The 52,152-nt window shown below is 66.2% G+C and carries 51 protein-coding genes and 1 pseudogene; 39 read left to right on the forward strand and 13 right to left on the reverse strand.

Annotated features, from left to right (window positions below):
- Positions 1-161 precede the first annotated feature (161 nt).
- Entirely contained in the window at positions 162-1,769 is a 1,608-nt protein-coding gene (locus QM806_RS37780; RefSeq protein ID WP_065492411.1) for an SLC13 family permease, read from the forward strand.
- Here QM806_RS37780 and QM806_RS37785 read toward each other — a convergent pair whose 3' ends face one another.
- The 6 genes from QM806_RS37785 to QM806_RS37810 are packed head-to-tail and all read right to left on the reverse strand — an operon-like array spanning position 1,770 to position 7,412.
- Positions 1,770-2,966 (reverse strand): TetR/AcrR family transcriptional regulator, encoded by a 1,197-nt coding sequence (locus QM806_RS37785; RefSeq protein WP_005568453.1) that lies wholly within the window; start codon positions 2,964-2,966, stop codon positions 1,770-1,772.
- A gap of 15 nt (positions 2,967-2,981) precedes the next feature.
- Entirely contained in the window at positions 2,982-4,529 is a 1,548-nt protein-coding gene (locus tag QM806_RS37790) for an acyl-CoA synthetase (RefSeq protein WP_182624316.1), read from the reverse strand.
- 24 nt (positions 4,530-4,553) lie between these two features.
- The gene (locus QM806_RS37795) at positions 4,554-5,357 is read right to left on the reverse strand and encodes an SDR family NAD(P)-dependent oxidoreductase (RefSeq protein ID WP_005568451.1); all 804 of its coding nucleotides are present in this window, start codon (positions 5,355-5,357) and stop codon (positions 4,554-4,556) included.
- Positions 5,358-5,390: 33 nt separating this feature from the next.
- The gene (locus QM806_RS37800; RefSeq protein ID WP_005254397.1) at positions 5,391-5,771 is read right to left on the reverse strand and encodes a MaoC/PaaZ C-terminal domain-containing protein; all 381 of its coding nucleotides are present in this window, start codon (positions 5,769-5,771) and stop codon (positions 5,391-5,393) included.
- Positions 5,768-6,223 carry a MaoC family dehydratase N-terminal domain-containing protein gene (locus QM806_RS37805; RefSeq protein WP_005568450.1) on the reverse strand — a complete coding sequence of 152 codons (456 nt, stop codon included), beginning with the start codon at positions 6,221-6,223 and terminating at the stop codon, positions 5,768-5,770. Before QM806_RS37805 ends, QM806_RS37800 begins: the two co-directional genes overlap by 4 nt.
- Before the next feature lies 1 nt (position 6,224).
- Positions 6,225-7,412, reverse strand: coding sequence for a lipid-transfer protein (locus QM806_RS37810; RefSeq protein ID WP_283294817.1), 1,188 nt, complete (start codon positions 7,410-7,412; stop codon positions 6,225-6,227).
- 269 nt (positions 7,413-7,681) lie between these two features.
- Here QM806_RS37810 and QM806_RS37815 point away from each other — a divergent pair, with 269 nt between their 5' ends.
- The 11 genes from QM806_RS37815 to QM806_RS37865 all read left to right on the forward strand — a co-directional run bounded on the left by QM806_RS37815 (position 7,682) and on the right by QM806_RS37865 (position 18,748).
- Positions 7,682-9,001: an MFS transporter gene (locus QM806_RS37815; protein WP_206032565.1), complete on the forward strand. Its 1,320-nt coding sequence runs from the start codon at positions 7,682-7,684 to the stop codon at positions 8,999-9,001.
- 57 nt (positions 9,002-9,058) lie between these two features.
- Positions 9,059-10,216, forward strand: coding sequence for an acyl-CoA dehydrogenase family protein (locus QM806_RS37820; RefSeq protein ID WP_167117170.1), 1,158 nt, complete (start codon positions 9,059-9,061; stop codon positions 10,214-10,216).
- 45 nt (positions 10,217-10,261) lie between these two features.
- On the forward strand, positions 10,262-11,431 hold the full coding sequence (locus QM806_RS37825) for an acyl-CoA dehydrogenase family protein (RefSeq protein WP_005568442.1): 1,170 nt from the start codon (positions 10,262-10,264) through the stop codon (positions 11,429-11,431).
- A gap of 50 nt (positions 11,432-11,481) precedes the next feature.
- Positions 11,482-12,576: a CaiB/BaiF CoA transferase family protein gene (locus QM806_RS37830; RefSeq protein ID WP_005568440.1), complete on the forward strand. Its 1,095-nt coding sequence runs from the start codon at positions 11,482-11,484 to the stop codon at positions 12,574-12,576.
- A gap of 2 nt (positions 12,577-12,578) precedes the next feature.
- Positions 12,579-13,538: an acyl-CoA thioesterase domain-containing protein gene (locus tag QM806_RS37835; protein WP_282958585.1), complete on the forward strand. Its 960-nt coding sequence runs from the start codon at positions 12,579-12,581 to the stop codon at positions 13,536-13,538.
- Between the two features lie 9 nt (positions 13,539-13,547).
- Positions 13,548-14,567, forward strand: coding sequence for a LysR family transcriptional regulator (locus tag QM806_RS37840; RefSeq protein ID WP_240960709.1), 1,020 nt, complete (start codon positions 13,548-13,550; stop codon positions 14,565-14,567).
- 109 nt (positions 14,568-14,676) lie between these two features.
- On the forward strand, positions 14,677-15,471 hold the full coding sequence (locus QM806_RS37845; RefSeq protein WP_283294821.1) for an enoyl-CoA hydratase/isomerase family protein: 795 nt from the start codon (positions 14,677-14,679) through the stop codon (positions 15,469-15,471).
- A 43-nt stretch (positions 15,472-15,514) separates the two neighbouring features.
- Complete coding sequence (locus QM806_RS37850) at positions 15,515-16,822, forward strand: MFS transporter (protein WP_283294823.1); 1,308 nt, start codon at positions 15,515-15,517, stop codon at positions 16,820-16,822.
- Entirely contained in the window at positions 16,819-18,009 is a 1,191-nt protein-coding gene (locus QM806_RS37855; protein ID WP_054245929.1) for a CaiB/BaiF CoA transferase family protein, read from the forward strand. The genes QM806_RS37850 and QM806_RS37855 overlap by 4 nt, the downstream gene beginning before the upstream one ends.
- Positions 18,006-18,425, forward strand: a complete 420-nt coding sequence (locus QM806_RS37860) for a YidH family protein (RefSeq protein ID WP_005254409.1) — start codon at positions 18,006-18,008, stop codon at positions 18,423-18,425. Before QM806_RS37855 ends, QM806_RS37860 begins: the two co-directional genes overlap by 4 nt.
- Positions 18,422-18,748 (forward strand): DUF202 domain-containing protein, encoded by a 327-nt coding sequence (locus QM806_RS37865; RefSeq protein ID WP_100229379.1) that lies wholly within the window; start codon positions 18,422-18,424, stop codon positions 18,746-18,748. Before QM806_RS37860 ends, QM806_RS37865 begins: the two co-directional genes overlap by 4 nt.
- Before the next feature lie 127 nt (positions 18,749-18,875).
- Here the strand turns inward: QM806_RS37865 and QM806_RS37870 are convergent, their stop codons facing one another.
- Positions 18,876-20,006: an acyl-CoA dehydrogenase family protein gene (locus tag QM806_RS37870; RefSeq protein WP_283294826.1), complete on the reverse strand. Its 1,131-nt coding sequence runs from the start codon at positions 20,004-20,006 to the stop codon at positions 18,876-18,878.
- The gene (locus QM806_RS37875; protein ID WP_248949570.1) at positions 20,003-21,259 is read right to left on the reverse strand and encodes an acyl-CoA dehydrogenase family protein; all 1,257 of its coding nucleotides are present in this window, start codon (positions 21,257-21,259) and stop codon (positions 20,003-20,005) included. The genes QM806_RS37870 and QM806_RS37875 overlap by 4 nt, the downstream gene beginning before the upstream one ends.
- A gap of 419 nt (positions 21,260-21,678) precedes the next feature.
- Between QM806_RS37875 and QM806_RS37880 the strand changes: the two genes are divergently transcribed.
- Genes QM806_RS37880 through QM806_RS37930 form a run of 11 tightly spaced genes read left to right on the forward strand, consistent with a single transcriptional unit; the run spans position 21,679 to position 34,031 of the window.
- Positions 21,679-22,437, forward strand: coding sequence for a TauD/TfdA family dioxygenase (locus QM806_RS37880; RefSeq protein WP_349307621.1), 759 nt, complete (start codon positions 21,679-21,681; stop codon positions 22,435-22,437).
- The gene (locus tag QM806_RS37885; protein ID WP_054245924.1) at positions 22,434-23,444 is read left to right on the forward strand and encodes an AurF N-oxygenase family protein; all 1,011 of its coding nucleotides are present in this window, start codon (positions 22,434-22,436) and stop codon (positions 23,442-23,444) included. The genes QM806_RS37880 and QM806_RS37885 overlap by 4 nt, the downstream gene beginning before the upstream one ends.
- A complete protein-coding gene (locus QM806_RS37890) occupies positions 23,441-24,763 on the forward strand; it encodes a KamA family radical SAM protein (RefSeq protein ID WP_283294832.1) in 1,323 nt (440 codons plus the stop codon). Before QM806_RS37885 ends, QM806_RS37890 begins: the two co-directional genes overlap by 4 nt.
- Positions 24,760-26,250: a GNAT family N-acetyltransferase gene (locus tag QM806_RS37895; RefSeq protein WP_283294833.1), complete on the forward strand. Its 1,491-nt coding sequence runs from the start codon at positions 24,760-24,762 to the stop codon at positions 26,248-26,250. Before QM806_RS37890 ends, QM806_RS37895 begins: the two co-directional genes overlap by 4 nt.
- Entirely contained in the window at positions 26,247-27,323 is a 1,077-nt protein-coding gene (locus QM806_RS37900) for an Ldh family oxidoreductase (protein ID WP_283294835.1), read from the forward strand. Before QM806_RS37895 ends, QM806_RS37900 begins: the two co-directional genes overlap by 4 nt.
- Complete coding sequence (locus QM806_RS37905) at positions 27,320-28,546, forward strand: ATP-grasp domain-containing protein (protein ID WP_283294836.1); 1,227 nt, start codon at positions 27,320-27,322, stop codon at positions 28,544-28,546. The genes QM806_RS37900 and QM806_RS37905 overlap by 4 nt, the downstream gene beginning before the upstream one ends.
- Positions 28,543-29,808, forward strand: coding sequence for a GNAT family N-acetyltransferase (locus QM806_RS37910; protein WP_167117198.1), 1,266 nt, complete (start codon positions 28,543-28,545; stop codon positions 29,806-29,808). Before QM806_RS37905 ends, QM806_RS37910 begins: the two co-directional genes overlap by 4 nt.
- Positions 29,799-30,719, forward strand: coding sequence for a branched-chain amino acid transaminase (locus QM806_RS37915; protein ID WP_005565932.1), 921 nt, complete (start codon positions 29,799-29,801; stop codon positions 30,717-30,719). The genes QM806_RS37910 and QM806_RS37915 overlap by 10 nt, the downstream gene beginning before the upstream one ends.
- Positions 30,716-31,462, forward strand: a complete 747-nt coding sequence (locus QM806_RS37920) for a hypothetical protein (protein WP_283294838.1) — start codon at positions 30,716-30,718, stop codon at positions 31,460-31,462. The genes QM806_RS37915 and QM806_RS37920 overlap by 4 nt, the downstream gene beginning before the upstream one ends.
- A complete protein-coding gene (locus QM806_RS37925; RefSeq protein WP_167117204.1) occupies positions 31,459-32,778 on the forward strand; it encodes an MFS transporter in 1,320 nt (439 codons plus the stop codon). The genes QM806_RS37920 and QM806_RS37925 overlap by 4 nt, the downstream gene beginning before the upstream one ends.
- Positions 32,775-34,031: an ATP-grasp domain-containing protein gene (locus tag QM806_RS37930; protein WP_283294841.1), complete on the forward strand. Its 1,257-nt coding sequence runs from the start codon at positions 32,775-32,777 to the stop codon at positions 34,029-34,031. The genes QM806_RS37925 and QM806_RS37930 overlap by 4 nt, the downstream gene beginning before the upstream one ends.
- A 22-nt stretch (positions 34,032-34,053) precedes the next feature.
- On the opposite strand, the gene QM806_RS37935 is transcribed toward QM806_RS37930, so the two are convergent.
- From QM806_RS37935 to QM806_RS37955, 5 genes and pseudogenes are all read right to left on the reverse strand, one after another.
- Positions 34,054-35,457 (reverse strand): WS/DGAT/MGAT family O-acyltransferase, encoded by a 1,404-nt coding sequence (locus QM806_RS37935; protein WP_065492394.1) that lies wholly within the window; start codon positions 35,455-35,457, stop codon positions 34,054-34,056.
- A gap of 232 nt (positions 35,458-35,689) precedes the next feature.
- Entirely contained in the window at positions 35,690-36,055 is a 366-nt protein-coding gene (locus tag QM806_RS37940) for an aldehyde dehydrogenase family protein (protein WP_283294844.1), read from the reverse strand.
- A pseudogene (locus tag QM806_RS37945) lies at positions 36,049-36,192 on the reverse strand (hypothetical protein); the annotation flags it as partial. The gene QM806_RS37940 and the pseudogene QM806_RS37945, both read right to left, overlap by 7 nt.
- A gap of 653 nt (positions 36,193-36,845) precedes the next feature.
- Complete coding sequence (locus QM806_RS37950) at positions 36,846-37,871, reverse strand: acyl-CoA dehydrogenase family protein (protein ID WP_005572568.1); 1,026 nt, start codon at positions 37,869-37,871, stop codon at positions 36,846-36,848.
- A complete protein-coding gene (locus tag QM806_RS37955) occupies positions 37,871-39,022 on the reverse strand; it encodes an acyl-CoA dehydrogenase family protein (RefSeq protein WP_043793296.1) in 1,152 nt (383 codons plus the stop codon). Before QM806_RS37955 ends, QM806_RS37950 begins: the two co-directional genes overlap by 1 nt.
- Before the next feature lie 319 nt (positions 39,023-39,341).
- Here QM806_RS37955 and QM806_RS37960 point away from each other — a divergent pair, with 319 nt between their 5' ends.
- From QM806_RS37960 to QM806_RS38035, 16 genes are all read left to right on the forward strand, one after another.
- Positions 39,342-39,794 (forward strand): MaoC/PaaZ C-terminal domain-containing protein, encoded by a 453-nt coding sequence (locus tag QM806_RS37960; protein ID WP_005256873.1) that lies wholly within the window; start codon positions 39,342-39,344, stop codon positions 39,792-39,794.
- Positions 39,791-40,240 carry a hypothetical protein gene (locus QM806_RS37965; protein ID WP_005256874.1) on the forward strand — a complete coding sequence of 150 codons (450 nt, stop codon included), beginning with the start codon at positions 39,791-39,793 and terminating at the stop codon, positions 40,238-40,240. The genes QM806_RS37960 and QM806_RS37965 overlap by 4 nt, the downstream gene beginning before the upstream one ends.
- A complete protein-coding gene (locus tag QM806_RS37970) occupies positions 40,237-40,938 on the forward strand; it encodes an SDR family oxidoreductase (protein WP_005256876.1) in 702 nt (233 codons plus the stop codon). Before QM806_RS37965 ends, QM806_RS37970 begins: the two co-directional genes overlap by 4 nt.
- 201 nt (positions 40,939-41,139) lie before the next feature.
- Positions 41,140-42,312 carry an LLM class flavin-dependent oxidoreductase gene (locus QM806_RS37975; protein ID WP_005256877.1) on the forward strand — a complete coding sequence of 391 codons (1,173 nt, stop codon included), beginning with the start codon at positions 41,140-41,142 and terminating at the stop codon, positions 42,310-42,312.
- 28 nt (positions 42,313-42,340) lie between these two features.
- On the forward strand, positions 42,341-42,736 hold the full coding sequence (locus tag QM806_RS37980) for a RidA family protein (protein ID WP_005256878.1): 396 nt from the start codon (positions 42,341-42,343) through the stop codon (positions 42,734-42,736).
- A 5-nt stretch (positions 42,737-42,741) separates the two neighbouring features.
- Positions 42,742-43,590: an amidohydrolase family protein gene (locus tag QM806_RS37985; RefSeq protein WP_005256879.1), complete on the forward strand. Its 849-nt coding sequence runs from the start codon at positions 42,742-42,744 to the stop codon at positions 43,588-43,590.
- Positions 43,591-43,654: 64 nt separating this feature from the next.
- On the forward strand, positions 43,655-45,001 hold the full coding sequence (locus tag QM806_RS37990; RefSeq protein ID WP_037203664.1) for an MFS transporter: 1,347 nt from the start codon (positions 43,655-43,657) through the stop codon (positions 44,999-45,001).
- 39 nt (positions 45,002-45,040) lie between these two features.
- Positions 45,041-45,436 carry a RidA family protein gene (locus QM806_RS37995; RefSeq protein WP_231137710.1) on the forward strand — a complete coding sequence of 132 codons (396 nt, stop codon included), beginning with the start codon at positions 45,041-45,043 and terminating at the stop codon, positions 45,434-45,436.
- Positions 45,426-46,250, forward strand: a complete 825-nt coding sequence (locus QM806_RS38000; RefSeq protein ID WP_005256891.1) for an enoyl-CoA hydratase-related protein — start codon at positions 45,426-45,428, stop codon at positions 46,248-46,250. Before QM806_RS37995 ends, QM806_RS38000 begins: the two co-directional genes overlap by 11 nt.
- A gap of 12 nt (positions 46,251-46,262) precedes the next feature.
- Positions 46,263-46,757 (forward strand): flavin reductase family protein, encoded by a 495-nt coding sequence (locus QM806_RS38005; protein ID WP_005256892.1) that lies wholly within the window; start codon positions 46,263-46,265, stop codon positions 46,755-46,757.
- A gap of 35 nt (positions 46,758-46,792) precedes the next feature.
- Entirely contained in the window at positions 46,793-47,323 is a 531-nt protein-coding gene (locus QM806_RS38010; protein WP_005256893.1) for an NADPH-dependent FMN reductase, read from the forward strand.
- On the forward strand, positions 47,320-47,652 hold the full coding sequence (locus QM806_RS38015) for a carboxymuconolactone decarboxylase family protein (RefSeq protein ID WP_005256894.1): 333 nt from the start codon (positions 47,320-47,322) through the stop codon (positions 47,650-47,652). The genes QM806_RS38010 and QM806_RS38015 overlap by 4 nt, the downstream gene beginning before the upstream one ends.
- A 180-nt stretch (positions 47,653-47,832) precedes the next feature.
- A complete protein-coding gene (locus tag QM806_RS38020; protein WP_231137709.1) occupies positions 47,833-48,477 on the forward strand; it encodes a TetR/AcrR family transcriptional regulator in 645 nt (214 codons plus the stop codon).
- 498 nt (positions 48,478-48,975) lie between these two features.
- A complete protein-coding gene (locus tag QM806_RS38025; RefSeq protein ID WP_005567538.1) occupies positions 48,976-50,496 on the forward strand; it encodes a GMC family oxidoreductase in 1,521 nt (506 codons plus the stop codon).
- 129 nt (positions 50,497-50,625) lie between these two features.
- Positions 50,626-51,747, forward strand: a complete 1,122-nt coding sequence (locus QM806_RS38030) for an LLM class flavin-dependent oxidoreductase (RefSeq protein WP_005567537.1) — start codon at positions 50,626-50,628, stop codon at positions 51,745-51,747.
- Between the two features lie 99 nt (positions 51,748-51,846).
- The coding region (locus tag QM806_RS38035; RefSeq protein WP_283294850.1) for an aldehyde dehydrogenase family protein at positions 51,847-52,152 on the forward strand (306 nt) is incomplete at its 3' end.

A 52,152-nucleotide genomic window follows, 5' to 3' on the forward strand; every position in this document is an offset into this window, starting at 1 on the left:
CGGTACCTGCCCACTGTGCCACCACACCTTCCCTACCTAACAAAGTACTACTAGGCGTCGGTCGTGCTGCCCCGTCCGGGAGAAAACATGCTGCTTCAACGACTAGGACGTTCGTTGTTGGGTACTACTTCCGTACCAATCCGTGTCGCAGGGGAGGGACCATGACAGCCGAGAACCAGGGCGACCGCACCGACGTCGACAAGGCGTTGCTCGGGCACACCACCTATCGCAGCCTCGGCGAACAGCAGCTGTCACCCGCCGAGGAGCGATTCGAGAAGGGCCGCCGCACGATCGGGCTCTTTCTGGCGCCGCTGATCACGATCGCGTTCCTCGCCCTGCCGATCGACATACCGCCCAACCAGCAGACGTTGGCCGGCGTGCTGCTCGGCGTCATCGTGCTGTGGGTGACCGAGGCGGTGCCGATCCCGATCGGCGGGCTGCTCGGGGTGGCGATCGTGGTGTTTCTGGGCGTGGCGCCGGCCGACGAAGTTCTCGCCGCGTTCGGATCGTCGACGATCTTCACGTTCATCGGAGCGTTCATCCTCGCTCAGGCGATGCTCAAGCATGGCGTCGCACGGCGCTTCGCGTTTCGGATACTGACCCTGCCGCGTGTCGGCCAGTCCACCACCGGTGTGATCGTCGCGTTCGGCGCGATCACGTGCGGACTCTCGGCGTTCGTATCCAACACCGCGACCGTGGCCATGCTGCTGCCCACCGCCCTGGGCATCCTCGGCGTCATCGCGAAGCTCATGCAGCGCCGCGGCGTCGTCGCCGAGGACTTCGACCCGTTGCGCGTCAGGGTGGGCGCCGCGATCATGCTGATGCTCGCATACAGCGCAAGCGTGGGCGGCCTGCTGACGCCGGTCGGGAGCCCACCCAATCTCATCGGACGCGGGCTCATCGAGGAGGCCACGGGGGAGCGGATCAGCTTCGGGCAATGGATGGTGATGGCCATCCCGATCTGCCTGCTGATGTTCATCGCGCTCGCCATCATCCTGCTGCGCATCAACAAACCGGAGATCCGTCGCATCGAAGGCGTCGCCGACTACCTGGCGGAGCAGCGCGCGGAAATGGGTCCGCTGTCGCGTGCGGAGAAGAACACGCTCATCGCGTTCGGAGTCACGGTGACGCTGTGGATCCTGCCCGGTGTCGTCGCGGTGATCGCCGGCAACGACTCGGATCTCTACAGCACGATCAGTGACCGACTCGACGAGGGCATGGTCGCAGTCTTCGGGGCGGCGTTGCTCTACCTTCTGCCGACCGATTGGGAGAATCGCGAGTTCACGCTGACCTGGCGGGACGCCGCAGAGATCGACTGGGGCACGATCGTGCTGTTCGGCAGCGGCATCATCTTCGGCGCACTGCTCGCCGACACCGGACTCGCCGAGACGATCGGCACCTCCGTCGCCGACTCGCTGGGCCTGACGAGCGTCGTCGCCATCACCGTGTTCGCCGTGCTGCTGGCCATCGCCGTATCGGAGACGACGAGCAACACGGCGTCGGCGGCGGTCGTGGTGCCGATCGTGATCCCGGTGGCGTTGGCGGCCGGGGTCAACCCCTTCGTGCCTGCGCTCGCGGCCACGTTCGCCGCGTCGTTCGGCTTCATGCTGCCGGTCTCGACGCCGCAGAACGCCGTGGTCTACGGCTCCGGAGCCGTCCGGATCACCACGATGATCCGAAGCGGAATATCCTTCGACATCGTCGGCGCGATCCTGATCATCGTCTTCCTGCCCTTGATGATCGCCGTGGTCGGCCTCGGCGGTGGGTGATCAGGCGGTACGGACTCCCAGTACCCGAAGGGCCAGTTCCTCGATTTCGTCTCGGTAGCGCGGTCGGGTGTGCAGGTGCCGCAACCGGGAAAGGTCGTTGACCAACCCGATTGCGGCGAGCACGGTAGTCCGGGTCTCGTGGGTGTCGGTGCCGAGGAGATGTACCCACTCGTCGATGTACTCGCGTTGAGCCGTGCGGGACTGCGACTGTGCCTCTTCGGGTAAATTCGTCGACTCCTCGATGAGGATGCCGATGGCACTGTCGGGTGCCGACACGGCCGAGGCGTACGAGTGCACCACCAGAGCGAGCGCGTCCTCGCGGGAGCGCGCACCGGCAAGCGCCTGGACCAACCCCATCCGCAGGGACTCGGTGCCTCGGACGAGGATCGCCTGGAGCACCTCGGCCTTGCCGGCGAAGTAGGTGTAGATGCTCGAACTCGCCATCCCCGCGGCGGCGCCGATGTCGTCCATCGTCACCGACTGGTAGCCGCGCCGCCGGAACAGGGAGATGGCGGCGGTCAACAGGGTTTCACGACGGGAAGCGTGAGCGAAGCCGGAGACGTATGCCTCCTCGGCAGGTATCTCCTCGTCGTGCCGGATCGGAGCGCTCCGCAGCCGTTCGCACAGCTCCAGCAGCAGGCTCTCCAAGCGTTTGCGCGGCAAGGTCGTTCGGTGCCGGGCTGGACTGAGGGCGACGCTCGACATGGCCCAGGCCAGCAAGTCGGCGTCCGCAGTGGTGAGGTCGGGGCGTTCGGAGCGGAGGGCGTCGGCGATGCGTGCCGGGACCGACTGAACGGCCGTCCGCACCTCGGCCCGGCGTTCGGGAGCGAGGTGGCGGGCTTCCTGGTCGAACAGGACCGCGCGGAAATCGTTGTCGAGGCAGTAGCGGAACAGGGCCAGACAGTTCGAGGCCGAGTCCTCGGGGTCGACGTCGTCGAGGGTGGCCGTGATCGACGAGGCGGCATTGAGTATCGCCTGTGCCAGAAGGTCCTGCTTGTTCGGGAAATGGCGGTACAGCGCCCCCGCGGTGATTCCCACCGCGGAGGCGATGTCCTCCATGTTCACCCCGTGGTAGCCGCGTCTCCCGAATTGCTCTCGGGCCACCGTGATGATCTGCGCTTTACGGTTGCGCGGCCGCGGCGTCTTCTTGGCGGACGGCTCGACAGCAGGTGTGTCGTCCGATGTGTCGATCGTCATTGCAGCCTCGGGGTGTCAGTGCGCGGTGCGGTCGGCCAGGTCGGAGAACTGCCGGCGGAGTTCTCTCTTGAGTATCTTGCCAGCCGGCGAGACCGGCATCTGCTCCACGATCGTGATGCTCCGTGGCGACTTGTACCCGGCGATCAGTTTCTTGGCGTGGGCTCGCACGTCGTGGCAGGTCAGTGACGTGCCCGGTTTCATCACCAGAAACGCGTGCACCCGCTCGCCGAACCGATCGTCGGGAACACCGATCACCGCACACTGCACCACATCGGGATGAGAGGCGAGAGCATTCTCGACTTCGGTCGAGTACACGTTCTCTCCCCCGGAAATGATCATGTCCTTCAGTCGGTCCACCACGAACAGGTAGCCGTCCTCGTCCATGTAGCCGCCGTCGCCGGTGTACAGCCAGCCGTCGCGCAGCGCCGCCGCGGTCTCTTCCGGTCGATTCCAGTAACCGGTCATGATGTTGCCGCCACGGGCAATGATCTCGCCGACCTCGCCGCGGGGGAGTTCGTTGCCTCGGTCGTCGACAACCCGCACCTCGACGTGACCCATCGGCCGACCGGCCGAATTGAGCCGGGTGGCCGCGTGGTGGTCGTCGGCGCTGAGCGAGGTGAGTCCGGGGCCGGCCTCGGTCATCCCGTAACCCTGCACGAAATCAGCTTTCGGGAAGGCGCGCTGGGCCTGGCGTAGCAGGGTCTCGGAGATCGGGGACGCGCCGTACTGAATTGCGGTGATGCTGGACAGGTCGCGGATCTCGCGCTCCGGGTGGCGCAGCAGCATCTGGATCATGGTCGGTACCAACAGCATCGAGTTGATCCGCCGCTCTTCGATCAGTCGCAGCGCCGCGGCCGGTTCGAACGACGGCAACATCACCAGGATGCCACCGGCAATGTTCTGGCCGTTCCAGCTGGCCAGTGCAGCGAGGTGGAACATGGGTGCGGACAGCAGGGCGCGGCCGCCTGCGACGGCGGTGTGATTGGCGGCCAGCGACCCGAGGCTCGCGGTCATCAGGTTGAGGTGGGTGAGCATGACGCCCTTGGGGCGGCCGCTGGTACCACCGGTATAGAAGATCCCTGCCAGGGTGTCTCCGCCCACGCGCAGGTCTTCGACGGGTTCCGCGGTGGCGACCAGGTCTTCGTAACGGAGAAGCCCGTCCGGTGTCGGTTGGTCGCCGCAGTGCACCACTGCTCGCAGCGACGGGAAGAGTGTGCGCATCTCGTCCAGCAGCGGTACGAAGGTGTCGTCGACCAGCAGTACCGTCGTCTGCGAGTCTTCGAGGGCGAACGCGATCTCGGCGGCGCTCCAGCGGGTGTTGAGCGGGTTGACCACGCCGCCTATCCACCAGGTAGCGAAGAAGTACTCGTGGTACCGGTCGGAATTGAGCGACAGCATGCCGACGCGGTCGCCGACCCCCAGACCGAGACCGAGCAGAGCGCCCGCGAGGCGGGCGACCCTGTCTCCGGTCTCGCTGCTGGTGTGGATGCGGTCCCCGCACACGGTCATGGGCTGGTTCGGGCGTTGCTGCACCGCGCGATGCAGTGACTGAGTCAAGTACATGGGGACCCCTCCTGTCGGGGATAGTTAGCGGCTGCCGCCGTCGCAAACCAGGCACTGGCCGCTGACGTAGTCGGTCTCGGGCAGGCACAGGGCGAACACTGCGCCCGCTGCCTCGTCGGGACGGCCGGCCCGGCCCAGCGGGATGGACCGCTCAGCTGCGGCGAGCAGCTGGGGGTTGACGCCGACCTTGATCTCCCGGCCTTCGACGTCGATGGTGGCGTTGCCGTCCGCCGACGCCTCCGTCAGGCGGGTGTTGATCAGGCCGTAGGCGACCGCGTTGACATTCACCCGGTAGCGGCCCCACTCGCGGGCGAGGGTCTTGGTCAGTCCGATGATGCCGGCCTTGGCGGCGGCGTAGTTGGACTGGCCGGCGTTGCCGACGACACCGGCGTTGGAGGAGATGTTGACGACCTTGCGGTGGTAGTCGGTCGGGTTCGCCTTGATGTACGGCTGCGCGGCACGCAGGATCTGGAACGGTGCCTTCAGGTGCAGATCCAGGATGGTGTCCCACTGCTCGTCGGTCATCTTCTGGATGACGTTGTCCCAGGTGAAGCCGGCATTGTTGACGATGATGTCGAGGCCGCCGAAGGTGTCGACGGCGGTGGCGACGAAGCGGTCCGCGAAGCCTTCCTCGGTGACCGAACCGATACTGGCGACGGCCTTACCGCCGGCTGCGACGATCTCCTCGACCGTCTCCTTGGCCGGGCCCGGGTCGAGGTCGTTGACGACGACGCTGGCGCCCTCGGCCGCGAACTTCATGGCGATGGCACGGCCGATGCCGCGGCCGGATCCGGTGACGATGGCTGTCCTGGTGTCGAGCTTGCCCATGAGCGGGACTTCCTTTCGGTGGTGTGGCGAAGGTCAGGCGGCGACGACGGCGTCGCCGCGGAGGGTGACCGTTCCGTCGGCGAGGGTGACGGTGAGGTCCAGATGGGCCAGGCCGTCCTCGACCTTGGTCACGGTTCCGGTGCACGTCGGCTTCGCGTGCAGCGGGGTGATGGCGGCGAATCGTACGCCGTAGGAGCAGAGTCGTTCCTGAGGAACGTAATTGGTCAGCAGTCGGCCGAGGTAGGCCATCGACAGCATGCCGTGGGCGAACACGTCGTCCATGCCACCGGAGCGCGCGACGTCGAGATCGATGTGCATCGGATTGTGGTCACCGGACGCGCCGGCGTAGAGCGCGAGCGTGGTGCGGCTGATGCCGGCGAGCTGCAATTCCGGGAGGGAGTCGCCTGTTTTCATTTTTCCGCCTTCGGGTTTCGGACGACGAGGGTGTTGGTGAGGCGGGCGATCGGCTCACCGTCGCGGGTGACGTCGACCGTTCGGACGAGGAAGTCCAACGCTCCGTTCTTCTTCGAGTACACGTCGGTGACTGTGCCGTTGTAGGCCAGCGTGTCGCCGGCATAGGCCGGCGAGTGGTACTTGAACGCCTGCTCGCCGTGCAGCACGTACCGCATGTCGATCCCGAGTTCGCGGATGAGGGCGAACGGGTCCGGCTTCTCCATGTCCAGGCAGAACAGGAAGGTCGGCGGCACGAGTACATCGCGGTGCCCGGCCGCCTTGGCGGCCTCGGTGTCGAAGTAGATCGGGTTGGTCTCGCCGATGGCCTGCGCGAAGAAGCGCAGACGTCCGCGCTCGACGACCACTTCGTGACCGGGGATCACCTTGCCGACGACGGCGGAGTCGAGAGCCATGTCAATCCACCTTCTTGAAGACGCTCACGACGCACGCGCCGCCGAGACCGAGGTTGTGCTGCAGGCCGATCCGCGCACCCTCCACCTGACGCGCCCCCGCCTGACCGCGGAGTTGCCACACGAGTTCGGCGCACTGGGCCAGTCCGGTGGCGCCGAGCGGGTGGCCCTTGGAGAGCAGACCACCCGAGGGGTTGGTGACCACGCGGCCGCCGTAGGTGTTGTCGCCGTCGAGGATGAACTTCTCGGCGGTGCCCTCGGGGGTCAGACCCAGTCCCTCGTAGGTGATGAGCTCGTTGGCGGAGAAGCAGTCGTGCAGTTCGACGACCTGTACGTCCTCGGGGCCGATGCCCGCGGCCTCGTACACCTGGGCGGCGGCCGCTGCCGTCATGTCGTAGCCGACCACCTTCATCATGTCCCGGTCCTCGAACGTGCTGGCGGTGTCGGTCGTGAGGGCCTGCGCCTCGATCACCACGTCCGCCGCAAGCCCGTGCTTGCGGGCGAACTCTTCGCTGCACACCACCGCCGCTGCGGCGCCGCAGGTCGGTGGGCAGCACTGGTATCTGGTCAAGGGGCCGAAGATGTGGGGCGACTCGAGCACCTGCTCCTCCGTGAGCAAGTCACGGAAGACGGCATTGGGGTTGTGGGCAGCGTGCTTGCGGGCCTTGACCGAGATCTTCGCGAACGTCTCCGGCTTCGTGCCGTACTTCTGCATGTGGGAAACGCCCGCGCCGCCGAACAGCTGGGCCGCGCGCGGGGACGTCTCGTCGACGCCCTGAATCTCCGTCATCAGGTTGTCGAATCGGAACATCGGCGCCGGGCGGTCGTCCCAGACCCGCTTGAGCGCACCGGGTTTCATCTGTTCGAACCCGACCGCCAGAGCGCACTCGACGGCACCACTGGCGACGGCCTGGCGGGCCAGGTACAGCGCCGACGAACCGGTGGCGCAGTTATTGTTGACATTGAAAACCGGGATTCCGGTCAGGCCGACTCCGTACAGCGCGGCCTGGCCGGCCGTGGAGTCGCCGTACACGTACCCCACGTAGGCCTGCTGAACGAGGGAGTACTCGATGCCGGCATCACGCAATGCTGCGCGGGCAGCGGTCTCACCCATGACGTTGTAGTTCTCGCTCTTGCCGGGCTTGGTGAACGGGATCATCCCGACTCCGGCGACGTGGACCTTGCGAGTCACATCTGACTCCTCTCTGATCGAATCGATATTTACTTAACACGACCCGACAGATTCTGTCCACCACGCTCGGCCTGCCGTCTTGCAGCAGCTTTTCCAATTCACAGGCGTGACCGCCAGAAGTGGTCGACGTCTTTCAGTGAACTATTGCCCTTTGATGCCGGATGATGATTTACTTTTTCGAATCGGGGTGGTTCGCGTCACAGTTCGCTCCGAGCCCCCGAGTCTCCGCGCCGCGCAGCCGTCGCCATTGCCCGAGAGGATCGATGAGAATGACATCGAGCAAGCAGGACGTTTCCCCCGTTGTGTCACCCGAAGTAGGAGGGGAGTCCCGCGTGCGGGCCTGGGGCCTCACCGGAATTCTGGTGCTGTTGGTCGTCGTCAACTGGGCCGACAAGGCCGTCTTCGGGCTGGTTGCCCAGCCGCTGGCCACAGAGTTCGGTCTGACCTCCGCCCAGATCGGGCTCGTAGGCAGTGCATTTTTCCTGGCATTCACCGTTGGCGGCTTCTTTGCCGGGGTGTTGCACAAGTGGATGTCGTTGCGCTGGCTGCTACTGCTGTTGTGCCTGGCCTGGGCAGCGTCGATGGTGCCGCTGGTGGTCGTTGCTGGCTTCACGATGCTGTTGATCAGCCGGATGGCGCTGGGATTCTTCGAGGGGCCGTCGGGGGCGCTGATCCATACCGGCGCCTACTCCTGGCATCCCGTAGAGAAGCGTGGGCTGCCCGGCGCTTTCCTGGCTTCCGGTGCGTCGATCGCCAAAATTCTGATCGCCCCTCTGATGGCCCTGGCCGTCGCGAACTGGGGGTGGCGATCCACGTTCCTCATCCTCGCCATGGTCAGCGTGGTCTGGTCCGTCGTGTGGCTCGTGACCTGGCAAGGAGGGCCCTACGGCAAGCGCCCCGTCAAGAAGGCCGCCGCGAACGTCGACACCGCTGCGCCGACCGCCGACCCCAAGGTGCCATGGTCCCGGATCCTCCGGACACCGACATTTCTCGGCGCGCTCGCCGCAGTCTTCACCATGTACGCTCTCGTCACCGTCGTGCTGACGTGGTTGCCGTCCTACTTCGAGGTCGGCCTGGGCTATTCGCGGGTGCAGGCCGGCACCATGTTCGGGATCCCCAGCATCGCTGGACTGTTCTTCATGTTCCTGTGCACCTCGGTCAGCGACCGGCTGTTGGTGCGCGGCGCCAGTTCCCGGGTGCTGCGCGGCATCGTGCCGGGAATCGCACTGCTGCTGTGCGGCGTCGCACTGATCACCATGCCGTACATCCAGACGCCCATCGTCGCGGTGATGGTCGTCTCGATCGGCTACGGTGTCGGCACCGTCATCATCCCGCTGTTCAATGCCGCGATCTCGGAGATCTGCCCACCGCAGCAGATGGCAGGCGTGCTGGGCGTGTTCATGGCGATGATGGCCACCGGCGGCCTGATCGCCCCGTACCTCACCGGCGTCATCGTCGACAATGCAGCCACCCCCGCCGGCGGCTACGCCTCGGCCTTCCAGATTTTCGGCATCGCCGCCGTCATCGGCGCGGTGATCGCCCTCCTCACCGTCAACTCCGACCGTGACCGCGCCCGAATCCTCGGCTGACGCGGCCGCATTCCCCAACACCCGTCCACGTTAGTCCGCACAAAAGAAGGAAAAGACATGCAGCGCATCGTGTTCAACCAGGAACATGAAGACTTCCGCAAAGTCATCCGTGACTTCATCGAGTCGCAGGTCACGCCGAACTTCGCCGACTGGGAGCGCGAGGGCATGGTGCCGCGCGACTTCTACCGTCAGCTCGGCAAGCTGGGCGTGCTCGGGATGACCGTACCCGAGTCCTACGGTGGAGCCGGCGAGACCAGCTTCAAGTACCAGGCTGTGCTCTCCGAGGAGACCGCCCGCGCCGCAGTCAGTTTCGGTGCATTCGGCGTGCACACCGGCCTGGTGCTGCCGTACCTGCTCACCTACGGCACCGAGGAACAGAAGCAGCGCTGGCTGCCCGGGTTCGTCAGCGGGGACATGATGACCGCCATCGCGATGACCGAGCCGGGCACCGGCTCGGACCTCGCCGGCATCAAGACCACCGCCCGGCTGTCGGAGGACGGCACCCACTACATCCTCAACGGCGCCAAGACCTTCATCACCGGAGGCGTTCAAGCCGACCGCGTCCTCGTCGTCTGCCGCACCTCCCCGGCCACCGAGGAGAACCGCCGCGCCGGCCTCAGCATCCTCGCCGTGGACACCACGAGCGAGGGCTACGAGGTGGGTCGCAAGCTCGAGAAGATCGGTATGCGCACCTCCGACACCGCCGAGCTTTCCTTCACTGACGTGCGGGTTCCTGTCGAGGATCTGCTCGGCGAAGAGGGCGCGGCGTTCGGCTATCTGGCCAACAACCTTCCGCAGGAGCGCCTGATGATCGCGGTCACCACGACCGCCGCCGCCACCGGTGCCATCACGTTCGCCTCCGACTACGTGCGTGACCGCAAGGTGTTCGGCAAGCCCGTCGCCGACTTCCAGAACACCAAATTCGTCATCGCCGAATGCATCGCCAAGGTGGAGGCAGCGCAGGCCATGGTGGACCGGGCCATCGAGCTGCACGAGACCGGCGACCTGAGCGTCGCCGATGCCGCCAAGGCGAAGCTGTTCTGCACCGAGAACGCCGGCGAGATCATCGACAAGTGCCTGCAGCTGCACGGCGGATACGGCTACATGCTCGAATACCCCATCGCCCGGCTGTACGCGGACACCCGCGTCTCGCGGATCTACGGCGGCACCAGCGAGGTCATGAAGACGATCATCGCCAAGTCGGCCGGTTTCTGATCCAGTCCCGCAGGAGCTTTCGCCCTCACGAACAGGAGCATTCACGTGATCGATCCCCGGGTCCGCACCCTCGACTTCGAGACGTACCGGCAGGTGATTCGCGACTTCACCGACGACGAACTGATCCCGCGGGAGAATGAGATGGTCGCCGCCGGTGCGGTGCCCCCGGACCTCGTCCGACGGATGAGCGAGCTCGGTCTGTTCGGCATCACCCTGCCCACCAGCGTCGGCGGCCTGGGGTGGACGGTCGAGCAGCAGGTGCTCCTGACGTTCGAGTTCACCCGGTCGTCGGCTGTGTACCGGTCGCGGTTCTCGACGAGCATCGGTCTGGCCTCACAGATCCTGCTCGAATACGGCACCGCCGTGCAGCGCGAGAGGTACCTCCCCGCGATGGCGGCCGGGGAGTGCGTGATGGCCTTCGCGCTCACCGAGGAGAACGCAGGGAGCGACGCGTCCGCGGTACGGACCACCGCGACCCGGACGCGTGGCGGCTACGTCATCGACGGGGAGAAGCGCTACATCACCAACGGCGGGTGGGCGGACGTGCTGGTGGTGTTCGCCCGCACCGAGGACGGCGGTGTCTCGTCGTTCCTGGTGGATCGGGACACTCCCGGCGTGCAGACCCGGTTGCCCGAGTTGATGAACGGTCACGCCGAGGGGCCCGTCGCCGAGGTCAGTCTGCGTGGGGTGCGAGTAGACGCAGACCGGCTGATCGGAGGGGCGGAAGGCCTGGGAATGACGCACGCCATGCGCGGGATCAACCAGGCCCGCACCCACGTCGCGGCCACCGCCGTCGGTCAGGCCACGCGCTTGCTCACCGAGGCCGCGCGGCACGCCGGTGAGCGGGAGCAATTCGGGCAACCCCTGGCCGAGTTCGGGGCCGTCCAGGCCATGCTCGGTCGCAGCTACGCAGAGCTCGAGGCGGGACGGTCGATGATCCTGGATTGCGCCCGCGAATTCGACGCCGGCACCCCGCCGCGGCATCGCATTTCGGCGGCGAAGCTCTATTGCACCGAGATGGCATCCGTCGTGGCCGACCGGGCGGTCCAGGTGCTCGGCGGAGCCGGCATCGTGGGCGAACACTCGGTGCCGCGCATGTGGCGTGACGTGCGGGCGCTGCGCATCTACGAAGGTGCCTCGCAGATCCACGAGCGCAACCTCGCTCGGGCACTGCCCACCCTGCTGTCCACCACGCAAACCGCTCGAGTCGGCTGAACATTCAGCGTCACAGCACGTTCCATCGCCCAGAGGTAGAGGGAGAATTCATGGCGACCACCACCGGCACCGGGCCACTTACCGGTGTCCGCATAGTCGAACTCGCCGGCATCGGTCCCGGCCCGCACGCTGCGACGTTGCTCGCCGACCTCGGCGCCGACGTGGTCCGCGTACAGCGCGCCGGCCTGCTGCCGACAGCCGGGCAGCCCCGCGACCAGACCCACCGCGGCCGCCGCGTCGTGGAAGCGAACCTCAAAGACCCCGCCGACATCGAACTCGTCCTCGGCCTCATCGAACGGGCAGACGTGCTCATCGAAGGCTTCCGCCCCGGCGTCACCGAGCGCCTGGGGCTGGGCCCGGACGTCGCACTGGCGCACAACCCGCGCCTGATCTACGGCCGGATGACCGGCTGGGGGCAGGAAGGTCCACTCGCCCAGACGGCCGGCCACGACATCAACTACATCTCGCTGACCGGTGTCCTGCACGCGATCGGCAGGAAGGGCGAGCGCCCGGTGCCGCCGCTGAACATGGTCGGCGACTTCGGCGGCGGCTCGATGTTCCTCGTGTTCGGCATCCTCGCCGCGCTGATCGAGCGTCACACGTCGGGCAAGGGACAGGTCGTCGACGCGGCCATGGTGGACGGCACCCTGGCGTTGTCGCACATGATGTGGAGCTTCCGCGGTATCGGCCGGTGGTCGGACGAGCGCGGGGTGAACATGCTCGACACCGGTGCGCCGTACTACAACACCTACGAAACCGCGGACGGCCGATACATGGCCGTCGGTGCGGTCGAACCACAGTTCTACGCACTGCTGGTGGAGGGTCTGGGTCTCGACCCGGCCGATCTGCCGGCCCAGAACGACCGGAGCGGCTGGCCGCAACTGCAGAAACAGTTCGCCGAGGTGTTCCTCACCAAGACCCGCGACGAGTGGGCGGCGATCTTCGACGGCACCGACGCCTGCACCACCCCGGTGCTGACCTTCGCCGAGGCACCCCAGAACCCGCACATCGCCGCCCGCGGATCCCTCGTCGAACTGGACCGCGTCACCCAGCACCGGCCCGCGCCGCGATTCTCCCGCAGCGAACCCGGGCTACCCGGCCCCCCGGCCACCGAAGCGGTCGACGCCGCCACGCTGTGGAACTGAAAGTGACAGCCGACGCGCAGCTCGACGCGGAACAGGCGACCAGATCGGCACACACCGCTCAACCGTTCTTCGCTCGTGCAGGTTCGGGGTACGAGCCGAGGGCGGCCGCCATCAGCGGGTGGTCGGCGGACATGGTGTCCGGTCCGGCGGTGCTGGGTTTGCTTGCCCACGCCATCGAGGGTGAGTACAAGCAGGATGAATTCTTCGCCACCCGAGTGACCGCGGATCTCTTTCGTCCGGTGAGGATGGGCCGGATCGATGTTCGCTCACGGATCATCCGGTGGGGAAACCGAATTCGACTTGTCGAAGCCGAATTGATTCAGTCGGATGAAGCCGTGGCCAGGGCCACGGTTGCTTTCTACCGAAAATCGAGGAACGCAGCAGGAGCGCATTGGGTCGACTCCCGCGTCCCTGAGCCTCCCTCGCCGACCGAGCATCTCGGCGAGCGGTTGATCGGCACCAGTGGGGAGAATGCCGACTGGGGGCCGTTGCCGCACGGAGGACCGGCGTGGCGAACCTCTGATCGGAAACGGATCTGGACGACAGGGTGGTCGGCGATCGCAGGAGAAGCGACCACCCCCCTCGTGCGTGCGGCAATGATCGCCGACTTGACCAATTTGGTAACCAACATGGGCACCGAGGGCATCGGATACATCAACGGTGACGTCACGCTGGCGCTGACCAGACTGCCGGAGGGGATCGAACTCGGACTGGAAGCCGACAGCCACCGCGCGTGCGACGGAGTCGCGGTGGGCTCGGCAACCATGTTCGACCGCGACGGCCCTCTGGGGATCTGCACCGTTTCCGCCATCGAGAACGACCGCAGAACGCTACAGCGACCCGAAGAGGGTCGTGCGCTCGCCGGCGAGTCCCGAGTACAGGACATATCTCGGCTCATGACCGACCCGGAGTCCCTCCACGACCCCGCTACACCATGGCGCATTCGGCGCCCTGCCCGCTAGCTTTGCTGCATGGATCTGCGTCAAATGGAGTACTTCCTTGCGGTGGTCGATCACGGAGGGGTCAACCGTGCCGCAGTCGCGCTGCGAGTGGCCCAGCCGTCGCTCTCCCAGGCCGTCCGCAAGCTCGAGAAGGACCTGGGATCCGAGCTGTTTCACCGAGTGGGCAGAGGTCTTGTCCTCGCGCCGGCCGGCGAGGCCCTGATCGGCCCGGCTCGCATGATCCTGCGCGAGGCGGAAGCAGCGGAGAATGCAGTGCGGAGCGTCGGGCAGGGGCGCAGCGGGCGGATCGATATCGCGGCACTGTCGGATATCTCCACGGACCCACTATCGGTGTGGGCGGCGGGGTTCCGCGCCAAATTTCCCGAAGTGCGTTTTCGGATCGAGGAGCGTGACGAAGCGGCGGATCTGGTGCAGCTCGTACGATCCGGTGCCTGCGAGGTCGGCTTCTCGGCCATGCCGATTGCGGGGGAGGAACTAGTGAGCGAGGAACTGGTCGATCAGAAGTTCGTCCTCGTCTGTCCACCTGGCACCGAGTCGTTCTGGCCCGATCCCACCCCAGTCGAAAGTCTGTCCGGGGTCCCTTTCGTGATGGGCGAACACGGCACGGCAACAAGAGAGTACATCGAGAACTCGTTGCGGGAGCATGGTGTCGAACCGCGGATCGTTGTGGAGGTACCACAGCGCGGCGCGGTACTGCCGATGGTGCTCTCCGGAGCAGGCGCGGCAATCATTCCGCTCCGGATTGCGCTCGACGCCCGTCATCGCGGCGGTGTGGTGCGCGAGCTGTCCCCGGGGCTTTCACGACGAGTCGGAATGATGTATCGCAGGGGTCGAATGACGGTGGCAACCTCCGACTTCCTGGATTACTCGAAGCGCTCGATGCGGGCCTGGCTTCGCAGTATCGACCGGCACACGGCCCGGGGACACTCGTGGATCGAGGGGGCCTCGCTGACAGCACTGACGGCAGATCACCGGGTTCGCGAACGCAATTACCGCGACTCGGAGGTACGCCCATCACCGGATCGATAGGAAATTGCAGTTGATTCGGCCTACTTTCGGTCTTTGACGTGGTCGGTCGCTGCCTCTTGAATAAATTTGCGCCAGTTCACAACTGGTGAACGTCAATCGAGGAGGAATCATGAGCGGCCACGTTCACTGCGCGATCGAGGATGCCACAGCAACCGTGGTCCTCGACAACCCCGGGCGACGAAATGCCGTTTCCTTTGTCGTACTCGAAGAGCTTCGCGCCGTGATCACAACGCTCTCGCGCTCACCCGACGTACGAGTGGTGATCCTTTCGGGCCAGGGCTCCGATTTCAGCGTGGGCGCTGATCTTGCCGCTCCTGCCGAATCCAGGACCTTGCGGCGTGACTCGGTCGTGGCGGATACCGCACGTTTGCGCCACGTCAGCACCACTCTGCTCGCTTTCCATCAGATACCGCAGGTCACGATCGCCGCTATCGACGGTGCCTGCGCTGGAGCAGGGCTATCGCTCGCTGCCGCAGCAGATTTTCGGATCGCTTCCGACCGTGCCGTATTCAACACCGCATTCATCAGTGCCGGACTGTCCGGTGACCTCGGCGGCGTCTGGCTGATCAACAAGATGCTGGGCGGCGCGCACGCCCGCGAATTATTTCTCACCCCAGGCAAACTCACCGCCGAGCGCGCCCACCAGCTCGGACTGGTCAACTCGGTAACCTCCGCACAGTCGCTCCACGGCACCGCCCGCGAGCTTGCGCACCGTCTCGCGACCTCCGCCCCCCTCGCCCTCCGTGCGATGAAACGGAACCTGCTCCACTCTTCCACCGCGCCGCTCGGCGACTACTTGCTCGCGGAAGTGGATCGCATGGTGCAGTGCTTCCATTCCGACGATGCTCGCGAAGCGGCCGAGGCTTTCCTGCACAAACGCGAGGCCGCGTTCACAGGCCACTGACGGCTCGTGTCACCCCATCCACTCTGCATGTTCGGAGCCCCTTATGACAGACACTCGAGCACAGCCCAAAGCTGTTGTCGCACCGCCCTCATTGAAGCGTGCATGGCTGATCGCCATGTTGCTGTTCACCTTCCTCCTTCTCAACTTCGCGGACAAGGCTGTACTCGGCTTCGCCGGCGTTCATATCCAACACGATCTGGGAATCACACCGCAGCAGTTCGGCCTGCTGCAGAGTGCCTTCTTCTGGTTGTTCGCCGCCGGAGCGATGGTCTTCGGAGCGCTGTCTTCCCGCATCGGTCTGCGCTGGTTGCTAGCCGTGCTGATGCTCGTCTGGATCGTCACGATGGTGCCCCTGCTCGGCCCGGTGAGCTTCGGTGTGATGCTCGCGTGTCGCATCGTCCTCGGCTTTGCCGAAGGGCCGGCGTACGCGCTGGCCACCCATTCGGTGCACTCGTGGTTTCCGCCGGAGAAACGGGCCCTGCCGGGTGGGGTCGTCACCGCGGGCGCCTCGGTGGGCCCGCTTCTCGCCGCGCCCGTGTTGACCTGGGTCATCGTCACCTGGTCCTGGCATGCGGCCTTCGGTGTGCTCATCGTCCTGGGCGGACTGTGGGCAGTGGTCTGGCTCGTCTTCGGCAAGGATGCGCCCGCGCACACACCGGTGGGAACGGCCCCGGGCGCCGCGGAGTTGGTCGATGCTCCGTACCGGACGTTGCTGACCACCGGAACCGTCGTCGGCATTGCTCTGCTGACGTTCTTCTCGTATTGGTCGACCACCTTGAAGGTGGCCTGGCTGCCGGTCTATCTATCGGATGGGTTGGGCTACGACACGGTCACCGCCGGACGGTTGATCATGCTTCCCTATGCCTTCGCCGCGGTCGGTGCGATCGGTGCCGGCTGGTTGTCGAATTGGTTGACCGCGCGAGGGGTGTCCCGGCGTGTTTCGCGGGGGTATTTGGCGGGCGGACTGATCGTCGCGGCCGGCCTGTCGATGTTCGCATTTACATTGCTGTCGGCTGGTCTGCCGCAGATGGTCTTCATCACCTTGGCGTTCTCGCTCAATACTGCTGCGTATGCCGTCGCCTTCACCGCCATCGCCGATGTTGTGCACCCGCGTAAGCGTGGTCCGGTCCTGGGGTTCCTCGTGGCGTTCTACAGCATGGCCGGCGTACTCGCGCCGCTGGTACTCGGGCATTTCGTCGGCACCGCAGCCGACAAGATCACCGGCTACGGGCACGGTTTCGCGCTCACCGGTGTGCTCATGGCCATCGGCGGCGCCGCAGCCACCTTCCTGGTGCATCCGGAACGTGATGAGGCCAAACTCAATACCCATCTACACGAGAACGTGCAATGAGCACACCATTGGACGGCGTCCGCGTCGTCGACTTCGGACAGTTCATCGCGGCCCCGGCCGCCACCCAGATCCTGGCCGACCTCGGCGCCGACGTGATCAAAGTCGAGCCGATCCACGGGGAATCGTCGCGATCGATCGGCATTTACGGTGACGCGATCCTGCGGAACTACAACCGCAACAAGCGCTGCATCGCCCTGGACCTGAAGGACGTCCGAGGACAGCAGGTCGCCCGGGAACTGATCGCGGGCGCAGACATCGTCGTGCAGAATCTGCGACCCGGGGTGATGGATTCCTTCGGCCTCGGCGCCGAGCAGGTCCGCACCGCGCACCCCGATCTCATTTATGCCACTGTCACCGGATTCGGGCTGCACGGGCCGTCGAAGTACCGCGCCGGCCTGGACATCGCAGCGCAGGCCGAAAGCGGCATCATGTGGGTCACGGGCGAAGCCGACCGAGAACCGCAACGTGTCGGCTTCCCCGTGGTCGACGCGGCTGCCGCGCACGTGTTCGCTCAAGCCATCCTGGGCGCCTACATCCGGCGGCTGCGCACCGGCGACGGCGACACCGTCGAGACCTCGCTGCTCGAGGTGGCGGTGCATCTGCAGGGCCCGAACTGGGGCGAGTATCTCCTGACCGGCAACGAACCCGTGCGCAAGGGAAACGGGCAAGCCACCGTGGCGCCCGCCGCGGACGTGATGCCCACCAGGGACGGCGCCATCGTCGTATCTGCCTACTCGGTGGTGCATTTCGACCGGCTCTGCAACCTGCTCGGCCACCCCGAACTGGCCTCCGACCCGCGATTCGAGACCAACGAGACCCGCGTGCGCAACCGCCCAGCACTACTCGAGGAACTCCGGTCCGAGTTCGCCAAGATGACCAGCGACGAAGCCATGACACTGTTGACACCGAACGGTGTCGTCGCCGGTCGCATCAGTTCCTACCGCGAGGTCCATAAGAACCCGGACGTCGAGGCCGCCGGCATCTTCATCGACGTCACCGACCCCACTGGGGTCGAGCACACCACCCTCGGCTCGCCGTGGCACCTCCACAGCATTCCCCGGTTCTCCACCACCGGCGCCCCGGCGCTGGGACAACACACGGTCGAGTTGCTGACGGAACTCGGCTACACCGCTGCCGCGATCGACGACCTCGCCACTACGGGCGTCGTCTGCAGCCGGAAGGCATGACGGAAGCACCGCAGCACCGCCGAGCTTCGTCGGTGCTGTCGTATTCGGCCCTCCGGCGTCGGACGCCGAGGGCACGGGCTTCTCTGAGCGCCGACCAAGAACCGGACTACCGGTTCACTCTCGCCAACGAACGCACGTTCTTGGCATGGATGAGGACCGCACTGGCGCTCATCGCGGGTGGCGTCGCCGCTCGTGAGTTCATCGACTCCCTCGAACCAGTCGTTCTGCGCGGCCCACTTGCCGTGACTTGTCTTGCTACCGCGGCATTGATCGGAGGCGGTGCATTCCTGCACTGGTTCCGAGTGCAACAGGCCATGCGTCGCGCGCAACCACTGCCGAATTCATGGTTGATGCCAGTTCTCGCCGGCGGTGTCCTCCTCGCTGCGAGCCTTTGCATGTGGGGGATGCTGACGTGACGACGGCGTCGGGACATGACAGGGGACTGCAGGTCGAGCGGACGGTCCTGGCGTGGCGTCGCACCGCCTCGACCGCCGCCGCTGCGACCGGCATTCTTGTTCACCACGCCATCGCCACGCCAGAATTCCAAGGCCGTGACGTCCTGTCTGTCGCCGGATTCGCGTTGTCCACTATCGTTCTCGCTGTGCTGGCTACGCGACGCTGGAGAGAACTCCCCGACCAAGCGCATGCGGCAGCGGGTCGGTACATCGCGATAATCGCGATCACGATAGTCGGGCTCTCGCTGGCCATCGGCGGCGAATCCCTGGTCCGATTCGATTGATGTCCGGGCGACCCCCGTCGGTCGGCGAATCGTAGGTTGTGGGCAGCGCGAGGGACGCGCCGCCACCGCGGATCTCGGCGATGACGGGCGTCGGATCTGGCGGCCGATCCTGGGGACGCCGGGCAGGTCAATTCGGGCGGATGCCGGAAAGAGCTGTCAGTCGCTCGCGATGGCGACTCATCGGGCCGAGGAGGGTTTGGACACTCCGCGCGCGGCGGTAGTAACGATGAGCGGAGTGCTCCCACGTAAAGCTGATTCCGCCGTGAACACGCATGCTCTCCTGCGCGCAGAAATCGAGGGCGTCCACCGCTGCGATCAACGCGTGAGTGGTGTCGAGCGGACTGGGGACGCCGTGTGTCTCGAGCGCCCGGGACGCTTCCCCGACCAGGGCAGCCGCTGTTTCGACTGCGGCCCACATCTCGGCGCACCGGTGCTTGACCGCCTGGAAGGCTCCGATCGGCTGCCCGAACTGACGGCGGCTTTTGGCATACTCGACGGCCGATTCGAGGCAGCGGCGGGCAGCGCCGGTGGACTCCGCTGCGAGGGCCAGAGCGGCGTAGTCCTGCGCGCGTCCCAGAGCCTCCATCCCTCCTTGGGCCTCGCCGAGCAACACGGCCGGCACCACGTCAAAGGTCAGTGACGCCTGACTACGCGAGAGGTCGATGGTGTCCATCGGTGAACGGAGAAGCCCTGGCGCAGTGCCTTCGACGACGAAAATCGCTGTCTGTTCACCGAGACGAGCAAGGACGAGGAGGATGTCGGCGCTGTATCCGTCTATTACGTGTGTTGTGTGCCCCGACAGGGCGAATTGCTTGCTTCCCGCGATCCGCGCGTGGACACCGCGGCTCGACCGATCCGTCGGATTTTCCAACCAGGCGACCGCAGCCGTCGAGGCTCCCGAAGCAAGGTCGGGAAGCAACCTTGTCGCGGTGCCGGCATCTGCGGCAAGGCGTATCAACGGTGTGGCGAGGCCGACCGAACTCAGCAAGGGTGAACCGTAGAGTACGCGACCAGCTTCCTCGAATACCGGAAGCAGGTCGGAGAAGCCGAAGCCCACTCCGCCGACATCCTCGGGAATCGCCATTGCCGGTACGCCGATACTTTCGGCGAGGAGCTGCCAGATGCGGCGATCGAATCCGTCTGCGGAGCCGGTGTCGTCCTCGCTACGCGACGACACATGCTGGTCGAGGAGCCGCCGGATTGCACCTGCGAGTTCGGTACGCTCCGGTGTCTGTTGCATGAACGGGGATGTCGTCACTGCTCTCCTGCCTTTCCTGTTGATTGCGAGGATGATTGATGCCCGACCGCAGTTCGTCGGTCTCGGGGGTCGACCGCCTGCTCGCGAGGAAGCCCGAGAATGCGTTCGGCGACGATGTTCCGTTGTATGTCATCGGTGCCGCCACCGAACGCCATCCCCGGCGAATTGAGGATTTCGTAAGCGGTTCCTGCGTACTCGTCACCGATCCACGCGCCACCACAAGGCAGACCGAATTCGGTGGCCAAGCGCGCGTTCCTGAAGGCGTTGCGAGTTCGATGCATCTTTCCGAGGGATGTTTCCGGACCCAGCGGCAGTCCTGAACGGGCTTGTACTGTTGTTTGACGCGACAGAATGGCGGCTGTGCGTTCCCCCATCCAGGCGTCGAGAAGGGAACTCTGCACGTCGGGCACGGAGATGGTGTCGTGTCTGGTAACCAGGTCGACGAGTGCTCGGACCGAAATCGGGTTGCGAACCCCGACTCCACCGCTTCGCGATATCGCCAGCCGTTCGTGCCCGAGTACAGTGCCGGCCACCTTCCATCCTCCGCCGACGGTGCCGACGAGCCGATCCGCCCGAACGAAGACGTTGTCGAGGAATACCTCGTTGAACTCGCCGTCGCCGGTCATCTGCTTGATGGGTCTGACTGTGACCCCCGGTGCGTTCATATCAATCAGCAACATCGTCAACCCCGAGTGTTTCGGTGCCTCGGGGTCGGTGCGGACCAGCGCAAGACCGAAGTCGGCCAGATGCGCGTATGAGGTCCAGACCTTCTGGCCCTGTACGCGCCACCCGCCGTCGACTTCGGTTGCGCGCGTCATCACCCCGGCTAGATCGGAACCTGCATCAGGTTCGGAGAACAACTGACAGGCGATAGCGTCCGCACTCAGAATGCGAGGGCCGACCTCGGCCACGAGTTCGGCTGCTCCGACATCAATGAGGGCGGGAAGGATGACGTTGACGCCGAGGAACGCAGGTCGGTCCGCAGTCACGGCGAGCGTTGTGGCTTCGTCGGTGACGATGTCCTCGTGGTCAGCGGAAAGGCCTCTTCCCCCGGCAGATTCGGGAATTGAGACACCTGAGAAGCCGGCACGGTGAAGCGCCCCGCGCACTGCCCGCGCGCGATCCACCGGCGCGTCGACGCCGTGAAGGACTGCGGGAACCTCCCTCGCGAAGAACTCGCGGGCCTGCGTGCGGAAATCCTCGAGATCTGGACGTTGAATCATGCTTCTCCCTTCAAAGGTTGGATACGCCACCGCACGAACCGGCGTGCGACGATCGGGAACCCGAGTCGGCAGCTGTCACCAGTCCCGGGCCGGCGACGGCACCTGAGTACGATCTAACGGTCGTTGAACGACTACGTCAAAGACACACTTTTGGATGTATTGACTGTATTTGCCTATCTATCTGTTTGTTCCTGAAAGCGTTCACGCCTGTGGCCGGATGTCGGACCGAGAACGCAGTCGAGGTGATGAGGCGCCACATCAGCACAACCGACCGTATTCCGTCGTTACACACCCAGCCGTTCTTTCCGGGTGACGTTTTGGCTCCCCTAGGGTGCCTGGTGTGCGTGGCGGCACGACCACATTCTTGAAACCGATCACGACGATCCCGGTCTCGATCGACCGGAGTCACGGGTACGCAACCCGGTCGGGTTTTCGGAATGGAGGAATGGATGTCGCCGAATTGTCATGTCGTTTCTGCGCCTGTAGGTGGGAACACGGTGGAAGGCCGTGTCGACCGGAAGCGGCTGGGGGAGGACGGCTACGTCGTCGTCCACGACGTACCCGACCGCACCGCTGCAGCGGAAGTGGTTGGCTCGCTGGGTGATCTGGTCCCGCAATACAACGGTCTGCTCACCCACGAGGTGACGTACCGTCCCGGCCACGATCATCGGGCGTACTCGCAGAGCGCGAACACGATTCTGGCGCACACCGAGGCCCCCGGCTGGGATCCCAGCCCGGCGTACCTGGCGCTGTTCTGCCACCGGCAGGCACGCTGCGGCGGCGGCCACACCGATCTGCTCGACATCCGGCGGCTCGTCGACGCCCTGGAACCGGCCGAGGTCACCCTGATGACAGAAGCCGAACTGACCTTCCCTGGCCCGGACGGGGGTGTACGCACCACGATGCTGGGCGCGGACGACACCGGCCGCACCGCCCTGCGCTTCAGCTACAACCTGCTCACCGCGGCCGACTACGATCCGCACCACGAGTCCGACGTCGACGACTCCCGGCTGCCGCTCGGCCGGGCCGGTCGCAGGTTGGCGCATCGCGTCAGCGACCTGTTCCACGAACTGCGCACCCGCGTGCTGATCCACGAGAATGCACTGCTCATCTGGGACAACCAGCGCATGCTGCACGCGCGTTCAGAGTACGCCGACCGCGCCCGTCACCTCACTCGTTTCTGGGCCGGCGACCGGACTCGCGCATGATCATCGACGACCTGCAGTGCTCCGACGCCGACGGGCTGGTCCACCTCCCCGGACTGCCGTCGTTCGACCCCGCTGACGAAGCCGAGAACGCCGTCATCAGCCGCCTCGCCGGCAATTGGCACCGACGGTCGACGGTGAAGCGCGACGAGCCCGACCTCGACGAGTTGTTCGACGCCGGCCGGGCCGACTACCCCGAGGGCATCGTGCCGTTCCGCGACCATCCGACGTGGCAGGCGATGCCCGACGCGCTGCGGTCGCGGCTGCTGAGCTGGGCTTGGATCGCGTACAACCGGCACACGGTGCTCGCCGAGCAACGCGTCGCCAACCCGGCGTTCGCGCTCGTGATGGACGGGGAGTTCCCGGGTCTCGGCGGCCAGGACATGGATATCGCCCTCGCTCAGGCCATGGTCGACGAGCAGTACCACACCCTGATGCACATCAACGCGAGTGCGCTGACCAGACGCAAACGGGGGAACCCGTTCCCCGACAGCGCGTTACCCGAATCCCACACCTCACGAGCACACCGTCGGCTGCGGGCCCGTGCCGCCGAACGCTGGCAGCGCAGCCTGACCACGCTGGCCTTCGCCACGGTGTCCGAGATCTCGATCAACGCGTATCTCGATCTGCTCGCCGACGATCATGACATCCAGGTGGTCAACTCCACCACCGCAAAACTGCACAACCGGGACGAGTACTGCCACGCATCCATTTCCGACGAGATGGCGAAGCTGGTGTACGACGTGCTGGACCCCGTCAAGCGCCGCTTCTTCCTGGACATGCTGGTCGCCGGACTGGAAGCGTTCGTCGCCACGGACTACTCGACGTGGGAAGCGATCTTCCGCATCGAGAAGGTCACCGGATGGGAGAAGATGCTCGCCGACGTGCGGGCCGAGAAATCCGGTTCGCGGCTCGTGCGCGACTACAGCGGTCTGTATTCGCTGATGTCGGACATGAATGTTCTGGGCGAGGTCGACTTCGACTGGGGCTTGGCGGTGACGGACAAATGACCCTCCTCGATCTCGACACCCGCACGGCCCTCGCTCCGCGATCGATCAGCGGCGACCGGCTCCGCAAGCTCGTCGCCGAGCGAACCGGCGACCCGATGCTCGGGCACGAGGCACACGTGGTGTCCCAGGTGCTGCCGTTCAAGGTCAGCAGCTACGTCGTCGACGAACTGATCGACTGGGGCCGTGCGCCGGACGACCCGATCTACCGGCTGACCTTCCCACACCGCGACATGCTCGAGCCCCAGCACTTCGCGCTGATCGAACAGGCCGTGGCACAGGGAGATCGGGGCACCGTCCGGCAGGCCGTCGACACGGTCCGCGCCGCACTGAACCCGCATCCCGGTGACCAGCTGAGCATGAACGTTCCGCAGCACGACGACATCGACGGTTCGGGCATGCAGCACAAGTACGCCGAGACCCTGCTGGTGTTCCCCCGCCAGGGGCAGACCTGCCACAGCTATTGCGGCTACTGCTTCCGCTGGGCGCAGTTCGTGGACACCCCGGACCTGAAGATGGCCATGTCCGGGCCGGAGGCCATGACCCGGTACCTCGACCTGCACCCCGGCATCACCGACGTGCTGTTGACCGGCGGCGACCCGCTGGTCATGCGGACCGAGTTACTGGCCTCCTATCTGGAGCCGCTGCTCGAACCGGTGCGGGACCATGTCGAAACGATCCGGATCGGCACGAAGGCCGTCTCGTTCTGGCCGTACCGGCTGTTGGCCGGGCCGGAAGCCGACGACCTGCTGCGGTTGCTCGAGCGGCTGACCGCCGCCGGCAAGCACGTCGCGATGATGCTGCACCTGTCGCACGTCGCGGAACTGCAGACCGATGCCGCCCGGACGGCGCTGGCCCGGTTGGCATCGACCGGTGCGGTGCTCCGCGCTCAGGCCCCGGTGGTGCGTCACGTCAACGACGACCCGCGCACGTGGGCCGACCTCTGGCAGGCGCAGGTCCGCAACCGGGTCGTGCCGTACTACATGTTCGTCGAGCGGGACACCGGTGCGCGACCGTATTTCGGTCTGCCGCTGGCGCGAGCGGTCGACATCTACCGCGAAGCGCTGCAACGGGTCTCCGGACTCGGGCGGACCGCGCGGGGACCGGTGATGTCGGCGTCGCCGGGGAAGGTCGTGGTCGACGGCGTCGTCGACCTCGACGGCGGACGTGCGTTCGCGCTGCGGTTCCTGCAGGCACGCCGGCCGGATCTGGTGGGCAAGCCGTTCTTCGCGAAATACGACGAGCACGCGCAGTGGTGGGACGACCTCCGCCCGCACGGCCCGCGCGACCGCGAATTCTTCGGTGTCGGAGGCACCACGTGAGGGTCACCGCGCACGAGATCAGCTTGACGCAACGGCATCTGTGGCGCTCTGCCAGAGAAGCGATTCCGGTGCAGCGGGGACTGGTGGTGGAGGTGGAGCAGGACGGTGTCGCCGGGTTCGGCGAGGCATCCGCGTTCATGACCGACCACTACAACTCGGGCCTGGACCGGATGCACGCGGATCTGCGACGGATTGCGCCGTTGCTGATCGACCTCGGTCCCGACGACCCGTTCGCGGTGTGGCGAGCGCTGTCCGCGGAGCTGCCCGATTCGCCGTTCGTCCTGGCCGCCCTCGACACCGCGGTGCACGATCTGCGGGCACGGCTGCTCAGTGTGCCGCTGTGGCAGTCTCTCGGCCTGGAACGCCCGCGGGAGTTGCACTCCAGCTTCAGTATCGGGCTCGACGAGACCGGGGTGATGGTCCGCAAACTCCGCGAGCGGCCCGGATGGTCGGCGTACAAGATCAAGCTCGCCGACCCGGGCGACCTCACCGTCGTCAAGGAACTCCGCTGCCACACGACCGCACCGTTCTACGTGGACGGCAACTGCGGCTGGGAGCTGTCCCGACTGCTCCCCGTCCTGCCCGGCCTGCAGGAACTCGGCGTGCATCTGATCGAGCAGCCGTTTCCGCGCTCAGGGTGGCGCGACGCCCGGATCCTGAAGGAGCGCAGCCCGATCCCGGTGATCGCGGACGAGAGCATCGCGTCGCCGCAGGACCTGGACGCGTGCACCGGCGCGTTCGACGGCATCAACGTCAAACCGATGAAGGCCGGGGGAATCACCCCGTCCCTCACGCTGCTGCGCCGAGCCCGTGAACGGGGTCTGCTCACCATGCTCGGCTGCATGCCTGAATCCGCGGCCGGGGTGTCGGCCACGGCCCACCTCGGGGGACTGGCCGACCATCTGGATGTCGACGCAGTCGACCTTCTCGCGGTGAACACCGGCCGCGGACTGACGCTCGACGGCGCCGGCCGCGTCACCCTGCCGGATCGTCCCGGTTCCGGTTACCTTCCCGATCCCGCCGCCCACGGCTGGCGGGTTCGGCCGGTGTCCGCCGCCGACGTGCGACCGATCCGCCATACCGTGCTCCGGCCCGGTCAGCCGGCCGAGACCTGCGTCTATCCGGAGGACGCGCACGTCGGCACCCGGCACTTCGCCACACTCGCCGCGGGGCGCCCGGTCGGCGTGGCCTCGCTGTACCACGAGGATCCGCCCGAAAGGCACGCCGTGCCAGGTCTTCTCCCGGGCCGGGGTTGGCGCCTCCGCGGTATGGCCACCCTCGAGGAGGTTCGCGGTACGGGTGCGGGGACCACACTCCTGCGCACCGTACTCACGAACGCCGCGCTGGCCGGCGCCGGGACGGTTTGGTGCAACGCCCGCACCACCGCAGCCGGCTTCTACGTCAAGCAGGGCTTCCGGATTCTGGGCCCGGAGTTCGACATCCCGGGCATCGGCCCCCACGTCTTCATGCATTGGAGTACTTCATGATCCACCAGACACTGAACCCTGGATCGCTGATCGACGAGCAGGAGGCCCGTTGGCTTGCCTCGATCGCACTCGCCGAGGCGGGGGTGCCGGAGGACGACGCCGATCAGGTGGCTGCCGCGCTCGTCGACACGTCCCTGCGCGGCATCGACACCCACGGTCTGCGGTTGCTGCCGCAATACCTGGACGAACTCGCGACCGGCGTCGCGAATGCAGTGGCGTGCCCGACCGTAGTCCGGGACCGTGGGGCCGGACTGCTGCTGGATGCGGACGGCGCACTCGGCGTGCTCGCCGGACTCGCCGCCGCCCGCCTGGCAGCCGACCGGGCCAAGGCTTTCGGCGTCGCGGCGGTGGGCGTGCGCAATTCCAACCACTTCGGCGCGGCGTCGGTCTACACCCGGCACCTGGCCGGGCAGGGGATGATCGGTATCGCCGTCACGTCGGCCGCCTCCCGGGTGGCTCCGTACGGCGGGGTCGAGCCGCTGTTCGGCACCAACCCGATCAGCGTGGCCGCGGGCACGGGGGACGACGGGCTCGCCCTCGACATGGCCACCAGCCAGGTGTGTTTCGGTGAGGTGAAGCACCGCCGGGCCGTGGGACGACCGCTGAACAGCGGCTGGGCCACCGATCGCGACGGGCGGCCCACCGCGGAACCCGACGAGGCGTACGCCCTGTCGCCACTCGGCGGCTACAAGGGACAGGGCCTGGCAATGGCGGTCACTCTGCTGGGCGCCGTGTTGACCGGGTCGCCGCCCGACTGGCAGCTCGAGCAAGTCGGTGAGGGAACCCCCGGTCGAAGCCGAGGGGTCGGCCACTTCATCCTCGCCCTGGACCCCGGAGCGTTCAGTGGGCATGCGCAATTCACGGCCGGGCTGGCGGATCTCCTCGGCACCGTCCGCGGGGCGACGCCCGCCACTGGGACGCCGGTGGTGGCCTCGGGTGATCCGCAACGCGCCCACGAGCGCGAACGACGGGCGCGGGGGATACCGCTGGATGCCCGGACCGCGGAGGTCTTCGCCACGCTGGACACAACTTTCGATGGATTCGCCGTGACGAGGAAGGAAGCTTCTCGATGATTCTCGTACTGATCAGCCCGCGTGCCGCCGGGTTGCCCTTCGCCCAGTGGCTGCCGGAGAAGCGCGGACGTCTGGTGGCGGTCTGCGCCGAGGGAACGGATCCGGGTGAGGGATTCGCCGAGATCGTCACGGTCACCGACTATCACGACGACGACGCGGTGCTGGGCGCCGCTCGGGAACTCGCCGGACGGCACCGGCCGAAAGCGGTCGTCGCCCTCGCCGAGGTCGATGTGGAGAGGGCCGCCACACTGCGCGGCGAACTCGGCCTCCCGGGCCTGGACACCGCCACGGCAGCCGGCTACCGCGACAAGATCCTGATGAAGGAAATGGCGCAGGCCACGGGGCTTCTCGTCCCGGTCTTCGCGCCGGTGCGCCATCCGGCGGACATCGTCGACTTCATGGCCGGCAACCCGGGCCGGGTCGTCGTCAAACCGCGCAGTGGCTCCGGCTCCACCGGCGTCTACGTGCTCGATTCGCCCGCGCAGGCAACCGGACTCGCCGACATCGTCACGGCCACACCGTACGAAGTCGAGGAATTTGTCGACGGTGCGGTGCACCATGTGGACGCGTTCCGCGTCGCCGGAGACCCGGTGGCCGCCATCGCGTCCCGCTACACCGGCCAGGGGTGCCTCGAGCACTGGACCGACGCCCCGTTCGGCTCCCGGTCCGTCGACACCACCGACCCGGTGTGCGCACGACTGGTGGACGAGACCTGGCGGCTCGTCGATGCACTGGGCTCGCCGCCCACCGTCTGCGTGCACGCCGAGTTCTTCGTCACCGCGGACGGCGACATCGTGCTCTGTGAAGTGGCGGCACGGATCGGCGGCGGACCGATACCGACGATGCTCCGCCATGTCCTGGGCATCGATCCGCGGCATCTCTGGGCGCGGGTGGAATGCGGGTTGCCGACCGACCTGGATGCTGTCCGGGACCGGGTGGCGACCGCCCCGTACGCAGCGTTCTACGGCGTGCCGCCGCGCCGGGGCCGGGTGCTGCGACTGCCGGACGCACCGCCGGGCGTGCACGACTTCACGCTGAACACCCACGTCGGCGACGACTGGACCCCTGCCCGGTACAACGAGCGCAAGTCGGCGGACTTCCTCGCCTACTGGGTGGTGACCGACCCCGACTTCACGGCGCTGGGCAATCGGCTGATCGCCACTGCCGAACAGGTGAGCGCCGGATTCGAGTGGGACCGTGCCGAAAGCGAGGACGCAGCATGACCGCCACCGATGTCGACGGGATCACCGGCCACGTCCTGCCCCGCGGCGCCCGCCCCACCGCCGCCGACTTCGCGGGCATCGCCGACCCGGACATCATCTGGGAGGACGCGCGGTGGTGGCGGTTCACCGAACGCACCGACCTGCACGAGGTGCGTTACCTCGAGGTGCGCGCGGACGGCCGCACCGTCGCGGTCGCGCCGCTGCTGTTCACGGCGCGGCCCGGGGGCCTGCTCTTCTACGACCCGCCCCGGCTGGCGGGAACCGCAGGCCCGATGGCCGAACCGGAGTTGCTCGATCACCCCGATCGGCTGCGCTGGGCCGAGCTCACCGAGGCGCTGCCCGATGCCCGCGAGGATCAGTACCCGTCGCTGGCGCTCGCGACGTTCGGAAACCACCACGGTGTCGCGCACGCGCCCGGCCGTTCGCACGATCAGCGCCGCGTGGTCATGGCGGCCCTGCCCGACCTGCTCCATCAGGCCGGTGACGAACTCGGCTGCCGCAGTGTGGCATTGCTGTACGTCGGTGCGTCCGACGCCGAGGAGGTGGACGGTTCAGCATCCGGCGCCGGGTACACGGCGGCCCTGCTGGGCGCCGAGGGTGTGCAGGACCTGAGCGGCCACAGCTGGGCGGAATACGTCGCGAGCCTGAGCAAGCGCCGTCGCGTCCGGCTCCGCAAGGAGGTCGCCGACTACACCGAGGCCGGCCTGCGCACAGTGGTCCGCTGGGGTCCCGCGGCGATCGACGACGACGTCGTCGCCCTCCAGGTCGCGCACCGGGCCAAGTACGGGCTGCCCGGCGGCGAGGACCGGGTCCGACGCGACTTCGACGCCGTCCGTGAGGAATTGGGCGATTCCTGTGTGGTGCTCGGTGCCGAACTCGACGGTCGCCTCGTGGGTTTCGTGCTCTACCTCCGCACCCCCGACACGTTGTTCGCCAGGACCGCCGGCTTCGCCCCGGGGATTCGTGGCTGCTACCTGACCCTGACCTACCACGAGACCGCGCACTGGGCGGTGGAGCACGGCATCCGTCGCGTCCACTACGGCCTCGCCGCCTACGAGGCCAAGATCGCCCGCGGATGCGAACTGCGACCCCGCTGGGGCTGGTTCGCATTCCGCGGCGAAGGCGCCGACAAGTATCGCGAGGCTCTGACACTGCAGTCGCGCAGCATCGAGCGGCGGCTGGACCTGGTCGGTGCACCGGCAGTCCCCGTCCCGTCCCGGCGGCCCGCCGCCACCGAACCGAAAGCAGAACAATGGAACTGATCCCCACCAGCACCGTCTGGATGGACGGTGAATTCGTCGCCTGGGACCAGGCGCAGGTCCATGTATTGACACCGAGTCTGCACTACGGATGGGGTGTCTACGAGGGCATCCGGGCCTACGCGACCGACCGCGGTCCGGCCGTGTTCCGGCTGCGCGAGCACCTGCGACGGCTGCACGACTCGGCACGGGTGTACCTGATGGACCCCGGGTGGTCGGTGGACGAGCTCACCGAGATCTCGCTCGAACTGCTCCGCCGCACCGGCCTGGACTCCGGCTATCTGCGACCGATCGTCTACCTCGGCTACGGCTCGATGGGGGTCGCGCCTGCGCTGGACACCGCCCGGGTGGCCATCGCGGCCTGGCCGTGGGGTTCGTACCTCGGCGAAACCGCGGACCAGGACGGCTGCCGCCTCGTCGTCAGCAGCTGGCAACGCAACGGCGTTCACTCGGTCCCGCCGCTCGCCAAAGCGACGGGTGCCTATGTCAATTCGGCTCTGGCGAAGGTCGGCGCGCTGCGCGCCGGATACGACGACGCACTGATGCTCACCTCCACCGGGCACGTCGCCGAAGCATCCGCCGCGAACATCTTCGCCGTCCGCGACGGTGAACTGATCACCCCGCCGGTCGGCGACAACATCCTGCCCGGTCTCACCCGCGACACCGTGATCACGCTCGCCCGTGACCTGGGGATCACGGTGAGGGAGCAAAGCCTGACCCGCAGCGAGCTCTACGTCGCCGACGAGGCGTTTCTCACCGGCACCGCCGCCGAGGTGGTCCCGGTGGCGTCGGTCGACGACCGCCCGGTGGCGGCGGGCGGGTGCGGCCCGATCACCAAGCAACTGCGCGACGTCTTCCACGACGTGGTCCGCGGGCGCGAGCCCACCTACCGTCACTGGCTGGAGTTCGCATGAGCACACGTTTACTGTCTTCGGCCGCACCCGATCGGGTCGCGGCGATCTGGGATGCCGAAGGCCTCGGAATCCTGGAGGGTGCCGTCACCGGATTCGCGAGCGCGGCAGACCTGCTCGACGGCAGCGCGTGGGCGAATGCGCGTCGCGAGGAGATCGCCGACCGGGTGGTCGACGTGATCGCCGTCCGGGCCTGGCACGCCCTTCCGCAGCTGTCGCACGGTCGCGCCCGGAGGGTGGCCCGGCGCTGCATCGCCTACTCGCTTGCAGCGGACACAGTCCGCGCCGACGGGAGCGGCACCGCCCGGGCCGACTGCTGGACCCTGACCACCCATGCGTTAAAACTGCTGACGATTCGCGAACACTTCGACGCGGCTGCCCACCGGTCCAGGGAGCTTCTCGGAGTCGCTCCCCGGGGAAGGTTGCTGGCGGCCTGGCAGATGGTGGACGACGCGCTCGGAGCCCTCGGCACCACCCGCCACGAATGGGTGGGTGCAGACCCCGCGACCGTCGCGGCCGCCGGGTGGGTGCTGGTCGACCGGATGAGCCGACTCCTCATGGCGGCGGCGCTGGTCGCGCAGTCCGCGGCAGCCTCGGCTGGGGATGCCGAACTACTCGTCAACGCGGCCCGTCGGTACGCCTGGAACCACCTGCGGCGTCCGGCGCCCGAGGCGGCGACACCCACCCACGTGCAGCGGTCGGCCGATCTCGTGCACGCCTTCCTGACGCCGGGGAGCATCCCGTGAGCGCCCGCCTGCGGCGGCTGGGTGATGCGCTGCTTCCCGACAGCGCGGCCGGTCGCACGCTCGCCGTCGGCGCCGGCGTCGACTCGCTGGGTACCGGGATGTTCTTCGCGTCGTTCGCGCTGTACTTCATTGGCGTGGTCGGTCTCACCGCGAACCAGATCGCCCTGGCCACCACGATCGCGGGTGCGCTCGCGCTTCTCGCCCCGGTGCCCCTGGGCAGGCTGGCCGACCGGGTGGGGCCCGGCCGGTTCTATGTGGCACTCCTGCTGGTGCGCGGCATCGGCTACGGATGCTTCGCGCTCGTATCCGATTTCACCGCCTACCTCGTGCTCACCGTGCTGCTCACCGCGGCCGACCGGGCGAGCAGCCCGATCCAGCAGGCCGTCGTGACGGCGGTGATCGGCGGCCACGACCGGACCCGGACGATGGCGACCATCCGCGCCATCCGGAACGTGGGTCTCACCGCGGGGTTCCTGCTGGCGGGTGTCGTCTTCGTGACCGGCACCTCCGCCGCGTTCACGGCGCTGTTCCTGGGCAACGGAATCTCCTTCGTGGTCATCGCGTTCGCCGTCCGGCTCGTACTCCGGAGGACGGGAACGGTCGTGCAACGCACGCCTCTCCCCGCTGGTCCCGGGCCGGCTGAAACCGCGGTGCGCTCGCCGTTCCGCGACCGGTGGTTCATGGTCTTCACGGTCGGCAACGGTGTCCTGTCGCTGTACGACACCGTGCTGATCGTTCTGCTCCCGATCTGGGTCATCGAGTACACGTCGGTGCCGCTCGCGTGGGTGCCGGTGCTCATGGCGGTCAACACCGTGCTGACGGTGGTCCTGCAGGTCTACGTCGCCCGGTTCGCCGAGGGCACGTCCGCGGCGGCGCGACTCCTGACGTGGACCGGGGCGCTGATGGCCTTCTGCTGCGGTGCACTCGCCGTCGGCCAGATGGCCGACACCGTTCCGGCGATCGTCGCCGTTGTCGTTGCGGTGGTGGCACTGTCGGTCGCCGAGAACATCCACTCCGTGGCCGCCTGGGAACTGTCGGCCGAGCTGTCCCCGCGGCCCGCCGTCGCCCGCTATCTGGGCGCGTTCAGTCTCGGCATGACGGGCCAGAAGGTGCTCGGCCCCACCATTCTGGTCGTCGTCCTGTTGCCGGCCGGTCTCCTGGCGTGGCCCGTCCTGGCCGGGACGTTCGGGGCCGCGGCACTGGTCTCCCGGACGGCGGCGCATCGCAGTCTCGCGGAACGCGCACGGACGAAGGAACGCCCGGACGGCGACCGTCCTGCACTGTCTCCCTTCTCGATACTCGAGGTGAAGAAATGACCGAACACGTCCTCGTCGTCGGCAGCGGCCGCGACCTCCCGGGCCGGGTCCGTGACGCCCTTCCCGGCACCCAGACCTCGGTGATCTGCCGACTGGAATTCGTCGCCAAGCTTCGCCGTCTGACCGAGCACTCGCGGGTCATCGCCGTGCGGCACGACGCGCCGGACGAGGAGTGGATCGCGTTGGCCGCGGCGGCGCATGCGCAGCATCCGTTCACCCGGATCGCCACGTTCGGCGAACGCGACCAGGACCGCTGCGCCGCGATCGGGGAGGCCCTCGGCCTGTCCACCCACTCGCGCCGCACGGTGACGTCGGTCCACGACAAGAACGCCATGCGCGCCGCGCTTCGCGAATCCGGCGTGGACGCCACCGCCTCCGCCGTCGTCGCCGACGTGGATGCGTTGCGTGCCTTCGCGTTCGAACACGGCTTTCCCTGCGTGGTCAAACCGGTGTGTGGCGCGGGCAGTGCCGGGGTGGCCGTGGTTCGGGAGGAGAGCGCACTGGCCGCGGCGTTCGCACGCGCCGGGGGCGACTTCGACGGCCTGACCACCAGCGGGGTGCTCGTCGAGCGGTTCCACGAAGGCCCGCAATTCAGCGTGGAGGCCTTCTCGGAATGCGGCGAACACCAGATCGTCGCCGTCACCCGCAAGTTCTCCGACCCGGCGAACTTCGTCGAACTCGGGCACGTGGCACCGGCAGCCCTCGCCGCGGAGCAGGAAGAACGGATCCATACGTACGTGACGAGTGTGCTCGACGCCGTCGGTGTGGAGTTCGGTGCAACCCACACCGAGATCGTGCTCACCCCGACCGGTCCCCGGGTGATCGAAACCCACGTGCGGATGGGCGGCGACGAGATTCCGGCCCTTGCCCTCGACGCCACCGGTGTGGACCTCGCCGAATGCGTCGTGCGGCAGACCGTCGGGGAGAAGGTCCTACCCGGGATCCGGGCCGTCCTCGCCGAGGAGCGGCCGGCCCGCTGTTCCGCGATCTGGTTCGCCGCCGCACCGGTCGCGGGTGTTCTCACCGACGTCAGCGGTGTCGACGACGCCCGGAAGGTCGACGGCGTGACCGACGTGCAACTCCTGGTCCGCCCGGGTGGCGCGGTCGCCGTCCTGGAATCGTCCGATTCACGTGTCGCGTACGCACGCGCGGTCGGGGACACCGCCGAACAGGCACTCGACGCCGCCCGGGAGGCCATGGCACGCCTCGAATTTCAGGTGCGCGTGGCCGCCGCGAACACGGTGACGGTGTGATCCCGCAGCTGTTCTCTCGAGTTCACAGTCCGACAGCGGTCTCGAGGAGATCGAGTTCGGCGTCGAGCTGATCGAGCATGGGGTGCAGATCCGGGACGGTGCGGCGGCAGCCGGTGAGGCCGAAGACGATCTGGTCGTCGCTGCTGGTGCACGTGATGTTGAGTGCCTGCCCGGTGGTGGGGATGGACAGCGGGTAGAGGGATTCGAGTCGGGCCCCGTTCCAGTACAAGGGGGTTCGGGGGCCGGCGACGTTGGAGATGACGACGTTGAAGGGTGGTCGCAGCGGACCGCGGCGGCCGAGGAACATCTCGACTCCTAGCGGGGCGGCGCCGAGGGCGCTCATCGCGAGAACCTGGGCGGGACTCATCGCCTGGAGGGCGGCCTTGCCCTCGTTCATGCAGTTGCGCACGGTTTCGAGTCGGTGCGCGGGGTCGGGGAGGTGGGTGGCCAGGTTGCACATGAGCACGCCAACCCGATTGCCGCCGGCCCCGGTATTCGGCGCGCGGAGGGAGACGGGGACCATCGCGATCAGGGGGTTGTCCGGCAACGCGTCGCGGGTGTGCAGGTAGGCCCGGAGGGTGCCCGCGCACATCGTCAGCACGATGTCGTTGATGGTGGCGTCGGCGTGCTTGGCCAGCAGGCGGATCCGTTCGAGGGGGAAGGACCGGGCGGCGACGTGCCGGGCTCCGCTGATCGGCACGTTGAACAGGGTGTGCGGTGCGGTCAGCGACACCGCACCGCCCTTGCCGTGCAGGGCGCGATCCACGGTGCCGACCGCTGCGGGCAGGAGTCCGGCCACCTCGCCGACCGCCGCGCGGGCGGCGTCCCACGCCATCGTGGGCAGTGCCGAGCCGAGCCCTCCCGACACCGCGACGCCCGCGTCCGGCACGGCCGTCAGCGGGTTTCGGGGTTGCCAGGGTGTGGGCATGTTCCGACGGTGGGGGTCCTCGCTCATGCTGTCGCGGAGCAGCCTCATCGCGGACGCACCGTCGGCGAGGGCATGGTGGATCTTGGTGTAGATCGCGTAGCGGCCGTCGGCGAGGCCCTCGATCAGGTGCATTTCCCACAGGGGGCGGCTGCGGTCGAGCAGGGTGCCGTGCAGCCTCGACACCAGGGTCATCAGTTCTGCCATTCCGCCCGGCTGGGGCAGGGCGTCGCGGCGCACGTGGTGTTCCAGGTCGACCTCGTGGTGCGGAAGGGTGTCCCAGCCCCACTGGCCGAGCGACGTCACCGAGCGGCGGGCCCGCTTACGGAACGGCGCCGCCACCTGGTCACCGATCAGCGCGGCATCGAACATCGCGCGCACATCGGCCGCCGACGCCCCCTCGGGTGGCGTGAACACTGCCAGGCCGCCGACGTGCATTGGATGCTCGCGGGACTCGCCGAGCAGAAACAGTGAATCGGTCGGTGCCATCGGCAACAGCATGTGGTGTCCTTACCGTTCCCGAACCCGGATCCACCTGCGCGGATCCGCTCCCCCCGGAACTGTTGTTCATGTCTGTGTAGTGGTGTCGCAAAGTAACGTTTAGATGTGGTTCATATCACAAACCGGTCTCGCTGTTTATGTTCTACAGCACAGCCACGCTTTCCGCCACATGCACAAATGTCCAACAGGACGTATGGGACGGCCCTCCCCCACGCTCACGGATGCCGTCGGATCAGACGCCCGTGTACACGGTCTTCCCCCAGGTGTAGAAGTCCACCGCGCTGCGACCCTGCTCCCGGAACGTGTTCGTGGACGAATCCTTCACCCCGCCGAACGGCACATTCAGGTCGAGCCCGGCGGTCGGGCGGTTGATCTTGACGACGCCGGCCTGCGCCCGGGCCGCGAAGTCCGTCGAGCGAGCGAGGCTGTCGGTGCAGATTCCCGCGGTGAGTCCGTAGCGGGCAAGGTGGGTGGCGGACAGGGGTGTGAGTTCGGCGGGCTCGAGCGCCACCGTGTTGCCCGAGACGAGTGTTCGCGGCGGGTGGTGACGCTGGTTCCGGGCAGTCCGCTGGGGAGCATCTCGCCGGTGGCCGTCCACCCGAGGGAACCGAAGAACCGCAGCACGTCCACGGCGCGCGTGACTTCGCCGCGGGCTTCGGCGAGGGTCTTGTCTTCTTGGACGAGGTCCGCGGCCACAACGGAACCACGTTCCTGCAGCAGGTTCGCCGCCGTCATGAGGATGGCGCCCCGGGCCGGTGCGGGGAGGGCGGCCCACGCCCGGCTGGGTTGCGGCGGCGGCCGTGACGGCGGCGTCCGTGTGGACAAAGCACCGCGTGGTGCTGCAGCTGCCTCGAACAGTGCGGATCGGCGGTATGTGGGGCGGTGTCTGCTGCTCAGACCGGTGAGCTACCGCGCGTTGTGGGTGCTGCCCAGTGTGGCCGCCGGCGCGGATAGGTGGAGGAAAGCGCACGGACGAGATGCGGATCGCAGGGAGTACCCTGCACTACTGCCCATAGCCTGTCGACGAACTGGTGCTCGGTGATTCCGAATGTCTGGAAGACAAGCTCTGCGGGAACCCTGCCATAGGGAATCCATTGCCGAGCGAGGGTGATGAGTTCGCGTGCTTCGCGGGGTAAGTCCTGGCAGTCACTCATCGGGCGTCTTCCTTTCTGGAGCCGTCGCTGTCTCTCGTGTAGAGGCCGCCAAAGGCGTCGACCGGACTTCTCGGCTCAGGTGAGGAAGCCGGGCTGGTCGTGGCAGTCCAGAACTCGAACTCTCGCGCGGCTACACGAGTGTGCGCGAGAACGCGAAAGACTTCCGTAATTCTCCGTGCAAGTGCGAATGTCATTCGGCACTACTCAATTCATTGGTCATTGGCGGCCGGAAGACTATGCGGTGACGAGGCACCACAGGTTCTGTCGGCCTGCCGTGATGGATGCGGTGGTGAGCATGTCGTCCCAGTGGTGGAGGGAGCCGAACTCGGAGCGCCACGCGAGGGCAGGTTGGGTGAACTCGTGCAGGCGGTGCTCGCGGGTGGTGCCGATCGCTCCGTGCACCTGGTGGGCATTGCGGACGACGGTGGATGCGGCGTGGCCGGCGCAGGAACGGGCAACGGCGACAAGGACGTCGAGGTTCGGTGCGGACCAGTCGGTGCGGACGGCTTCGTTCAGGGCGGCTTCGGTGGCGGCCCGGGTGAGTGCGGCTTCGGCGGCGATATCGGCGACGAGGTTTTGTATGGCCTGAAACTTCGCGAGCGGTCGCCCGAACTGGGTGCGTTCGGTGGTGTGCGTGATTGACAGGTCGAGGATGCGATCGAGCGCGGCGCTCGTCTGCACGGCTCGGATCAGTGCGCCGCGCAGGAGTAGTTGGTCGACGACCGCGTCAGCTATCGGAGTGCCCGAATGGGCGCTGTCGATGGTGACGGTGTCTCTGGGTTCGCCGGCGATGTTGGCGTCCGGCGTGATGGTGAGCATGTTCGTCTCGATGTCGGCGACAACGTACGTGTGGGTGTCGCGCCAGACCGTGACGATCTTGTCGGATTGGGCGGCCCAGGGCACCCGGTGGGCAGTTCCGGTGTGATCGAGCAGGCAGACGGTGCGGCGGGCGTCGTCTGCGGGAAGCCCGGCGGTATCGAGCAGCCAGCCGGCGAGCAGGTCGTGTTCGGCCAGCGGGATTCGGACGCCGTTGGCCGCAGCGGTGCGGAGCAGTTCCGCGGCTTCGAGCCATCCGGCTCCGCTGCCGCCGGATTCCTCTGGTCCGGTGAGGCGGGTCAGGCCGAGATCGGTGAGGTGGGACCAGAGGATCGGGTCCCACGTAGCGGTATCGGCGTCAGGTTCCTTCTGGTCGCGGTAAGCGACGAAGACCGCAGACATCATTTCCACAAGATCGGGGTCGACAGTGGTCGGGGTCGTCATCAGCGCATTCCCAATCCCCGCGCGATCACGCCGCGCAGAACTTCGTTGGTGCCGCCACGAAGGGTGAATCCGGGGCGTTGGGCGGCGGCGTCATCGATCATTGCTCGGTAGCGGCGGGGGGTCGGACCGGTGTCACCGGTGATGACGTCGGCAAAATCGGCGATGTCGCCTTCGGTGGTAGTTCCGAGGACTTTGACGACGGCCGCGGCGACGTCGGCGGGTTCGTGGCGTCCGAGGGCTCCGGCGACCGCGGTGGACATCTGGTGCAGCCCCGTTGTTCGGGCGAGATACCGGCCTAGGTCGGGGTGTCGGGGTACTGCCCCTGTCCGCATCTGTTCGGCGGTGTCGGCGAGGAGGGGAAATGTGGACAGGAAGCGTTCGGGTCCGCTGCGTTCGAAGCTCAGTTCCGAGGTGACCTGCTGCCAGCCGCTGCCGATGGTGCCGAAGACCATGTCGTCGGCGACGAAGACGTCGTTGAGGATGACTTCGTTGAAATGGTGCCCACCGTGCATCGAGACGATGGGCCGGATGTCGACGCGGGGTGAGCACAGGTCGACGATGAACTGGCTCAGTCCGTCGTGCCGATGTGCGGGGTCGACGGGGGTCGTGCGGGCGAGGCAGATGAATGCGTGGGCATGGTGGGCGCCGGACGTCCAGACCTTGGTGCCGCTGAGGACCCAGCCGTCGTCGACGCGGGTGGCTTTGGTGCGGACGCTGGCGAGGTCGGATCCGGAGTCGGGTTCGCTCATGCCGATGGCGAAGTAGCACTCGCCTCGGGCGATCTCGGGTAGGTACTTCCGTTTTTGAAATTCTGTGCCGTACAAGAGGAGTGACGGTGCAATCTGGCGGTCGGCGATCCAGTGCGCGGCGACCGGGGCGCCTGCAGCGAGGAGTTCCTCGGTGACGACGAAACGTTCGAGGTGGCTGCGACCGTGGCCACCGTACTCGATTGGGATCGTCATGCCGACCCATCCCCGGTCGGCGAGTGTGCGCGAGAAGTCCTCGTGCCAGCCGGTGAGCCAGCTGTCGATCCGCGGAGTGATGCGCCCATCAGCGAACTGGGCGTCGACGAATTGCCGGACTTCGGCGCGTAAGTCGTCCATGTCGTGTGGGTCCGACGCTATGGGCGGAACCAGTCGCGGATCTCTCATTGGAGAATCCCTTCGGTTGTGGCTGAGTCGGTTTCGGGTGTTGCGTCACGTTGCGTACGGTGCCTGCGTGTGCGTCTGCAAACCGGTTGGAATGTTGGTCGAGAGGCTGATCGCCGTATGTCTTGATTACGCACTATGGCAAAAGTGGGCGATATACGCAATGCTGGTAGGTAATTCGGCGTAGGCACCGGGATCTTCCACTCGAGTGCATCTTGATGCTTGACGTACCGACCGGGCGGTACTAAGTTTTCGTGAACGGTAGCCGCTCGGCAAACTGCTTCGAGTCGGAGTTCCGCAATGAATTCTCGAAAGGTGTCCCATGGCCGGACTGTGGTTCGACGACGTGGAAATCGGAATGACGTTCGAGACTCCGCGTCGCACTGTGACGGAGGCGGACGTGGTCAACTTCGCCGGAGTGTCCGGTGATTTTCATACTCTGCACACTGATGCGCAGACTATGCGCGAGAGTCAGTTCGGCGAACGGATCGCTCACGGAGCGCTCGTTCTGTCGATCGTGACAGGCCTTCGGGGCCGGCTCGGAATCTTCGACGACACCCTGGTGGCGTTCGCCGAGATCCGCCGCTGGCGCTTCGTGCGTCCGGTGCTCATCGGCGACACGATCCGCGCGGCCAACGAGGTCGTGGAGCTGACTCCCACGTCGAAACCCGACCGTGGCGTCATGGTCCAGCACGTGCAGGTTCTCAACCAGCACGATGTCGTCGTACAAGAAGGAGAGATGGTGGCATTGGTGAAGCGGGAGGCGAAGGTATGAGGGTCCGCGCGGACGACCCGCAACTCAAAGAGGTGTTGACCGGCGCCGGCCGTGCGGGAAAAGACCCCCGTGACGGTCTCGTATTCGTCGCACGGACTGGTCTTCGTGAATGGGCGGAGACCGAGGACGAACTGGCTCAGGCGTTCGACATGACCCGGGAGACAGTCGCGGCCGGTGGTGCAGTGGTCTACGTCGTGCGCTCGGCCGCACTGCTGGGACGTACCGAACCGCTGGACGCGGCTGTCGCAGCCGGCCTACTCAGCGGCGCACGCGCACTCGCGCTCGAGCGCCGAAAACACAACGGCTACTCGACGGTCGTCGCCGTGGCCGACGATGTGGAACCGAAGTCGGTTGCCGATGCGGTGGATCTCCTCGTCGCCACTCGCGGGGCCAACGGTCAAGCCTTCGTACTCGGCGAGGAACATTTAGGAGCAGCTCTGCCATGAAGATTGCAGTGGTCACAGGCGCGGCCCGGGGTATCGGCTTCGAAATTGCCCGGCGCCTGACGAAGGACGGCTACCGCCTGGTCCTGGTAGACGTGGATCCGAGGGTCGGGGACAGCGCAGCATCGATCGATGCCACGCCAGTGAAGGCCGACATCGCCGATCCGGAGGGCCGTGCGCAGATTCGCTCCGCAATACGGTCCGAAGAGGGGCAGCCGACCCTGTTGGTGAACAACGCCGGTATCACGCGCGATGCTCTGATCGGCGACATGACCGAACCGAACTTCCGACTCGTCAATCGAATCAACCTGGGCGCGACCTTCGAGTTGACGTCCGAACTGGCCGACGAGATCGTCGATGGTGGCGCGGTGGTCAATATCAGCTCACGCGCATACCTCGGCAACGTCGGCCAGTTCAACTACGCCATCTCCAAGGGCGGCGTAGTCGGTCTGACCCGGTCACTGGCGTTGAGCCACGCGCCGCGCTTGCGCGTCAACGCCGTGGCACCGGGCTTCATCGCCACCGACATGACCGATGCGGTACCCGCGAGGGTGCGTGACCGCATCATCTCGCGCATTCCGCTGCAACGCCCGGGCAGGCCCATCGATATCGCCGAAGCCGTCGCTTGGTTGGGCTCCGACCAGGCGGCATATGTCACGGGACAGGTATTGCCGTGCTGCGGAGGTCGCAGCCATGGCTGAAGGCGGTCATGGCAGATACGTAGTGCACAGGTAGTGGATAGGTAGTTTCCCGCTGGCATCGGGGCTGGCCCCGCAGGGACCCTCGTGTGATGGTCGTCACGGAAGGGCGCGGTGTGATGTCAGCCCTCGAAAACCGGTTGAAGAAACGACGGTCGTTCTCGTCGGGAAGCGGCGGTCGGCCACAGAGACTTGGAGTGAAATATGAAACTGGATTTGCTGTATGCGTTGACGAATCGTTCGGGCGAGTTGTCCTGGCATGAGGTGCTGGAGGCGACGCGGCGACATGCCGTGATGGCGGACGAGCTCGGATATGACCGTATTTGGTTGGGGGAGCATCACTTCGATGTCGACGGGACCGATGCGAGCCCGAATCCGATCATGCTGGCGACGGATCTGGCCGCTCGGACGAGCCGCATCCGGTTCGGGATGGCGGCGGTATCGCTGACCCTGTGGCATCCGCTGAGGGTGGCGGAGGATCTCGCCATCCTGGACCACTTCAGTGACGGTCGTCTCGATGTGGCGTTCGGTCGGGGAATTCTGCCGATCGAGGTGATGAACCTCAATCCCGAGGCAAACCGCTGGAACGGCAGCGAAAACAGTTACGGGATCTTCGACGAAAACCTCGCGATCGTGAAGGGGATCTGGACCGACCGCCAGTTCAGTTGGAAGGGGCCGCGCTACACATTCCCGGAGCCGGGGACGAAGTTCATCCACTCGCCCGGTGCGCCCGATCCGGAAGGCTGGGTCGGCGATGACGGCATGCTTCAAGCGTTCGGGATCACTCCGCAGCCGTACCAGCAGCCGATGCCGCCGCTGTTCGCGGTCACCGAGACTGTCGAGGGCTTCCGGCGCGCCGCTCAGAAGGGTATGAAGCCGATCACCTGGTACCCCACCGGTCAGGTTCTCCACAACCTCTGCGAACTCTATCGCGACGAGCGGGCCAAGGTCACCGGCGTCACCCCGGCACTCGGCGAGGATGTGGGCGTGCTGCGCATGGCATACGTCGCGGACACGGACGAGGAGGCGCGTCGCATCGCTGAGCCGGCGGTGGTGGAGTTTTTCGAGCTTATCTGCCGGGTTCGCGGTATCGGGGTCTTCCTCGACGCCGACGAGGACCCGAATGATCCCAAGTACAAGGCGATGGCTCCCTGGGATCTCATGTTCGATCGTGATCACCTCTTCATCGGTTCGCCGGACACCGTGCTCGCGAAGATGACGCGGATGACGAAGTCGCACGGCATCCAGAACTGGCTGTTGCAGATGGGCGTGCCGGGCATCGCACACGAGGACATCGACAGATCCCTGAAACTCTTCGCCAGCGAGTGCATGCCGGAACTCCGCACACTCGATTCCACGGCTGTCGCCGCGAACTGATCCACCGGATCCCACCGAAGGAATACTCATGACGGAATACCTCAACCCAGGCAACCTTTCCTACCCTCGATTCGGAATGAATCCGGGTGTGGCGACCAAGGACTACGTGTTCTGCGGCGGCATGGCGCTCGATCTGGAGACGCTGGCGCGTAAGCCGGAGGCCGACACCATCGCGAACGAGACGAAGATCGCGCTGGAGGAGATCCAGGGGATCCTCGAGACTGCCGGCTGCACGCTCGGGGACGTGGTGAAGACGACCTGTTACCTGGCCGACGATTCGTATCGCAAGGAGTTCTGGACCGCGTACACCGAGGTCTTCGGGGAGGGCCCGTACCCGGCGCGCACGACGCTCGTCGTCGGCATCGCCGGCGACTGCCGCGTCGAGATCGACGCCGTCGCGCTCCGGCCGAAGAGACAGGGATAGCCGCGATGCCCGAGCGCCCGTTCACCGACTGGCACACACACATCTACCTGCCCGAACACCTGGGCCCGGTATGGACCGACCGAGGAACCGAGCTCGTCGGGCGGCCGGGCTTCGGCCGCGCGGACCTCGCCGAGCACACCCGGGTGATGGCGGAGTCCGGTGTCGAGAGGTTCCTGGTCCTCGGCCTGCAGGTGGCCCGGATCGGGATGAAAGTGCCGAACGACTATGTCGGCGAGTACCTCGACGCCAACCGGGAACGGGCGATCGGGGTCGGCAGCGTCGACCCGACCCAGCCCGGCGCGGCGGACGAACTCCGCCGCGCCGTGCGCGAATACGGCCTTCACGGGGTGAAACTCTCACCCCCGTATCAGGGTTTCCATCCGCACTGCGACGAAGCCTACGAGGTCTATCGCGCTGCCGCTGATCTCGGCATCTTCCTCATGTTCCACCAGGCGAGTGTGTTCGCGCCCGACGGGTGCAACGAATACGCGTACCCCATGTTTCTCGACAAGGTCGCCCGCGAGTTCCGGGACACGAACATCCTCGTCGCCCACTTCGGGAAGCCGTGGATGAACGAGACAGTCGAACTGATGATGAAGAACCGCAACGTCTTCGCCGACGTATCGACGCTGCCGGTGAAGACCTGGCAGCTCTACAACGGGCTCCGACTCGCCATCGAGGGCCATGTCACCGACCGCCTGGTGTTCGGCTCCGACTTCCCGTCATTCTGTCCGAAAGAGTCCGCCGATCAGTTCCTGGCGATCTCGGAACTCGACATGCCACTCCCGATCCCACACGACGTGGTCGAGGACATCCTCTACAACCGGCCGCTCGACATCATCCTCCCGAAATAGCCCCCACTCAGCGGGCCGATGTGATCACCAGCGATCCACCCCCGCCCCGAATCCGGAGACCGCAATGAGTACTCTCGACGGCACTTCCTCCCCAAGGGCAACTACGGACAGGCCCAACGACGATCTTGTTCGCCAACGGCGCCGCGTCTATATCGCCAGCGCGATCGGCAGCACGATCGAGTACTACGACTTCCTCATCTACGCGACCGCGGCGAGCCTGGTGTTCGCTCCCGTGTTCTTCGCGGGATCGTCGCCGGCCGTGGCGCTGATCGCCTCGTTCGGCACGCTAGCCGTCGGGTACCTCGCCCGCCCGCTCGGTGGAATCATCTTCGGCCACTTCGGCGACCGGTTCGGCAGGAAATCCTCGCTCATCTGGACGCTGAGCATCATGGGGGTGGCAACCGTGTCGATCGGATTGCTGCCGACGCCCGACAAGATCGGCGTGCTCGCCCCGATCCTGCTCGTGGCGCTCCGTCTCATGCAGGGAATCGCCGTCGGCGGTGAATGGGGCGGCGCCGTGTTGATGGCTGTCGAACATGCGAACACGAAGTCCCGCGGATTCTACGGCAGCGCAACCCAGATGGGAGCCTCGGCCGGACTCCTACTGTCCTTCGCGGCCTTCGCAGCGCTAGGCGGGCTCTCCGAGGACCAGTTCCTGTCCTGGGGTTGGCGTCTACCCTTCCTCGTGACGGTCGTCCTCGTCGGAATCGGCATGTACATCCGGGTCGGCGTACGCGAGAGTCCCGTCCTGCTGGCCGAGAAGAAGGAGCGTAGCGAAGAGGAGCCGCGCCGCGCGCCGCTGTTCGCGCTACTTCGGGAACGCCGGGGTCGCGTGCTGCTCGGAATCGGCGTCTACGCCGGACCGTTCATGGCGTACGCGGTGGCGACGTCACTGCTGGTGACGTACGCGCACAAGGACTTCGGGATCCCGCGCCAGACGCTGCTCAACGCGATGATGATCGGTACGGCTGGCATGCTTCTCACTGTCCCGTTGTTCGCGTGGCTCTCCGACCGATACGGCCGGCGACCGGTCTACGTCACCGCAGCCCTGCTCACGGCGATCCACGCGTTCGCGATGTTCCCATTGGTGACGTCGGGAAGCTTCCCACTGATCCTGATCTCGTATGTCATCAGCATGACCGTGCTCAACGCGGCGGCGAACGGCCCGGTCCCCGCACTGCTCGCGGAGCTGTTCCCGACGGCGTCCCGCTACACGGGCGTATCCCTGTGCTACCAATTTGCCGGAATGATCGGTGGCGGACTCGGCCCGCTCCTCGCTGCAACCTTCATCGCGCCGGGAGGCCCGGGCAGCATCGCGGTTTCCGTGATGATCTCCGCGCTGTGCATCGTGGCCGCGCTTTCTGTGAGCGCACTCGGTGAGACCCGGACCGTCGATCTACGCAATGCGTGATCACTGCAACCGAATCGTACAACGAAAGACGAGGTCGAAATGATCGACTACTTGAATCCAGCCGACCTGGGAGATTTCAGTCCGCAGGGGCTGTCGTCCGGTACCGCGACCGACGTGTTCGTCTATGCCGCGGGCCTGGCGATCGACCCTGAGACCATGGCGAGACGTCCGGAGGCGGAGTCGATCGCCGACGAGACCCGGATCTGCCTCGAGAACGTCGCCAGAATCTTGGCGGACGCAGGCCTCACCCTGCGCGACGTCGTCAAGACCACCTGTTACCTGCAAGACGAGGCATATCGCTTCGAGTTCCTCGATGCGTACAAGGGCGCTTTCGGTGAGGGACCGTACCCGGCGCGGTCGACATTCGTTCTCGGTATCGCCTCGAACCTGCGCGTTCAGATCGAAGCCGTAGCGGTACGCCCCGATGCCGGCTGAGTCGACCGGAACCTCGCAGAAAGACTGGGAAATGACAGAATTCGACAAGATTCGCATCGAGCGGCACGACGACGGCGTCCGGGTTCTCGTACTCGACGATCCGGAGAAGCGGAACGCCATCGGCCCAGACATGCGACTCGAGCTACTCGAAGCGGCGGAACAGCTGTCCACCGACACTGAAACGCGGTGCCTGGTGGTGACCGGATCCGGGACCTCGTTCTGTGCCGGGGCGGATCTCATGGCGATCTTCGGCGTGAACGGCGCGACTCCCTCGAGCATGCGGGCCCGTCAACTGTCGTACTACGAGAGCTTCCTGTGGTTGCGCGAGCTTCCATATCCGACGGTGTCCGCCGTCAACGGTCACGCGATCGGTGCCGGGTTGAATCTCGCGCTGGCATGCGACATCACTATCGCCGGACCGAACGCCAGATTCGGTGCCACCTTCGCGAAGTTGGGACTTCATCCGGGAGGCGGATGCACCTATTTCCTGACGGAGAGGCTGGGGCGGGGACGTGCACTGCGCACGGTTCTCCGCGGCCGCACACTCGACGGCGCGCAAGCCCATGACGAGGGACTCGCAGACGTCTACGCCGATGACCCGCTCGGAGAAGCGTTGACTCTCGCACATTCGGTCGCGGATCTGCAGCCGTCACTCGCTCGTGACATGAAACAAGCCGTGAATCTCGCCGCCGAGAATTCCTTTGACGTGACGGTGGGATTCGAGTCCTGGGCTCAGGCAGCCAGTGCGTACAACCCCGGTGTCCAGGACGCGATTCGCGCCGCGGGCCGCACCACGTCATCCCGATCCAGCTAGGAGAAACGAACGATGATCGACCTGGGCAAGTTCAAGGACATCATGGCGTATGCACCAGGCCCCGCCACAGTCGTCACCGCCACCGGTGACGACGGCAGGCATCAGGGTTTGACGATGTCCGCGGTGTGCTCTGTCTCCCTGGATCCCCCGCTCGTCCTCGCATGCCTCGACCACGGGTCGAACACCCTGCAGGCGGTGCGTTCGTCGGGATCGTTCACCGTCAACTACATCGCCGACGGCCACGAGAGCGTCGCGCTGGCCTTCGCGGTCAAGTCGGACTCGAAGTTCGACGGACATGCATGGTCGGCCCCGGACGGAGGACTGGGCGGGCCGGTGCTCGCGGAGAACACCGCGGCGTTCGCAGTGTGCCGGGTCGAGCAGATGGTCGAGGCCGGCGATCACACGATCGTGGTCGGTGCCGTGGTCGACGGGGGAGTGCGCGAGGATTGCCATGCCTTGGCCTATGCACGCCGGGCCTTCTTCACGGCCGTCGGATCGCAGGTATGAACCGATACTCGTTGACGATGAATCGAGGAGAGTCCATGGCGCACAGCGATATCACAGTCGGTGTTCTGGTCGGAAACCCACGGCCGGCGTCACGCACGGCAACCGTCGCAGCGGAAGTGGGCCGACAGGTTGCCGATGCGGTCGGAGGCAGGGTCGGCCCTGTCGTCGATCTGGCGATGCATGGCGGGGCCGTTCTGGACCCCGACTCCGCGACGGTGCAACGTGACATGGAGCTCGTCAGCGGAGTCGACATCCTCATCGTGACCTCGCCGACCTACAAGGCGACCTACACGGGCCTACTCAAGGGCTTCTTCGACCGTTTCGGCTCCGTCTCACTCGACGGTGTCTCGGCGGTGCCCGTGATGGTGGGCGGTGCTGCACACCATGCGATGGCGGGCGAGGTCCATCTCCGACCGCTGCTCGTCGAACTGGGTGCCGTCGTGCCCACTCGGAGTCTCTACGTCGTGGACTCCGAACTCGACCACCTCACGGACACGGTCAGCACCTGGCTGTCCCGAGAAGGCGCCCCGCTGGCGAACGCGCTGCGCACCGCGCCGGCGCAGTGAGCACGGGACGCCCAGGCCCTGCCCGAGCGGCACTCGGTTCGTTCGCTCCGAAACTGGCAGAACTCACCGACGACACCCTGTTCGGCGACATCTGGACACGACATGAACTGACACCTCGGGACCGAAGCCTCGTCACGGTCGCTGCCTTGATCGCGCTCTACCGCTCTGACCAGCTTCCCTTTCATCTGCGCACGGCACTGGACAACGGCCTCACAGTCGAAGAACTCGTGGAGGTCGCCACTCACCTCGCGTTCTATTCCGGCTGGCCGACCGCCATGACGGCAGTCCAGATCCTCCGGGACCTCCCCGACCCCGAAGACTCTCGATAGGTTCGTCGGACGGTAATATCATGCCGACTGGTACGGATGTATACTGCGAGAGTGCGTGAGGCGTTGTGCAGTGCGCCGGCGTGCCCGTAGCATCGCGCCTACCCGCTTCGTGCAGAGTGCTCGAGATGGATGGCGCACTCGGCGATGAATGGCGAGCTGAACAGCCAGGGAGGAAGTTTCGTGGCGAGGCCGAAGGTTTCGAGTGGCAAGACGAGCGGCCGTAGGGTCCGCGACCCCGAGGGGGCTCGGCGTGCCCTGCTCGAGAACGCGGTTGCGCTCTTCGAGAGGAACGGGTACGCGGCAACGTCTGTCCAGAGCATCGTCGATGCAGCGGAGCTGACCAAGGGCGCCTTCTATCACCATTTCGAGAGCAAGGAAGACCTGCTCTACCGGGTGCACGACGAGTTCATCAACTATCAGCTGGGGCGTGCGCGCAGTGTCATGGCAGACAAGGAACAGAGTCCGGATCTGATCCTGCGACGACTGATCACCGAGGCGTTACTCGAACCGATGTCGATCTACAAGGCGGAGATCACGGTGTTCATGCAGGAACGGAAGTTCCTGCCCACGGATGTCTTCGCCGAGATCCAGCAGAAGCGTGACGAGTTCGAGCGCTTCTTCGTCGACGTGATCGAGCGCGGCATGCAGGAGGGTGTGTTCCGAAAGAAGGGCCCGGCACGACTGGTGGCATTCGGGATCATCGGCATGGGGGCGTGGACACACGTCTGGCTGGACCTGAAGGGCTCGGTAACCCCCCGCGAAATCGGCACCATCTACGCCGACATCCTCATCGACGGACTGATCGAGCGACCAGCGGACGCCTGAGCTGCACTCCTCGACCACCCGGCCTCCACGAATGTCCCTTTGTGGAGGCCGTGCTCGTTAGCGCCTACCGTGATGCGGCGGGTTCGCGGTATCCGGGTGAACCGCGGTCCCAGCGGTATCGTCGCGATCTCTTGACCCCCTGACGCGTAGTGCGGTAACGTCATCTCACAACGTTACGTACCGCCCGGTTAGTATGTAAGCACAGATGAACTTCGTTTTATCTGTTGAGCCGGCGTCGCGCTTCCTGGCTGGAAGGCGTTCCTCTGTTGTCGAGAAGCCTCACGCACCGGACGCGCTCCAGCCTGAATCAGTGACTTCAGGCGGTCGTTCCCCGAGATATCCGAGATCGGCGCTCCCTTCTCGAGAACGATGAGAGCCCCTCTATCCGTACGACATTGAGGATGGATCATGTCAGCAGAACTGCTCGGTGAAGTTCCGAACGCGAATACCGTGACGGCAGGCGCGGTGCAGCCGGTCGGGGTCGGGCGGTAGAGCATCATGGACTCCTACGACTACATCGTCGTCGGCGGCGGAACCGCCGGGTGCATCCTTGCCGCGCGACTCACCGAGGATCCTGAGGTCCGGGTCCTGCTCCTGGAGGCCGGCGGCTCCGAGCGACGACCAGACATCGAGAACCCAGGTTCCTGGCCGAGTTTGGCCGGCAGCGAGCTGGATTGGAATTACGCGACGGTTCCGCAGAAGGCTCTCGGGCGGACGGTCCCCGCGACCCGCGGCAAGGTCCTGGGCGGCTCGGGCTCGATCAACGTCATGGCGCACCTGCGGGGACACCGAGTCGACTACGACTCGTGGGCCGCGGAGGGCGCTGAGGGTTGGGACTATGACTCGGTGTTGCCCTACTTCATGCGCTCCGAGGACGTCCCCGACGGCGACCCCCGATTCCGGGGTCGGGGCGGACCACTGGCGCCGCGGCCGATCGACTCGCCCCACCCGTTGTCACTCGCCCACGTCGAGGCCGCGCGGCAGGCGCAGCACGCCGTCGCAGCAGACCTCAACAGTGGCGAGTTACTCGGGGCAGCGTGCCATGAGTTGCTGATCAGCGGGAACCGGCGACAGAGCACCGCGAGTGCCTACCTCAGGCCGGCGCTCGGCCGGACAAATCTGACAGTTCGCACCGGGGCGATCTGTCGACGCCTCGTCATCGTGGGCGATCGCTGTCGTGGGGTGGAGTACACCTGGGACGGTCACTCGATCCGGTCCGCGTCGGCCGGCGACGTTGTCTTGTGCGCCGGTGCAGTCGATTCCGTGCGGCTGCTGCTACATTCGGGCGTCGGACCGGTCCGAGACCTCGAGTTGGTCGGCGTGCAACCGGTGATCGATTCGCCGGAGGTCGGCCTGAACCTGCAGGACCACATCCTGCTGGCGGGAGTCCGGATGCGCGCGGATCGACAGCTGCCCCCACCGAGTGGCAACTACGCCGAGTCGACGCTGTTCGCGAAGACGAACCCGTCTCAGACCCGGCCGGAGCTGCAGATCGTGCAGATCCAGGTCGACTACCACACGCCGTGGCAACGGCCAGCCGAGAACAGTTTCACCTTCGGGATCGGGCACATGCGCCCGCGAAGCCGCGGAAGCATTCGCCTGGCGTCTTCCGACCCGGAAGCGCCGCTGCTGATCGATCCGAAATACCTCAGCGACCCGTACGACATCGAACAGCTCATCGCCGGAATCGAGGTGGTAAACACACTCGCCGAGACGAGCGCATTCGACGAATGGGGTGGCACTTCCGACGCCCCCGCACTACTTCGCCTCGACCGCCCGGAGTTGGAGAAGGCGATACACGACAGTGTCAGCAGCTTCTTCCACCTTTCGGGAACCTGTCGCATGGGCACTGACGCGACGGCGGTGGTCGATCCGCACCTTCGGGTGCGCGGCGTCAGCGGGTTGCGCGTCGCAGATGCGTCGGTCATGCCGAGCATCGTCTCGTGCAACACGAATGCTGCGACCGTGATGATCGGTGAGAAGGCCGCCGATCTGCTGTGCGGCAGACCCGCGGGGTGATCCCGGGCGCGGTCCCACGAATCAGCTGATTCGACGGTGATTTGCCTCTGGCGCCCCGAGGTTTCGGCCGCTACACTGCATACCAACCGGTCGGTAGGACCGATCGAACTACTCGACGAAGGAGGAGAGATGCACACCGGCATCACTCTCGTATTTCAGAACATCGACGGAAACGTCTCGGACGCGGAGACCTACCGCAACGAGCTGGATCTCGCGCTGCGGGCAGAGTCCGCCGGATTCGATTCGGTATGGACGCCGGAACATCACTTCACTGCTTACGGCATGACACCCGATGTCCCGCAGTTCCTCTCATGGCTTGCGGCCAAGACATCCACGGTCAAACTGGGGACGATGGTGTCCGTTCTTCCCTGGCAGGACCCGGTTCGGACCGCCGAGAACTTCATCCTGCTCGACCATCTCTCGGGCGGCCGGTCGATGCTCGGCATCGGCCGAGGACTCGGCCGGGTAGAGTTCGACGGCTTCCGGGTGGAGATGGGCAAGTCCCGCAGGCTCTTCGCGGAGTATGCCGAAGCGATCCTGAACGGTCTCGAGTCCGGCGTCATCGAAGCCGACGGCGAACTGTACAAACAGCCGGCCATGGACCTGCGCCCCGCGCCGTATGCGTCGTTCCGCGGTCGCACCTTCGCATCGGCGGTGTCTCCGCAATCAATCGACCTCATGGCAAGTCTGCAGGTCGGGCTGATGGTCATCGCGCAGAAGCCCTGGGACAAAGCCGAAGCCGAGATGCGCGACTACCGTGCCCGTTACCTCGAGATCAACGGCGAGGAGCCGGCCAAGCCGATCATCTGCGTCTTCGTCGGAGTAGGAGAGACAGAAGCCGAGGCCCGGCAGATGCGCGATGTTTACCTCCGGCGCTACGCCGAGTCGACCGTCGAGCACTACGAATTCGACAACGTCGGATTCGCGAAAATTGAAGGCTACGAGTACTACGCAGGGCTGAGCCGCAACATCGAGAAGCACGGAGTCGACGGCTTCTGTGACTTCCTCGCCGATCTCCAGGTGTGGGGAACGCCGGATCAGGTCGTCGACCGGATTCTCGAGTATGTCGATCGACTGGACGCGGGCGGGGTCCTGATCGCACCGTCCTTCGGAGGCATGGCGCCCGAAGTGTCATCCCGAAACTTCGAACTGCTCGCCTCCGAGGTGCTTCCGCGCCTCAAAGCCCACGATGTGGGCGGCGAACTCGGTGTTACCTACGGTGTCGACCGAACACTGACGCCGACGTCATAGCAACTCATCGGCTTCTCGGGGCCGAACCGTCCATACGTGTGCGTCGAGTCGGCGGCACCTACCAACGATTTTCGAGTAGTGAGGGTTTGAATAGTGACAATGACCGATGTGGATTTGACGGCTACGTGTTTGATTGGTGGTCGGTGGGTGCCGGGTTCGGGAGTGGATGCCATCGAGGTGTTCAATCCTGCGACGGGGCGGGTGATTACGGAGTTGGTGCCGGCGTCGATTGAGGATGCGGAGGCGGCTGTGGTGGCTGCGTCTCGCGCTTTCGCCGACTGGGGTTCGCGGCCGTTGTCGGAGCGGGTGCGGTTTTTGTATCGGATGAAGGTGATCCTCGAGGACAATGTCGAGTCGTTGGCTCGCACGATCACGATCGATCAGGGTAAGACGTTGGATGAGGCG

The organism is Rhodococcus sp. IEGM 1351 (assembly GCF_030056875.1).
GTDB classification, from domain to species: domain Bacteria; phylum Actinomycetota; class Actinomycetes; order Mycobacteriales; family Mycobacteriaceae; genus Rhodococcus_F; species Rhodococcus_F opacus.

What these genes read in the sequence shown, in the direction of transcription:
- QM806_RS37830 (WP_005568440.1), top strand. Translation starts at nt 11,482, where the DNA reads ATGGCGACCACCACCGGCACCGGGCCACTTACCGGTGTCCGCATAGTC.
- QM806_RS37965 (WP_005256874.1), top strand. Translation starts at nt 39,791, where the DNA reads ATGAGGGTCCGCGCGGACGACCCGCAACTCAAAGAGGTGTTGACCGGC.
- QM806_RS38025 (WP_005567538.1), top strand. Translation starts at nt 48,976, where the DNA reads ATGGACTCCTACGACTACATCGTCGTCGGCGGCGGAACCGCCGGGTGC.
- QM806_RS37880 (WP_349307621.1), top strand. Translation starts at nt 21,679, where the DNA reads ATGTCGCCGAATTGTCATGTCGTTTCTGCGCCTGTAGGTGGGAACACG.
- QM806_RS37905 (WP_283294836.1), top strand. Translation starts at nt 27,320, where the DNA reads ATGATTCTCGTACTGATCAGCCCGCGTGCCGCCGGGTTGCCCTTCGCC.
- QM806_RS37910 (WP_167117198.1), top strand. Translation starts at nt 28,543, where the DNA reads ATGACCGCCACCGATGTCGACGGGATCACCGGCCACGTCCTGCCCCGC.
- QM806_RS38000 (WP_005256891.1), top strand. Translation starts at nt 45,426, where the DNA reads ATGCCGGCTGAGTCGACCGGAACCTCGCAGAAAGACTGGGAAATGACA.
- QM806_RS37855 (WP_054245929.1), top strand. Translation starts at nt 16,819, where the DNA reads ATGAGCACACCATTGGACGGCGTCCGCGTCGTCGACTTCGGACAGTTC.
- QM806_RS37860 (WP_005254409.1), top strand. Translation starts at nt 18,006, where the DNA reads ATGACGGAAGCACCGCAGCACCGCCGAGCTTCGTCGGTGCTGTCGTAT.
- QM806_RS37955 (WP_043793296.1), bottom strand. Translation starts at nt 39,022, where the DNA reads ATGAGAGATCCGCGACTGGTTCCGCCCATAGCGTCGGACCCACACGAC.
- QM806_RS38030 (WP_005567537.1), top strand. Translation starts at nt 50,626, where the DNA reads ATGCACACCGGCATCACTCTCGTATTTCAGAACATCGACGGAAACGTC.
- QM806_RS37915 (WP_005565932.1), top strand. Translation starts at nt 29,799, where the DNA reads ATGGAACTGATCCCCACCAGCACCGTCTGGATGGACGGTGAATTCGTC.
- QM806_RS37960 (WP_005256873.1), top strand. Translation starts at nt 39,342, where the DNA reads ATGGCCGGACTGTGGTTCGACGACGTGGAAATCGGAATGACGTTCGAG.
- QM806_RS37890 (WP_283294832.1), top strand. Translation starts at nt 23,441, where the DNA reads ATGACCCTCCTCGATCTCGACACCCGCACGGCCCTCGCTCCGCGATCG.
- QM806_RS37790 (WP_182624316.1), bottom strand. Translation starts at nt 4,529, where the DNA reads ATGTACTTGACTCAGTCACTGCATCGCGCGGTGCAGCAACGCCCGAAC.
- QM806_RS37985 (WP_005256879.1), top strand. Translation starts at nt 42,742, where the DNA reads ATGCCCGAGCGCCCGTTCACCGACTGGCACACACACATCTACCTGCCC.
- QM806_RS37850 (WP_283294823.1), top strand. Translation starts at nt 15,515, where the DNA reads ATGACAGACACTCGAGCACAGCCCAAAGCTGTTGTCGCACCGCCCTCA.
- QM806_RS37785 (WP_005568453.1), bottom strand. Translation starts at nt 2,966, where the DNA reads ATGACGATCGACACATCGGACGACACACCTGCTGTCGAGCCGTCCGCC.
- QM806_RS37980 (WP_005256878.1), top strand. Translation starts at nt 42,341, where the DNA reads ATGACGGAATACCTCAACCCAGGCAACCTTTCCTACCCTCGATTCGGA.
- QM806_RS37800 (WP_005254397.1), bottom strand. Translation starts at nt 5,771, where the DNA reads ATGAAAACAGGCGACTCCCTCCCGGAATTGCAGCTCGCCGGCATCAGC.
- QM806_RS37930 (WP_283294841.1), top strand. Translation starts at nt 32,775, where the DNA reads ATGACCGAACACGTCCTCGTCGTCGGCAGCGGCCGCGACCTCCCGGGC.
- QM806_RS37780 (WP_065492411.1), top strand. Translation starts at nt 162, where the DNA reads ATGACAGCCGAGAACCAGGGCGACCGCACCGACGTCGACAAGGCGTTG.
- QM806_RS37815 (WP_206032565.1), top strand. Translation starts at nt 7,682, where the DNA reads ATGACATCGAGCAAGCAGGACGTTTCCCCCGTTGTGTCACCCGAAGTA.
- QM806_RS37990 (WP_037203664.1), top strand. Translation starts at nt 43,655, where the DNA reads ATGAGTACTCTCGACGGCACTTCCTCCCCAAGGGCAACTACGGACAGG.
- QM806_RS37935 (WP_065492394.1), bottom strand. Translation starts at nt 35,457, where the DNA reads ATGCTGTTGCCGATGGCACCGACCGATTCACTGTTTCTGCTCGGCGAG.
- QM806_RS37805 (WP_005568450.1), bottom strand. Translation starts at nt 6,223, where the DNA reads ATGGCTCTCGACTCCGCCGTCGTCGGCAAGGTGATCCCCGGTCACGAA.
- QM806_RS38005 (WP_005256892.1), top strand. Translation starts at nt 46,263, where the DNA reads ATGATCGACCTGGGCAAGTTCAAGGACATCATGGCGTATGCACCAGGC.
- QM806_RS37950 (WP_005572568.1), bottom strand. Translation starts at nt 37,871, where the DNA reads ATGACGACCCCGACCACTGTCGACCCCGATCTTGTGGAAATGATGTCT.
- QM806_RS37840 (WP_240960709.1), top strand. Translation starts at nt 13,548, where the DNA reads ATGGATCTGCGTCAAATGGAGTACTTCCTTGCGGTGGTCGATCACGGA.
- QM806_RS37845 (WP_283294821.1), top strand. Translation starts at nt 14,677, where the DNA reads ATGAGCGGCCACGTTCACTGCGCGATCGAGGATGCCACAGCAACCGTG.
- QM806_RS37885 (WP_054245924.1), top strand. Translation starts at nt 22,434, where the DNA reads ATGATCATCGACGACCTGCAGTGCTCCGACGCCGACGGGCTGGTCCAC.
- QM806_RS37900 (WP_283294835.1), top strand. Translation starts at nt 26,247, where the DNA reads ATGATCCACCAGACACTGAACCCTGGATCGCTGATCGACGAGCAGGAG.
- QM806_RS38010 (WP_005256893.1), top strand. Translation starts at nt 46,793, where the DNA reads ATGGCGCACAGCGATATCACAGTCGGTGTTCTGGTCGGAAACCCACGG.
- QM806_RS37820 (WP_167117170.1), top strand. Translation starts at nt 9,059, where the DNA reads ATGCAGCGCATCGTGTTCAACCAGGAACATGAAGACTTCCGCAAAGTC.
- QM806_RS37970 (WP_005256876.1), top strand. Translation starts at nt 40,237, where the DNA reads ATGAAGATTGCAGTGGTCACAGGCGCGGCCCGGGGTATCGGCTTCGAA.
- QM806_RS37975 (WP_005256877.1), top strand. Translation starts at nt 41,140, where the DNA reads ATGAAACTGGATTTGCTGTATGCGTTGACGAATCGTTCGGGCGAGTTG.
- QM806_RS37920 (WP_283294838.1), top strand. Translation starts at nt 30,716, where the DNA reads ATGAGCACACGTTTACTGTCTTCGGCCGCACCCGATCGGGTCGCGGCG.
- QM806_RS37995 (WP_231137710.1), top strand. Translation starts at nt 45,041, where the DNA reads ATGATCGACTACTTGAATCCAGCCGACCTGGGAGATTTCAGTCCGCAG.
- QM806_RS37795 (WP_005568451.1), bottom strand. Translation starts at nt 5,357, where the DNA reads ATGGGCAAGCTCGACACCAGGACAGCCATCGTCACCGGATCCGGCCGC.